48 protein-coding genes (1 of these 48 running past the window's edge) are annotated in these 57,437 nt (G+C 65.8%); 29 read left to right on the forward strand and 19 right to left on the reverse strand.

Annotation, left to right across the window (positions count from 1 at the left end):
- Positions 1–157 precede the first annotated feature (157 nt).
- The 3 genes from QMK61_RS04570 to QMK61_RS04580 form a co-directional block, all read right to left on the reverse strand.
- Positions 158–1,933, reverse strand: a complete 1,776-nt coding sequence (locus QMK61_RS04570; protein WP_302070768.1) for an autotransporter assembly complex family protein — start codon at positions 1,931–1,933, stop codon at positions 158–160.
- Between the two features lie 76 nt (positions 1,934–2,009).
- Positions 2,010–4,529, reverse strand: a complete 2,520-nt coding sequence (locus QMK61_RS04575; protein ID WP_302071160.1) for a glycosyltransferase family 2 protein — start codon at positions 4,527–4,529, stop codon at positions 2,010–2,012.
- Between the two features lie 261 nt (positions 4,530–4,790).
- Positions 4,791–5,258, reverse strand: a complete 468-nt coding sequence (locus QMK61_RS04580; RefSeq protein WP_302070770.1) for a Dps family protein — start codon at positions 5,256–5,258, stop codon at positions 4,791–4,793.
- 120 nt (positions 5,259–5,378) lie between these two features.
- On the opposite strand from QMK61_RS04580, the gene hrpA reads away from it, so the two are divergent.
- Positions 5,379–9,488 carry an ATP-dependent RNA helicase HrpA gene (gene hrpA / locus QMK61_RS04585; RefSeq protein WP_302070772.1) on the forward strand — a complete coding sequence of 1,370 codons (4,110 nt, stop codon included), beginning with the start codon at positions 5,379–5,381 and terminating at the stop codon, positions 9,486–9,488.
- Positions 9,489–9,706: 218 nt separating this feature from the next.
- Here the strand turns inward: hrpA and QMK61_RS04590 are convergent, their stop codons facing one another.
- Positions 9,707–10,219, reverse strand: coding sequence for a hypothetical protein (locus QMK61_RS04590; RefSeq protein WP_302070774.1), 513 nt, complete (start codon positions 10,217–10,219; stop codon positions 9,707–9,709).
- Positions 10,220–10,585: 366 nt separating this feature from the next.
- Between QMK61_RS04590 and QMK61_RS04595 the strand changes: the two genes are divergently transcribed.
- The 5 genes from QMK61_RS04595 (at position 10,586) to QMK61_RS04615 (ending at position 18,946) form a co-directional block, all read left to right on the forward strand.
- Positions 10,586–12,718 (forward strand): bifunctional (p)ppGpp synthetase/guanosine-3',5'-bis(diphosphate) 3'-pyrophosphohydrolase, encoded by a 2,133-nt coding sequence (locus QMK61_RS04595; RefSeq protein ID WP_302070777.1) that lies wholly within the window; start codon positions 10,586–10,588, stop codon positions 12,716–12,718.
- 648 nt (positions 12,719–13,366) lie between these two features.
- Positions 13,367–15,076: a tetratricopeptide repeat protein gene (locus QMK61_RS04600; protein ID WP_302070779.1), complete on the forward strand. Its 1,710-nt coding sequence runs from the start codon at positions 13,367–13,369 to the stop codon at positions 15,074–15,076.
- A complete protein-coding gene (locus QMK61_RS04605; protein WP_302070781.1) occupies positions 15,073–15,912 on the forward strand; it encodes an NAD-dependent epimerase/dehydratase family protein in 840 nt (279 codons plus the stop codon). The genes QMK61_RS04600 and QMK61_RS04605 overlap by 4 nt, the downstream gene beginning before the upstream one ends.
- A 126-nt stretch (positions 15,913–16,038) precedes the next feature.
- Positions 16,039–18,408 carry a penicillin-binding protein 1B gene (gene mrcB / locus QMK61_RS04610; RefSeq protein WP_302070783.1) on the forward strand — a complete coding sequence of 790 codons (2,370 nt, stop codon included), beginning with the start codon at positions 16,039–16,041 and terminating at the stop codon, positions 18,406–18,408.
- Between the two features lies 1 nt (position 18,409).
- Entirely contained in the window at positions 18,410–18,946 is a 537-nt protein-coding gene (locus QMK61_RS04615; RefSeq protein ID WP_302070785.1) for a tetratricopeptide repeat protein, read from the forward strand.
- 15 nt (positions 18,947–18,961) lie between these two features.
- Here QMK61_RS04615 and QMK61_RS04620 read toward each other — a convergent pair whose 3' ends face one another.
- Complete coding sequence (locus QMK61_RS04620; RefSeq protein WP_302070787.1) at positions 18,962–19,195, reverse strand: hypothetical protein; 234 nt, start codon at positions 19,193–19,195, stop codon at positions 18,962–18,964.
- Positions 19,196–19,225: 30 nt separating this feature from the next.
- On the reverse strand, positions 19,226–19,615 hold the full coding sequence (locus QMK61_RS04625; RefSeq protein ID WP_302070789.1) for an MAPEG family protein: 390 nt from the start codon (positions 19,613–19,615) through the stop codon (positions 19,226–19,228).
- 94 nt (positions 19,616–19,709) lie between these two features.
- Between QMK61_RS04625 and QMK61_RS04630 the strand changes: the two genes are divergently transcribed.
- From QMK61_RS04630 to QMK61_RS04640, 3 genes are all read left to right on the forward strand, one after another.
- Positions 19,710–21,626 (forward strand): ATP-dependent DNA helicase, encoded by a 1,917-nt coding sequence (locus tag QMK61_RS04630; RefSeq protein WP_302070791.1) that lies wholly within the window; start codon positions 19,710–19,712, stop codon positions 21,624–21,626.
- 143 nt (positions 21,627–21,769) lie between these two features.
- A complete protein-coding gene (locus tag QMK61_RS04635; RefSeq protein ID WP_302071162.1) occupies positions 21,770–22,237 on the forward strand; it encodes a DUF5675 family protein in 468 nt (155 codons plus the stop codon).
- 13 nt (positions 22,238–22,250) lie between these two features.
- Complete coding sequence (locus QMK61_RS04640) at positions 22,251–22,793, forward strand: hypothetical protein (RefSeq protein WP_302070793.1); 543 nt, start codon at positions 22,251–22,253, stop codon at positions 22,791–22,793.
- 60 nt (positions 22,794–22,853) lie between these two features.
- On the opposite strand, the gene hemE is transcribed toward QMK61_RS04640, so the two are convergent.
- The 4 genes from hemE to QMK61_RS04660 form a co-directional block, all read right to left on the reverse strand.
- The gene (hemE, locus tag QMK61_RS04645; RefSeq protein ID WP_302070795.1) at positions 22,854–23,930 is read right to left on the reverse strand and encodes a uroporphyrinogen decarboxylase; all 1,077 of its coding nucleotides are present in this window, start codon (positions 23,928–23,930) and stop codon (positions 22,854–22,856) included.
- A gap of 4 nt (positions 23,931–23,934) precedes the next feature.
- Positions 23,935–24,195, reverse strand: a complete 261-nt coding sequence (locus QMK61_RS04650; RefSeq protein WP_302070797.1) for a WGR domain-containing protein — start codon at positions 24,193–24,195, stop codon at positions 23,935–23,937.
- Between the two features lie 88 nt (positions 24,196–24,283).
- Complete coding sequence (gene aroB / locus QMK61_RS04655) at positions 24,284–25,384, reverse strand: 3-dehydroquinate synthase (RefSeq protein WP_302070799.1); 1,101 nt, start codon at positions 25,382–25,384, stop codon at positions 24,284–24,286.
- A complete protein-coding gene (locus QMK61_RS04660; RefSeq protein ID WP_302070801.1) occupies positions 25,381–25,920 on the reverse strand; it encodes a shikimate kinase in 540 nt (179 codons plus the stop codon). The genes aroB and QMK61_RS04660 overlap by 4 nt, the downstream gene beginning before the upstream one ends.
- Positions 25,921–25,947: 27 nt before the next feature.
- On the opposite strand from QMK61_RS04660, the gene QMK61_RS04665 reads away from it, so the two are divergent.
- The gene (locus QMK61_RS04665; RefSeq protein ID WP_302070803.1) at positions 25,948–26,784 is read left to right on the forward strand and encodes an NAD-dependent epimerase/dehydratase family protein; all 837 of its coding nucleotides are present in this window, start codon (positions 25,948–25,950) and stop codon (positions 26,782–26,784) included.
- A 36-nt stretch (positions 26,785–26,820) separates the two neighbouring features.
- On the opposite strand, the gene QMK61_RS04670 is transcribed toward QMK61_RS04665, so the two are convergent.
- Positions 26,821–27,648: a kinase gene (locus tag QMK61_RS04670; RefSeq protein WP_302070805.1), complete on the reverse strand. Its 828-nt coding sequence runs from the start codon at positions 27,646–27,648 to the stop codon at positions 26,821–26,823.
- A 40-nt stretch (positions 27,649–27,688) separates the two neighbouring features.
- On the opposite strand from QMK61_RS04670, the gene pdxH reads away from it, so the two are divergent.
- The 3 genes from pdxH to QMK61_RS04685 are packed head-to-tail and all read left to right on the forward strand — an operon-like array spanning position 27,689 to position 29,498.
- On the forward strand, positions 27,689–28,276 hold the full coding sequence (gene pdxH / locus QMK61_RS04675) for a pyridoxamine 5'-phosphate oxidase (RefSeq protein ID WP_302070806.1): 588 nt from the start codon (positions 27,689–27,691) through the stop codon (positions 28,274–28,276).
- Positions 28,273–28,704 carry a secondary thiamine-phosphate synthase enzyme YjbQ gene (locus QMK61_RS04680; protein ID WP_302070808.1) on the forward strand — a complete coding sequence of 144 codons (432 nt, stop codon included), beginning with the start codon at positions 28,273–28,275 and terminating at the stop codon, positions 28,702–28,704. The genes pdxH and QMK61_RS04680 overlap by 4 nt, the downstream gene beginning before the upstream one ends.
- Complete coding sequence (locus QMK61_RS04685) at positions 28,704–29,498, forward strand: cobalamin-binding protein (protein ID WP_302070810.1); 795 nt, start codon at positions 28,704–28,706, stop codon at positions 29,496–29,498. The genes QMK61_RS04680 and QMK61_RS04685 overlap by 1 nt, the downstream gene beginning before the upstream one ends.
- Positions 29,499–29,821: 323 nt before the next feature.
- Here QMK61_RS04685 and yedA read toward each other — a convergent pair whose 3' ends face one another.
- The 3 genes from yedA to QMK61_RS04700 form a co-directional block, all read right to left on the reverse strand.
- Entirely contained in the window at positions 29,822–30,739 is a 918-nt protein-coding gene (yedA, locus tag QMK61_RS04690; protein WP_302071164.1) for a drug/metabolite exporter YedA, read from the reverse strand.
- A gap of 176 nt (positions 30,740–30,915) precedes the next feature.
- Positions 30,916–31,767 carry a methylated-DNA--[protein]-cysteine S-methyltransferase gene (locus tag QMK61_RS04695; RefSeq protein ID WP_302070813.1) on the reverse strand — a complete coding sequence of 284 codons (852 nt, stop codon included), beginning with the start codon at positions 31,765–31,767 and terminating at the stop codon, positions 30,916–30,918.
- Between the two features lie 99 nt (positions 31,768–31,866).
- Positions 31,867–32,142 carry a hypothetical protein gene (locus QMK61_RS04700; protein WP_302070815.1) on the reverse strand — a complete coding sequence of 92 codons (276 nt, stop codon included), beginning with the start codon at positions 32,140–32,142 and terminating at the stop codon, positions 31,867–31,869.
- Positions 32,143–32,220: 78 nt separating this feature from the next.
- Here QMK61_RS04700 and QMK61_RS04705 point away from each other — a divergent pair, with 78 nt between their 5' ends.
- A complete protein-coding gene (locus QMK61_RS04705; RefSeq protein WP_302070816.1) occupies positions 32,221–32,571 on the forward strand; it encodes a Rieske 2Fe-2S domain-containing protein in 351 nt (116 codons plus the stop codon).
- A 333-nt stretch (positions 32,572–32,904) separates the two neighbouring features.
- On the opposite strand, the gene QMK61_RS04710 is transcribed toward QMK61_RS04705, so the two are convergent.
- From QMK61_RS04710 to QMK61_RS04730, 5 genes are all read right to left on the reverse strand, one after another.
- The gene (locus QMK61_RS04710; RefSeq protein WP_302070819.1) at positions 32,905–35,058 is read right to left on the reverse strand and encodes a YjbH domain-containing protein; all 2,154 of its coding nucleotides are present in this window, start codon (positions 35,056–35,058) and stop codon (positions 32,905–32,907) included.
- Positions 35,055–35,834 carry a capsule biosynthesis GfcC family protein gene (locus QMK61_RS04715; protein WP_302070821.1) on the reverse strand — a complete coding sequence of 260 codons (780 nt, stop codon included), beginning with the start codon at positions 35,832–35,834 and terminating at the stop codon, positions 35,055–35,057. The genes QMK61_RS04710 and QMK61_RS04715 overlap by 4 nt, the downstream gene beginning before the upstream one ends.
- A complete protein-coding gene (locus QMK61_RS04720; protein WP_302070823.1) occupies positions 35,831–36,466 on the reverse strand; it encodes a YjbF family lipoprotein in 636 nt (211 codons plus the stop codon). Before QMK61_RS04720 ends, QMK61_RS04715 begins: the two co-directional genes overlap by 4 nt.
- Before the next feature lie 178 nt (positions 36,467–36,644).
- Positions 36,645–37,757 carry a polysaccharide biosynthesis/export family protein gene (locus QMK61_RS04725; RefSeq protein ID WP_302070825.1) on the reverse strand — a complete coding sequence of 371 codons (1,113 nt, stop codon included), beginning with the start codon at positions 37,755–37,757 and terminating at the stop codon, positions 36,645–36,647.
- Positions 37,758–37,857: 100 nt separating this feature from the next.
- Positions 37,858–38,160, reverse strand: a complete 303-nt coding sequence (locus tag QMK61_RS04730) for a hypothetical protein (protein WP_302070827.1) — start codon at positions 38,158–38,160, stop codon at positions 37,858–37,860.
- A 359-nt stretch (positions 38,161–38,519) separates the two neighbouring features.
- On the opposite strand from QMK61_RS04730, the gene QMK61_RS04735 reads away from it, so the two are divergent.
- The 15 genes from QMK61_RS04735 to QMK61_RS04805 all read left to right on the forward strand — a co-directional run.
- Positions 38,520–38,957 (forward strand): low molecular weight protein-tyrosine-phosphatase, encoded by a 438-nt coding sequence (locus QMK61_RS04735; RefSeq protein ID WP_302070829.1) that lies wholly within the window; start codon positions 38,520–38,522, stop codon positions 38,955–38,957.
- A gap of 45 nt (positions 38,958–39,002) precedes the next feature.
- A complete protein-coding gene (locus QMK61_RS04740; protein WP_302070831.1) occupies positions 39,003–41,204 on the forward strand; it encodes a polysaccharide biosynthesis tyrosine autokinase in 2,202 nt (733 codons plus the stop codon).
- Between the two features lie 249 nt (positions 41,205–41,453).
- Positions 41,454–42,731, forward strand: a complete 1,278-nt coding sequence (tviB, locus tag QMK61_RS04745) for a Vi polysaccharide biosynthesis UDP-N-acetylglucosamine C-6 dehydrogenase TviB (RefSeq protein WP_302070833.1) — start codon at positions 41,454–41,456, stop codon at positions 42,729–42,731.
- 20 nt (positions 42,732–42,751) lie between these two features.
- Positions 42,752–43,762: an NAD-dependent epimerase gene (locus QMK61_RS04750; protein ID WP_302070835.1), complete on the forward strand. Its 1,011-nt coding sequence runs from the start codon at positions 42,752–42,754 to the stop codon at positions 43,760–43,762.
- 16 nt (positions 43,763–43,778) lie between these two features.
- A complete protein-coding gene (locus QMK61_RS04755; protein ID WP_302070837.1) occupies positions 43,779–44,732 on the forward strand; it encodes a Gfo/Idh/MocA family oxidoreductase in 954 nt (317 codons plus the stop codon).
- 10 nt (positions 44,733–44,742) lie between these two features.
- Positions 44,743–45,327: a UDP-2-acetamido-3-amino-2,3-dideoxy-D-glucuronate N-acetyltransferase gene (gene wbpD, locus QMK61_RS04760; RefSeq protein WP_302070839.1), complete on the forward strand. Its 585-nt coding sequence runs from the start codon at positions 44,743–44,745 to the stop codon at positions 45,325–45,327.
- Between the two features lie 217 nt (positions 45,328–45,544).
- On the forward strand, positions 45,545–46,645 hold the full coding sequence (locus QMK61_RS04765) for a DegT/DnrJ/EryC1/StrS family aminotransferase (protein WP_302070841.1): 1,101 nt from the start codon (positions 45,545–45,547) through the stop codon (positions 46,643–46,645).
- Positions 46,645–47,949, forward strand: a complete 1,305-nt coding sequence (locus QMK61_RS04770) for an oligosaccharide flippase family protein (RefSeq protein WP_302070843.1) — start codon at positions 46,645–46,647, stop codon at positions 47,947–47,949. Before QMK61_RS04765 ends, QMK61_RS04770 begins: the two co-directional genes overlap by 1 nt.
- A gap of 335 nt (positions 47,950–48,284) precedes the next feature.
- Complete coding sequence (locus QMK61_RS04775; RefSeq protein ID WP_302070845.1) at positions 48,285–50,075, forward strand: hypothetical protein; 1,791 nt, start codon at positions 48,285–48,287, stop codon at positions 50,073–50,075.
- A gap of 201 nt (positions 50,076–50,276) precedes the next feature.
- Complete coding sequence (locus QMK61_RS04780; RefSeq protein ID WP_302070847.1) at positions 50,277–51,389, forward strand: hypothetical protein; 1,113 nt, start codon at positions 50,277–50,279, stop codon at positions 51,387–51,389.
- A complete protein-coding gene (locus tag QMK61_RS04785; RefSeq protein WP_302070849.1) occupies positions 51,386–52,786 on the forward strand; it encodes a hypothetical protein in 1,401 nt (466 codons plus the stop codon). The genes QMK61_RS04780 and QMK61_RS04785 overlap by 4 nt, the downstream gene beginning before the upstream one ends.
- The gene (locus tag QMK61_RS04790) at positions 52,783–53,877 is read left to right on the forward strand and encodes a glycosyltransferase family 4 protein (RefSeq protein ID WP_302070851.1); all 1,095 of its coding nucleotides are present in this window, start codon (positions 52,783–52,785) and stop codon (positions 53,875–53,877) included. Before QMK61_RS04785 ends, QMK61_RS04790 begins: the two co-directional genes overlap by 4 nt.
- Positions 53,865–55,832 carry an asparagine synthase (glutamine-hydrolyzing) gene (gene asnB / locus QMK61_RS04795; protein ID WP_302070852.1) on the forward strand — a complete coding sequence of 656 codons (1,968 nt, stop codon included), beginning with the start codon at positions 53,865–53,867 and terminating at the stop codon, positions 55,830–55,832. The genes QMK61_RS04790 and asnB overlap by 13 nt, the downstream gene beginning before the upstream one ends.
- A gap of 82 nt (positions 55,833–55,914) precedes the next feature.
- The gene (locus QMK61_RS04800; RefSeq protein WP_302070854.1) at positions 55,915–57,069 is read left to right on the forward strand and encodes a glycosyltransferase family 4 protein; all 1,155 of its coding nucleotides are present in this window, start codon (positions 55,915–55,917) and stop codon (positions 57,067–57,069) included.
- A protein-coding gene (locus tag QMK61_RS04805) for a LegC family aminotransferase (protein ID WP_302070856.1) crosses the window boundary here: on the forward strand, positions 57,062–57,437 show its 5' portion. Its footprint extends 797 nt past the window's final position; only the first 376 of its 1,173 coding nucleotides appear in the window; the start codon lies at positions 57,062–57,064; its stop codon lies off the right edge, out of view. The genes QMK61_RS04800 and QMK61_RS04805 overlap by 8 nt, the downstream gene beginning before the upstream one ends.

The raw sequence follows: 57,437 nt of genomic DNA on the forward strand, positions 1-57,437 counted from the left end.
AGGCCGACTAGACTGTTACCCATGTCCTGGCACGGGTGTAACCCATCTCCCCGGTCCATACAGGCCAGCAAAGAGAAGTAGCTCGGGCGCCGGCAGGCGTCCGAAAGCCCGCCGCAGGCGGCCCCCCCCCCGATCACGCCAAACGAGAAACCCCGCCTCATAGATCCGGCCCGATCACGATATGCAACTCCACCCCATGGTGGTCCCTGTCGCGCACCGGCGTGCCGAAGTCGAGCCGGATCATCCCTACCGGCGAGCGCCAGCGCAGCCCCAGCCCCGCGCCGATCTTCGGCCGGTAGTCGGTGCCGTTGAAGGCGTTGCCGGCGTCGACGAAGGCGGCGATGCCCCAGTCGCGCGTGAAGTAGTGTTCCACCGTGGCGCTGGCCACCAGCAGGTTGCGGCCGCCGATCACGCGGCCATAGCTGTTCTTCGGGCCGATCGCCTGGTAGCCGTAGCCGCGCACCGAGCGGTCGCCACCGGCGAAGAAGCGCAGCTGCGGCGGCAGGGCGGCGAAGTCGCCGGTCCAGGTGGTGCCGGCGGTGCCGCGCAGGATCAGGCGGTCGCGGCGGGCGAACGCGTCGATCCATTTCGCATCGGCCATCAGCTGGCTGAAGCGCGTGCTGGAAAGCAGCGTGCCGGCGGTGCTGCGCGCGTACAGGCCCAGCGACCAGCCGTGGCGCACGAAGCTGGGGTTGTCGGCCTTCTTGCGGGTGAGCGAGGCCTCGGCGAACACCAGCTTGCTGCGGCCGTGCTCGATGCCGGGCGCGTTGTCCGGCTCGCTGCCGCGCTTGCCCACGGTGAAGGTGCCGATCAGCGCGTGCACGCCCAGCGTGCGCACCCAGCCGTGCCACTGGCGCGTCTCGTTGCCGACCAGCTCCAGCGTGCGCGACTGCGAGGTGTCGGTATCCGCATCGCGGAAGTTCGCGCCGTAGTTGAAGCTGCGCTGGTCGGGGCCGGGCATCGGGACGGAATACAGCGTCGACAGCGTCTTCAGCCGCTGCGCCAGCACCAGCTCGTTCTTCCACTTGTGGCCGCGGTCGTTCACCCAGCGCCGCTCGATGCCGCCGCGCACGCCGAAGCCGGTGTCGGTGCCGATGAACGGGCCGCCGGTGTAGATGGTGCGCTTGGCCGGCACCAGCTGCACGGTGACGTCCACGGTGCCGTGGTTGGCCTCGTCCACGTCGGGCAGCACGTTCACCACCGAGAAGTAGTCGGCGCCGGTCAGCGCCTGCTGCAGGGCCAGCAGCTGGTCCTGGTCGAAGTAGTCGCCATGCTTGAACGGCACGTAGCGCTGCAGGAAGCCCTCGCGGAACTGCGAGCCCTCGAACTTCACCCGGCCGTAGCGGTAGCGGGTGCCGGCGTCCCAGGCCAGCTTGACCGCGGCGCTGCGTTCGGCGCGGTGCACTTCGACCCGGCGCGTCTTCAGCTTCGCGTCGAGGAAGCCGGCGGCGGTGAGCGCGCCGGACAGCGCGTCGCGGTCGGCGTCGTAGGTGGCGTCGTCCAGGCGCTGGCCCTTCAGGCGCTCCAGCTTGCGTTCGGCGCGGCGGATCGAGGGCACCGCCAGCGCGGCCTGGTCCAGCTGGATCTCCACCGAGGTCACCTTGACCGGCTCGCCGGGTTTCACGTGCAGGGTGACCTGCCAGTCCTTGCCCACCTTGCGGAGGTCGCCGGTGACGGTGGCCTCGTAGTAGCCGTAGGGCTGCAGCGCGGTGCGCGCCTGCTCCGGCGCGCGTTCGTACAGGCGCCGCGCCTGGGCGTCGCTGAGTTCGCGGCTGGCGTATTGCGACAGGCTGACGCCGGCCACCACGGCGCCCTTGAGCGGATCATCCACGCCGTCCACCGTCAGCTTCACGCCCGCGTGCGCCAGGGCGGGCAGCAGGCCAAGGACCAGGCCCCAGCGGGCGAGGCCCGGACGTCGGGAGCAACGGCGCATGCGAGGGGTTCCGTCCTCTTGGGGTGGCTCCGCCCTAGCTTAGCGCAGCGTTCGTTGGCTTCTTATGAATGGGCTTTCAGCCCGCCTTGTCGCCGGAGCGGTGGGCGATCCAGGCGCCGACCAGGGCCGACACGTAGGGGATCGACTGCGCGCCGAGGATGAACATCCACAGCATGCCTTCGATGTAGTGCGTGCCGAAGCTCGTCGCCATGCCCACGATGCACAGCACCAGCGCCACCGCCATCAGCAGTTCCTCGCGCACGGGCGCGAAGGCGGCGAAGCCGCTGCCGCCGATGCGGCGGCTCTTGGCGGTGACCACGAAGGAGGTCTTCTCGCGGGTGAGGCCGTGCAGGATGCCGCGCGCGATGGCGTGCGACAGGCCCATGCTGGCCAGCGAGGCCATCAGGGTGTCGTACCAGCCGCAGGGCACGCGGGCGCGGTACAGCACGATGCCGAAGATCGCCTTGGCGAAGAAGAAGCCGATCACCGGGATCAGGAACAGCTGCATCGGCAGGCTGAACAGGTCGGGGAAGGCGACCATGCCGGCGGTCCAGAAGATCGCCATCAGGGTGAAGACCAGGTGCAGCGCGTCGGCGAACCAGCTGAACCAGCCGGTGAGGAAGTGGAAGCGCTGGCCGGCGCTGAGCGGGCCCTTCTTCGTCATCCAGTCCCAGCGGCCCTTGAGGATCTGCATCGCGCCGAACGCCCAGCGGTAGCGCTGGCTCTTGTAGGCCTTGAAGTCGGCCGGGGTGAGGCCCTTGCCCATCAGCTCGTCGACGTAGACCAGCTCGTAGCCGGCGTGCATCAGGCGCAGGCCGAGCTCGGCGTCCTCGCAGATGGTCCACTCGGACCAGCCGCCGGTGCCTTCCAGCGCGCTGCGGCGGACCATCGTCATGGTGCCGTGTTGGATGATCGCGTTGCGCTCGTTGCGGTGGTGCATGCCGATGCGGAAGAAGCCGTCGAACTCCCACGCGGTCATGCGGCGGAAGCGGTTGTGCTCGAAGTCGCGGTGCGCCTGCGGGCACTGCACCACGGCCACCTTCGGGTCGTGGAAGTGGCCGGTGAGGGTGGCCAGCCAGTCCGGGCGCACCACGTAGTCGGCGTCGATCACCGCCACCACGTCGGCCTCGGGCGCGGTTTCCTTCAGGCCGAAGTTCAGCGCGCCGGCCTTGAAGCCGGGCCACGGCTCGAGATGGAAGAAGCGGAAGCGGCGGCCCAGTTTCTCGCAGTAGTCCTGCACCGGCTTCCAGATCGCCGGGTCCTTGGTGTTGTTGTCGATCACCAGCACTTCGAAGTTGGCGTAGTCCAGCTCGGCCAGCGAGTCCAGCGTGACCTGCACCATCTCCGGCGGCTCGTTGTAGCAGGCCAGGTGGATGGAGACGAACGGCTGCTTCTCGGGCGGGTCGGGCCGCAGCATGCCGGCCTCGCGGACCCATCGGCGCCGCCACAGCACCTCGGTGAACTCGAAGCCGTTGATCAGCAGGATGGCGAGGATCGCGATCTGGGCCGGGAACAGCAGCACCAGCATCGTCCAGTCCACCCAGTCGAGGTAGAAGTTGAACGGCAGCGTGGCCGACCACACGACCAGCCCGCAGGCCAGCTGGATCAGCATGCAGAAGAACAGCCGCCCCATCAGCCTGAAACGGTCGAAGCGGCGCGCGAACCAGACCATCGGCAGCAGCGCCAGCAGGCTGGCGGCCAGCGCCTTCCACGGCCAGGCGGTGTCCTCGGTGACCGGGCCGGTGAACGGGAACTTCAGCTGGCGGTCGGCGTTGAACATGCCCCAGTAGGCCTCGGTGCGGCCCGAGAGCTGCTCCTTCCAGGGCTGGTCGAACGCCTCCATCACGTAGTAGTCGATGTGGTCGCGCTTGGCCACGTTGAACCACTCGCGCAGGAAGATCGCCTCGTTGGAGATGGAGGGCGAGGCGTATTCGTGGCGGTCGCCGTTGGACGGCCAGCCGATCTCGCCGACCACGATGGGCTTGTACGGGTACAGCTGGCGCAGGTGCTGGTAGCTGCCCAGCGCGGCGCCGATCGCGTCCTTGCGGTCGATGCCGTTCCAGTACGGGAACAGGTGCACGGTGATGAAGTCCACGTGCTCGGCCAGCTCGGGGTACTTCTCCCAGATGAAGTCCGGCTCGGCCACCGACACCGGCTGGCGGATCGCCGCGCGCACGCGGTCGACATAGGCCATCAGCTTCTCGGGCGGGATGTCGTTGCGGAACAGCACCTCGTTGCCCACGATCACCCGCGTGATCGTGTCCGGGTAGCGCCGCGCCATCGCGATCAGCGCCTCGATCTCCTTCTCGTTGTTCTCCAGCCGGGTGTCGATCCAGGCGCCGGCCAGCACCTTCAGCCCTTCCTTGTGCGCCAGCCGCACCACCTGCGGGTTCTGCAGCATGGAGTAGGTGCGGATGTGGTCGCTGTACCGGTGCAGCAGGCGCAGGTCGGAGTCGACCTGGGCGTCGCTGGGGAAATCGTCGTGGAGCGGGCTCTGGTGGCGCTGGAACAGCGACACCGCGAAGCCGTTGATCGGCCCGTGCCAGTCCTCGGGGCCGTGCGGCAGGTTGCTCCACCACCACAGGCCGATGTTCATGGCGGCCACCACCAGCGCCAGCAGGATGGCCGCGAGCAGCGGAGGTCGGCGTGGCGGGTTGGTGGGTATGGCGCTCAAGAAAGTCCCCGTGGGTGCCTCTCCAGAGGCAGGCGAAGCCCGGGGAGCTTACCCAATGCGGCGCCACGGGCTCAATAAAGGCGGCCTGCCGTGGTCAGCGCCAGGTCAGGCCGGCTCGTGGCGGGCGGGGTGCGCGGCGCCCGCGTGGCGCGGCCGGGCAGGGCGCCCGGCCGCGGGCAAGGCTCACTTCAGCAGCGAACGCAGCATCCAGGCGGTCTTCTCGTGTTCCTTCAGGCGGCCGGTGACCATGTCGGCGGTACCCTCGTCGCCGGCCTTGTCGGCGGCCTTGATGGTGTCGCGCGCGGTGGCGGCGGCGATTTCGTGGCCCTCGACCAGCTGGGCCACCATCTCCTTCCACTCCGGCACGCCGGGCTCCTCCTTCACCGAGCTGAGCTTGGCGAACTGGCTGTAGGAACCCGGGGCGAACACGTCCAGCGTGCGGATGCGCTCGGCCACCTCGTCGGCGGCCAGCCACAGCTCGTTGTACTGCGTCTCGAACATGGCGTGCAGGCTGTTGAACTGCGGGCCGGTGACGTTCCAGTGGAAGCTGTGCGTCTTCAGGTACAGCGAGTAGGTGTCGGCCAGCAGCTTGGACAGGTGCCTGGCGACCTGTTCCCGGTCCTTCTTGGGAATGCCGATGTTCAGTGCCATGTAGTGCTCCTTGGTCGGTCTCGAAGTCGAGGTCGAGACAGACATTACCCCTTCGCCGCGCGATGGGGAAATGGATACTGCCGATACAGGCGATAGCCTGCGGCTATCATGTAGGACTGCATGAACGACACGTCCCCCCGCGCCCCGAAACCCGTGCCCGAATCCCGCCTGCGCGACCTGCGCCGGGCGCTGGACGGCGCGTGCACCCGCGACTTCGGCCGCCTGCTCGGGCGCTGGCGCGGGCTGTCCAGGCGCCCCGACGAAGGGAAGCTGGCGGCGCTGGCCGCGGAGATCGAGGCTTCCGCGGCGAAGCGCCGCGCCCGCGCCGGGGCGAAGCCGGCGGTCCGGCTGGACGAATCGCTGCCGATCGCCGCGCGCGCCGACGACATCGTCGAGCTGATCCGCGGGCACCAGGTGGTGGTGATCGCCGGCGAGACCGGCTCGGGCAAGACCACCCAGCTGCCCAAGCTGTGCCTGGCCGCCGGCCGCGGCGAGGCCGGCATGATCGGCTGCACCCAGCCGCGCCGGCTGGCCGCGCGCTCGGTGGCGCGCCGCGTGGCGGAAGAGCTGGGCACCCAGCTCGGCGACCAGGTGGGCTTCCAGGTGCGCTTCACCGACCAGGTGTCCGAGCGCACCCTGGTGAAGTTCATGACCGACGGCATCCTGCTGGCCGAGACGCAGGGCGACCCGTGGCTGTCCGCCTACGACACGATCATCGTCGACGAGGCGCACGAGCGCAGCCTCAACATCGACTTCCTGCTCGGCTACCTGAAGCGGCTGGCGGCGAAGCGGCCGGACCTGAAGATCATCGTCACCTCGGCCACCATCGACACCGCGCGCTTCGCCGAACACTTCGCCGGCGCGCCGGTGGTGTCGGTGGAAGGGCGCGCGTACCCGGTGGAGCTGCGCTGGCGCCCGGTCGACCAGGCCGGCGCCGAGCGCGCGCGCGGCCTGAGCCAGGGCGGCGCCGAGCACGTCGCCGCCGTGCTCGACGAGATCATGGCCGACCGCAGCCTGGGCGGCGGTCCCGGCGACGTGCTGGTGTTCCTGCCCGGCGAGCGCGAGATCCGCGACGCCCACCTGCTGCTGTCGCGCCGCCAGTACCGCGAGACGGAAGTGCTGCCGCTGTACGCGCGGCTCTCCGCCGCCGACCAGGACCGCGTGTTCAAGCCCGGCCCGAAGCGCCGCGTGGTGCTGGCCACCAACGTGGCCGAGACCTCGCTCACCGTGCCGCGCATCCGCTACGTGGTCGACACCGGCACCGCGCGGGTGAAGCGCTACAGCCAGCGCAGCCAGCTGGAACGGCTGCACGTGGAGCCGGTGTCGCAGGCCGCCGCCGACCAGCGCAAGGGCCGCTGCGGCCGCATCGGGCCCGGCATCTGCTACCGCCTGTACGACGAGGCCGATTTCGCGGTGCGTCCGCGCTATACCGACCCGGAGCTGCTGCGTTCCTCGCTGGCCAACGTGATCCTGCGCATGCTGGCGCTGAAGCTGGGCGAGGTGGACGACTTTCCCTTCCTCGACGCGCCCGATCCGCGCGTGATTGCCGACGGCTATCGCCGCCTGGCCGAGATCGGCGCCATCGACGGCGAGCGCCGGCTCACCGCCACCGGGCGCACGCTGGCGAAGCTGCCGATCGACGTGCAGCTCGCCCGCATGCTGGTGGAAGGCGAGCGGCTCGGCGCCCTGCGCGAGTTGCTGGCCATCGTCGCCTTCCTCAGCATCCAGGACCCGCGCGAACGCCCCGCCGACGCGCGCCAGCAGGCCGACGCCGCGCATGCGGCCTTCGCCGACCCGAAGTCCGACTTCGTCGGCGTGCTGAACCTGTGGCGCGACTACGCGCAGGCGCACGAGGAGCTGACCCAGTCGAAGCTGCGCGACTGGTGCTCGCGGCATTTCCTCAGCTTCATGCGCATGCGCGAATGGCGCGAGCTGCACCGGCAGCTGCTGCTGGTGGTGCAGGAGCTTGGGTGGAAGCTCGATGCGGTTTCTCCCTCTCCCCTGCGGGGAGGCCGAGCTGTTTCTCCCTCTCCCCTTCGGGGAGAGGGGCGGGGTGAGGGGCCAACCTCGCGAGGCGCCGGCAGGAACAAGCGCGCTTCGCATGCAAGCTCCCGCGAGCACCCGCCCCTCACCTCAATCCTCTCCCCGCAGGGGAGAGGAGGCGAACGCGAAGAGCCCGCCATCGTTGAAAAAGAAGCTGCGCTTCTTTTTGAGACGGTCCACCGCAGCCTCCTGGCCGGCCTGCCGACCCAGGTGGGCCGCAAGGACGAGCGCGGCGTCTACCAGGGCACGCGCGAGCGCAAGTTCCAGGTCTTCCCCGGCTCGGCGCTGGCCAAGGCATCGCCGAACTGGATCTTCGCCGCGCAGATCCTCGACGTGGGCGGCAAGGTGTGGGGCATGATGTGCGCCCGCGTCGAGCCGGCCTGGATCAAGCAGCAGGCGGCGCACCTGCTCAAGTCCAGCTGCCGCGACCCGCACTGGTCGAGGAAGCGCGGCTGCGTGGTGGCATACGAGCAGGTCAGCCTGTTCGGCCTGACCCTGGTCGAGCGCCGCCCGGTCACCTTCCAGCAGCAGGATCCGGCGCTGGCCCATGCGATCTTCCTGCGCGAGGCGCTGGCGCGCGGCGACATCGACGCGCGCGCCGACTTCGTGCGCGCCAACCTGCGCGTGCTGGAAGAGGCGGCGGGCATCGAGGCGAAGCAGCGCCGAGAAGGGCTGGTGCGCGGCGAGGACGAACTGGCCGGCTTCTTCGAGGGCAAGCTGCCGCGGGACATCGCCAGCAGCCGCGCGCTGGACGCCTGGTACCGCAACGCCCGTCCCGCCGAGCAGGCGGCGCTGCGCTGGTCGCTGGACGACGTGATGGCCGGTGGCGCGGGGCTCGATCCGAAGGCCTTCCCCGCGACGCTCGAGCTGCCGCCGCAGCGCTACCGCCTCGAATACCGCTTCGTCCCCGGCGACGAGGCGGATGGCGTGACCCTGCAGCTGCCGCTGGCGATGCTCAACGCCTTGCCCGCCGCGCGCTGCGAATGGCTGGTGCCCGGCCTGCTCGCCGACAAGGCGGCCGAGTTGATCCGCGGCCTGCCCAAGGCGCTGCGGCGCAACTTCGTGCCCGCGCCGGATTTCGCGCGCGCCTTCGCCGAGGCCGAGGCGCCGCGCGACCAGCCGCTGGCCGCGGCGCTGGCCGCGTTCCTGAAACGCGCCACCGGCGTCGACGTCGACGCCGCCGCGTTCACCGCGGTGGAACTGGCGCCGCACTTCCTGATGCGCTTCCGCCTGCACGACGACAGCGGCCGCACCCTGGCCGCCGGCCGCGACCTCGCCGCGCTGCGCGCGCAGTGGGAAGGCCGTGCGCGCGAGGCGTTCTCGCGCAGGACCGACGTGGAGCTGACCCGCGAGGACGTCACCGCGTGGGATTTCGAGGAGATCCCGCGCGAGGTGCGCTCATCCGGCGGCCTGCTGGCGTTTCCCGCCCTGGTGGACCTGGGCGAGGCGGCCGCGCTGCGCGTGTTCGAGCGCCGCGACGAGGCTGCCGCGGCGCATCGCCAGGGCGTGCTGCGCCTGCTGCGCAACGCGCTGGCCGGCGAGTTCAAGCAGGCGCGCCGGCGCCTGCCGATCGCCAACCCGCTGGCGCTGAAGTACGCGCCGCTGGGCGGCGTGGACAGCCTGCGCGAAGACCTGGTCGAGGGCGGCTTCGCCGACCTCGTCGCGCGCCACGACCTCGACGCGCGCAGCGCCGGCGCGTTCGAGGCGCTGCGCACCCAGCTCGCGCACGGGTTGTTCGCCGCCGCGGTGGAGCGGCTGAAGCTGGCCGAGCCGGTCATCGAGGCGCAGGCCGAGCTGAAGCCGTGGCTGCAGCCGCCGATGATAGGCTTCGCCCGCGCCAGCTACGACGACCTGCGCGAGCAGCTCGACGGCCTGCTCGCGCCCGGCTTCCTGCGCGAGCTGCCGCCGGCGCGGCTGGCGCATTTCCCGCGCTACCTGAAGGCCATGCGCCTGCGCGCCGAACGCCTGCGCCAGGACCCGGCGAAGGACCAGCAACGCATGCTGCAGGTGCTGCCCTACTGGCGCGAGTACCTCAGGCATCGCACCGCCGATGACGCGGGATTGGACGAACTGCGCTGGCTGATCGAGGAATGGCGCGTGTCGCTGTTCGCGCAGGAACTGAAGACGGCCGAGCCGGTCTCCGCGAAGCGCTTGGCCAAGGCCAGCGCTTCCATGAAAGAAAGCTAGCCGAAGCTCGTAGGCATACCGCGCGAACGCCCGTCCAGGAAGCGAACCCGCCCGGCCCGTTCGCCCCTTCTCCCCTGTGGGGAGAAGGTTGGGATGAGGGGCGGGTGCTCGCGAGAGCTTCCATGCGAAGCGCACGCGCTCTTTCCAGCTTCTCGCGAGGTTGGCCCCTCACCCCGGCCCTCTCCCCGGAGGGGAGAGGGAGTAACCCCATCCCGCCCTCAATTCGCCGGCTGTACCCGCGCACTCGCGTTGTATCCCTCGACCTTCAGCAGCCAGCCGCCGACCAGCCCGGGCTTGATGGTGATGGCCGGCGCATCCAGCGCCCTGCCGGTGTCCAGCGCGCTGTCGTCCACCACCCGCCAGCGCTGGCCGTTCGCCAGCGTCAGCACGTCGCCCGGTTGCCAGCCGCGGAAGCGGCCGGCCACGTGGCTGACGATGGCTTCGCGCGATGGCCTGGCCTTTGCCGGCGGGAAGCCGGCGTGGCCCGAGGCGCGGTCCGCGGCGGCCGTGGCGGAACGGGCCTGCGAAGGCGGTGGCAGCAGGGCGCCGGGATGGGCCGCCAGCCAGCGCTCCAGCGTCTGCAGTTCCTGCGGGCTGAGCTTGTCGAGGCCGGCCTGGTGGAAGGTCGCGCCGTCCATGCTCTGCTGCAGCGAGGGCATGGTCTGGGCATGGACGGCGCCGGCGGCGGCCAGCAGGACGAAGGCGAGGGGGCGGTACAGGCGCTGGAGCATGGGGAAACTTCGTTGGGGAGCGGGGAGTGCAGCGCGGGGAAGCGCGCCGCATTCTGCGCGTTCGGCGGCCCTTCCGTAAGAGTCTGTTCACGATCTCCAAGTACCTCGCGCTGGCCTCGCATGGCCGTCAGGTGGTGGTGCGTGGCGCCGGCCTGCCTGGCGGGCAGGCCAAGCCGCGCGCTGCCGCATGGCGGCCATGCGAGGCCAACCCGGAGGGCCGGGTCTGTTTGCGCACAGGCCGGCGTCATCGCTCAGTCGTGGACGGACGTCCACTCCTTCACTCTTCCTTGGCCTGCGCGCAAACAGCTCCCGGCGCGGGGTACTTGGAGATCGTGAACAGACTCTGAGGCGCCCTACAATGGGCGCATGGTCCAGAGCACTTCCTCCAGCGTCGCCCCCGGCACGGACTGGCGCACCCGCGTCGGCCCGTCGCCGCTGCTGGCCGAGGCGCTGGACGCGCTCGCCGCCCGCGCCGTCGACGAGGCAGCCTGCCGCGACCTGCTCGAGCTGCTGGCCGACCTGGGCTGCGATGCGCCCACCCTGGCCGCCGCGGCGTGGTTCGAACTGGCGCGGCTCGACCCGGCCGCGTGGGAGCGGCGGGCGCCGCAGCTGCCCGAGGACCTGCGCCGGCTGGTGGAAGGCCAATTGGCGGCGGAGAAGGTGTGGGCGCTGCATGCCCAGCGCGGTCCCGGCGGCGGCTCCGAAGGGCTGCGTCGGCTGCTGCTGGCGATCATCCGCGACCTGCGCGTGGTGTTCGTGCTGCTGGCGCGCCAGCTCGCGCGCATGCGCGCAGCGACCGCGCTGCCGGAAGCCGAGCGACAGGCGCTGGCACGGCTCACCCGCGACATCCACGCGCCGCTGGCCAACCGCCTGGGCATCTGGCAGCTGAAATGGGAGCTGGAAGACCTGGCCTTCCGCTATCTCCAGCCGGAGACCTACAAGCGCATCGCGAAACTGCTCGACGAGCGCCGCGCCGACCGCGAGGCCTTCATCCGCGAATCGCTGGACGAGCTGGGGCGGGCGCTGGCCGCCGCCGGCATCACGGCCGAACTGGCCGGTCGCCCCAAGCACATCTATTCCATCTGGAAGAAGATGCAGCGCAAGGAGCTGGAGTTCTCCGAGCTGTACGACATCCGCGCGGTGCGCGTGCTGGTGGACTCGGTGGCCGACTGCTACGCCGCGCTGGGCGTGGTGCACGCGCTGTGGCCGCACCTGCCGCGCGAGTTCGACGACTACCTGGCGCGCCCCAAGGGCAACGGCTACCGCTCGCTGCACACCGCGGTGATCGGCCCGCGCGGCAAGACACTGGAAGTGCAGATTCGCACCCACGAGATGCACCGCGCCAACGAGCTGGGCGTGGCCGCGCACTGGCGCTACAAGGAGGGCGGCGGTGCCGATGCCGAGTTCGAGGCCAAGATCGCCTGGATGCGCCAGCTGCTGGACACGCGCGGCGGGGACGAAGGCGCGCTGGCCGCGGAGCTGCGCACCGAGCTGATCGAGGACCGCGTCTACCTGCTCACCCCCAAGGGCGAGGTGTTCGACCTGCCGCACGGCGCCACCGTGCTGGACTTCGCCTACCACGTGCACACCGAGGTGGGTCATCGCTGCCGCGGCGCCAAGGTCAACGGTCGCATCGTGCCGCTGACCTTCCAGCCGGCCAGCGGCGACCGCGTGGAGATCCTTACCGCCAAGTTGGCCGAACCCAGCCGCGACTGGCTCTCGCCGCATCATGGCTACCTCAGCACCGGCCGCGCGCGCGAGAAGGTGCGCGCCTGGTTCCGGCGCAGCGCGCAGGAGGCCAACCTCGCCGCCGGCCGCGCCATCTTCGAGCGCGAGCTGCGCCGCCTGGCGCTGCCCGAGGCCGACCTGGCCCGGTTGCCGTCGCATTTCCACCTGAAGAACCACGACGAGCTGCTGGTGGCGCTGGCGCTGGGCGAGGTCACCCCGGGCCAGATCGCCCGCGTGCTGCAGGAAGCCGCGCAGCCGCTGCCGGAAGTCACCCAGTCGTCGGCGCCGGTGGCCTCGCGGCACAGCGCGCTGGACCAGGGTGCGCTCAGCATCGAGGGCGTGGGCAACCTGCTCACCTCGCTGGCGCGCTGCTGCCAGCCGCTGCCCGGCGACGCGGTGCGCGGCTACATCACCAAGGGCCGCGGCGTGTCCGTGCACCGTGCCGACTGCGCCAGCCTGGCGCGGCTCGCCGCGCGCGAGCCGGACCGGGTGATCGAGGTGAACTGGGGCCGCGCCGCCGCCCAGGCCTACGAGGTGGACATCGAACTGCGCGGCTACGAGCGCAAGGGCCTGCAGAAGGACGTGGCCAGCGTGGTCAGCAACGCCAACGTGGGCATCATCGCCTCGTCCAGCCGCCTGTTCACCCGCACCGGCGAGGTCGAGATGCGCTTCACCCTGCGCGTGCGCGACTTCGAACAACTGTCGACCTTGCTGGACCGGCTGGTGGCGTTGCCAAACATCGTGGATGCGCGGAGGGTGGGGGGCGCTTGAGTGCCGCTCCTGTTGTTGCCGCGAGTTTGTTGTTGGTACGGGGTTGGGTGACCGTCTTGGCGTGGCGCCACGGTTGCTCGTCTGCGGCGGGGTTTCGCTGACCTGCCGGTCAGCGAGTCACTTCTCTTTGCTGGCCCACGTCACCGCAGGAGCGGTGGCGAACGGCGAAGCCGGCCCGAAGGGCGGAGGGCAGGATGCCCGGAGTCAAGAGAAGGAACCAAGAGAAATGGCCTGTGGAGCCCGCCGACCCTACAAGCCGTGGCGCTCGAGGTGTTCTGGAATTGGTGCGACATCGCCCGTTCTACCTACGGCCACACCGCGCCGTCGCCGGTGACTGAGGTCGGGAAAGGACCGCTGCAAACGGCTGCTCTCCGCTTGCTCCAACGTCGCCGACCGTCCGCTCCAACGTGGCGTGCGTGCTCCGCGTTGGCCTCACACTCCATTCCCCTCACTGTCCCCCATCCTCCCTCACCATCCCCCATTCCCTCACCGCCATTCCGGCGAAAGCCGGAATCCAGAGCCTTTGCGCCTTTGCTCCGAAGCCCCTGCAGTTGGCTGGCCGCCAGTTGAACGCGGCGGGTCCCGATGCGGGCCCGCAAGCCCCGCAATGCTAAGCTCACAGGTCGAACAGGCGGCTTTCTGGAACCCATGAGCGGACATCGCGACCCGCATGCCACCGGCCCGCACGGCCGCACCGAACCCCGGCTGGGCGACCTCGGCCAGTTGGAGGGGGACTCCCCGCGTGCGCGCGTCGACGATGGCCTGCCGTCGCTGCTGGTGGAGCCGGACCAGCGCCGCGCCGCGCCGCCGCCCAGGGCGCCGCGCCCGCGCCGTCGCGGCTGGCTGTGGCCGCTGCTGGCGCTGGTGCTGCTGGCCGTGCTGGTGGTGCTGTGGCTGAACCAGGGACACCTGCGCTCGCTGGTGCCGCGCACCGACCTGGACAGCGTGCTGCACCGGGCCCAGGTCGCGCTGCAGGAAGGGCGCCTGGACGGTACCGACGGCACCAGCGCGCGCGAGCTGTTCGAGGCCGCGCGCGCGCTGGAGCCGGACAACGACCGCGCGCTGGAAGGCCTGCACGAGGTGGGCGAGGCCGAGGTGGCGAGCGCCGACGCCGCGCTGCGCGCGGGAAAGCTCGACGAAGCCGACCAGGCGCTCGCTTCCGCGCGCGAACTGCTCGGCGGCGGCAGCGAAGTGGATCGGCTGGGCCAGGCCATCGCGAAGGCGCGCAACGCCAACGGACAGGTCGACGCCCTGATCGACCAGGCGCAGCAGGCCTACGCCGCCGGCAAGCTGGACGGCAACGACGGCGCCGGTCCGCTCTACCAGCGCGCGCTGGCCGCCGATTCCGACAACGCGGTGGCCAAGCACGGCCTGGACCAGGTCGGCGGCGCGCTGGCCGCGCAGGCGCGCAAGGCGCTGGCGGCCGGCGACCGCGCCGCGGCGGACGCGCTGGTCGGACGCCTCGCCGCACTGCTGCCCAACTACGCCGAGCTGCCCTCGCTGCGCGCGGCGCAGACGCAGCTGCAGCAGCAATCCGACGCCACCCTGGCGACCGCCCTGCAGCAGGGCCAGGACGCGCTGCGCTCCGGCCGTGTCGCCGGTGCGGGCGACGACACCGCGCTGGCGCACTTCAAGGCGGCGCTGGCGATTGATCCGGACAACGCCCAGGCCAAGGCCGGCCTGGGCCAGGTGGCCGCCGCGCTGGTGGTGCAGGCCAACGCGGCCATCGACGGCGGCGACACCGCGCAGGCGACGTCGCTGCTCGACCAGGCCGCCGCGCTGGCGCCGAGGTCGGCCGACCTGCTGGCGGCGCGCGCGCGCCTGGGCGCGCATGCGCCGGCGCCCGCACCCATTCCCGCCGGTGACGCCGCGGTGGCCGGCGACCGCGACACCTCGCCGCCGGTCGCGCTCGACCCGCAGCAGAAGGCCAAAGTGGCGGCGCTGGTGCAGCGCGCCCGGGCCGCCGCCGCGCGCGGCGAGATCATGACGCCGCCGGGCGAGTGCGCCTACGACCTGTATCGCAACGCGCTGGCCATCGACGGCAACGACCCGGCCGCGCGCGCCGGGCTGCAGGGCCTGCCGGCGCTGGTCACGCGTGAGTTCGGCCAGGCGCTCGACGGCGGCAACCTGGGCCAGGCCGGCAACCTGCTCGACGCGCTGGACAACCTCTCGCCCGGCGACGCCAGCCTGGTCCCGCTGCGCCAGCGCCTCGCCGGCGCCTGGCTGGACCAGGCCGAGAAGCAGCTCGACGGCGGCAACCGCGGTGGCGCCGCGCAATCGCTGGAGCAGGCGCGCAAGCTGGCGCCGAACCATCCGCGCGTGCAGGAACTCACCGCGCGCATGCAGGGCGGCGCATGACCGTGCTGGTGTTTGGCGGCAGCGGCCAGATCGGCCGCTACCTGCTGCCGGCGCTGGGCGAACGCGGCGAACCGGTATGGGCGCTGAGCCGCCATCCGCGTCCCGCCTGCGACGGCGTGCGCTGGATCGAAGGCGCGCTGCCCGGCGGCGTGCCCGGCGTGGCCGGCGTCTCCGCGGTGATCAGCCTGGGCCCGCTGGATGCCTTCGCCGCGTGGCTGGCGCAGGCCGACCTGCCGCTGGCGCCGCGGGTGGTCGCCACCAGCTCGATGAGCGCCGAGAGCAAGCGCGAATCCCTGGTGCCGGCCGAACGCGCGCTGGCGCAACGGCTGCGCGACGGCGAGGCGGCGCTTGCCGCCGCCTGCGACCGGCTCGGCTGCGCATGGACGGTGCTGCGTCCCACCCTGATCTACGGCGCCGGCATGGATCGGAGCCTCACCCCGCTGGCGCAGCGCGCCCTGCGCACGCGCGTGTTCCCGCTGCCGGCCGGGCGTGGCCTGCGCCAGCCGGTGCATGCGGAGGACATCGCGCGTGCGGTGCTGGCCGCGTTGGACACGCCCGCCGCCGCGGGCCGCGTGCTGCCGCTGGGCGGCGGCGAGCGCCTGCCCGCGCGCGAGATGTTCGCGCGCGTGCGCCGCAGCCTGCCCGCGGCCACGCTGCCGCTGCCGCTGCCGGCCTGGCTGCTGCGCGGCGCGCGGCGTTCGCTGCCGCGGTTGGCCGGGCCGCTGCAGCGGCTGGAGGCGGACCTGGTGGCGGACAACGACGAGCTGGTCCGCCTGTTGCGCGTGACGCCGCGGCCGTTCCGGCCGGACGCCGCCTGCTGGCGCCCGCCGGCGTGAGCGTGCAGCGCCACTGCAAGCGCCCGCCGCCGGCCGCGTTCGGCCACGTCTGCGCGGGTGGCGTTCATCCGCGCGCCGGGTGGGCGGCCCTATGATCGGACCACTGCATCGCCGGAACCTCCCACGTTGGCCTTCCTGACCCGAACCCGTGCCGCCCTGCGCGCCAGCTGGCCCTGGCTGCGCATCCCGTTCTGGATCGCCGTGGGCCTGTTCTTCGGCTTCCTGCTGCCGTACACGCTGGTGCTCAACAAGCGCGTGCAGGACCGTTTCGACGACCTGGTGTTCGCCGTGCCCACCCGCGTGTTCGCGCGGCCGCTGCCGCTGGCCGCGGGCGAGCCGATGACCGCGGACGCGCTGAAGCTGGAACTCACCTTCGCCGGCTACAGCGACGACGGCAGGGGCCAGGTGCCCGGCAGCTGGGCGCGCGATGGCTCGACCTGGCTGATCTCCTCGCGCGGCTACGTGGACCCGGACGGCGGCGAGCTGCCCAAGCGCATCCGCGTGGTGCTGGGCAAGGGCGTGGTCGCCTCGGTGCGCGACGCCGCCAGCGGCAAGCCGATCGAGCTGACCCACCTCGACCCCGCGCGCATCGCCACCGTGTACGGCGCCAAGCAGGAGGACCGCCGCATCGTGCAGCTGGCCGACGTGCCACCGTTGCTGGTGTCCGGCCTGCAGGCGGTGGAGGATCGCGGCTTCAAGCACAACATCGGCATCGACATCGGGGCGATCCTGCGCGCGGCGTTCGCCAACCTGCGCGCGGGGCACACCGTGCAGGGCGCCTCCACGCTCACCCAGCAGCTGGTGCGCAACCTGTTCCTCAGCCGCAAGCAGACCTTCACGCGCAAGGCCAACGAGGCGCTGATGTCGGTGCTGCTGGAGATGCACTACAGCAAGGCGCGCATCCTCGAGGCCTACGTCAACGAGGTGTTCCTCGGCCAGCAGGGCAGCCAGGCGGTGCACGGCTTCGCGGCGGCGTCGGAGTTCTACTTTGGCCGCAGGCTGCAGGACCTGCGCCCGCAGGAGATCGCCATGCTGGTCGGCATGGTGAAGGGGCCGAGCTACTACGACCCGCGCCGCTACCCGGATCGCGCGCTGGCGCGGCGCAACCTGGTGCTGCAGGAATTCGCCGACACCGGCCTGCTGACGCCGGCGCAGGCGAAGGCCGCGCAGGCCACGCCGCTGGACGTCGTCGACAACGGCCAGCTGCCGCACAACCGCTTCCCGGCGTTCATGCAGCTGGTGCGCGCCCAGATCACCAACGACTTCGACGAGGACACCCTGCGCAAGGGCAACCTGTCGATCTACACCACGCTGGACCCGGCGGCGCAGCTGTACGCCGAGCAGGCCATCGACGAGGCGCTGAAGGACCTCGGCAAGCGCGGCCACGGCATCCAGTCCGCGGCGGTGGTCACCGACTCGCACAGCGGCAGCGTGCTGGCGGTCGTGGGCAGCCGCACGCCGGGCGACCAGGGCTTCAACCGCGCGCTGGACGCGCAGCGGCCGATCGGCTCCACCATCAAGCCGTTCGTCTACCTGGTGGCGCTGACCCAGCCGCAGCGCTGGAACCTGGCCACCGCGCTCGACGACAGCCCGATCAGCATGCGCCAGCCCGACGGCTCGATGTGGACGCCGCACAACGACGACAACCAGAGCCACGGCATGGTGCCGATGGTCGACGCGCTGGCGCACTCGTGGAACCTCGCCAGCATCCACCTCGGGCTGGACGTGGGGCTGCCGCGCATCCAGGCCTTCCTGAAGTCGTTCGGGCTGGAAGGCGTGAGCGCGGGGCCGTCGATGCTGATCGGCGCGATTGACCTGGCGCCGCTGCAGGTGGCGCAGATGTACGAGTACCTGGCCTCCGACGGCCATGCGCTGCCGCTGCTGGCGGTGCGCGGCGTGGTCGACGCCGGCGGCCGCACCATCAAGCGCTACGAGGTGCGCAGCGGCGCGGGCGAATACCAGCAGGCGGTGCGCCTGGTCACCTGGGCGATGCAGCAGGTGGCCACCTACGGCACCGCGCACGCCATCGGCGATTCCGGCCTGGCCTGGCTGCACGCGGCCGGCAAGACCGGCACCAGCAACGACCTGCGCGACAGCTGGTTCGCCGGCTTCACCGGCGACCGCCTGGCGGTGTTCTGGATGGGCCGCGACGACAACAAGCCGACCAGCCTGTTCGGCGCCACCGGCGCGCTGCGCGCCTGGCGCAACCTGTTCGCCAAGTTGCCCACCCGGCCACTGTCGCCCGCGCCCGGCGAGGGGCTGGAGATGGCCACGATCAACCCCGCCGACGGCAAGCGCACCGATCCCGAGTGCGAAGGCGCCCGGCAGGTGCCGGTGGTCGCCGGCTCGTTGCCGGCCGACAGCGAGGGCTGCTTCTGGCAGCGCGTCGGTCACCTGTTCGGCGGCAACCCGAACGCGCCCGCCCCGCCGGGCACGCCCGCCAACGTGCCCACCACCGATGTCCCCGTCACCAACGTCCCCGTTTCCGGAAACTGACATGTCGCACCGTACCGTCCGCCGCTGCCTTCCCGCCGCCTTCGGCCTGGGCGCCGCGCTGCTGCTGGCCGCCTGCGGCGTGTCCGAGACGCCGCGCCGCGAAGCGCCGCCGGCGCCGTCCAACGCGCAGATGGTGCAGGCGATCCGTGCCGCGGGCGATCGCGAGCAGTCGGTGATCAACGTGCATCCGCTCGCCGACCCGGGCGTGACCGCGCTGCGCGACGCCGCGCGGGCCGATGAGCAGGCCGGTCGCTACGCCGACGCTGCGCATCGCCTCGATCAGGCGCTCAAGCTCACCCCCGGCGCGCCCGACCTGCTGCAGGACCGCGCCGAGGCGGCGCTGTACCTGGGCGACTACGCCATTGCCGAGCGGCTGGCGCGGCAATCGTGGTCGCTCGGTCCGAAGCTGGGCCCGCTGTGCGTGCGCAACTGGCAGACCGTGCTGGAGCTGCGCCAGCGCGCCGGCGACGGCGCGGGCGCGAGCGCGGCGCGCCAGCAACTGGCGGCCTGCCACAAGGCCGGCGTGCAGCGGTTCTGACCGGACTGCAACGGCTCAGAATTTCGCCGCGATCCGCCATTCGCTGCGCAGCACGGCGGCGTAGCTGCCGCCGTCGTCGAAGCGTTCGCCGGCGGCGTCCCGCACCGCCTGGATGCGCGCCATCCGCGCGGTGAGGCCCGGGCGGCGCAGAGCCTCGCCGATCACCTGCCAGCATCCCGGCGCGGTTTCCTGCAGCACGACGAAGCCGGGACGTTCCTGTGGTGGGGCGACGGACTTGGCCGGGGGCATGGCGGCTCCTGCATGGGTTGCTGGACAGGCTCAGAACAGTGGCGCGAGCAGCATCACGATGCCCACGACGCTGGCCGCCCAGACCAGGGTGCGCAGGTACGGGATGCCGGCGACGTAGACCGGTACGTAGACCAGCCGCGCCCAGACATAGAGCTGGGCGCCCAGCGCGGTCGTCGCATCGTGGCGCTGCAGCGCGATCGTGGCCAGCACCACCGCGGCGAAGAACGGAAAGGTCTCCAGGAAGTTGGCGCGGGCACGGTCCAGCCGCGCGACCGCCGTCGGCAGGCCGGGCATGGCGGCATCGCGCGGTCCCGCCGCCCAGCCCAGGCCGTATTTCCCCATGGCGAGCAGGGTAGGCAACAGGACCTGCACGAGCCCGAGCACGATGCTCCAGGCCAGCATGCGCAATTCGATGCTCATGGCGATCTCCCGCGGGTGGTGCCGGCATGGTGGACCTCGCCGGCGGTCCGCGCCAGCGGTTTGCCGCCCGGCCGGGCTGGGCGATACTGGCGCGATGACCGATCCCGACGACACCGCCGCGCTGCTCGGCCCCGACGGCCCGTTCGCGCGCGAGCTGCCGGACTTCGCACCGCGCGCGGAACAGCAGGCGATGGCCCGCGCGGTGGAGCACGCCATCGCCGGGCGCGAGACCCTGGTCGCCGAGGCTGGCACCGGCACCGGCAAGACCTACGCCTACCTCGTGCCCGCGCTGCTGTCGGGCGAGCGGGTGATCGTCTCCACCGGCACCAAGGCGCTGCAGGACCAGCTCTACTTCCGCGACCTGCCGAAGGTGAAGTCGGTGCTCGGCGTGCGCCGGACCACGGCGCTGCTGAAGGGGCGCGCCAACTACCTGTGCCTGTACCGGCTCGACCAGACCGTGCGCGAGGGCGCCGGCTTCGACAAGCCGCAGGCCGCGCAGCTCGCCGCGATCCGCGCGTGGTCGGCGCGCACCCGCCACGGCGACCGCATGGAACTGGCCGAGGTGCCGGAGGAGTCGCTGCTGTGGCCGCGCGTCACGTCCACGCCCGAAAACTGCCTTGGCGTGGAATGCCCGTTCCACGACGACTGCCACGTGGTGAAGGCGCGCCGCGAGGCGCTGGAGGCCGACCTGGTGGTGGTCAACCACCATCTGCTGCTGGCCGACCTCGCGCTGAAGCAGGAAGGCTTCGGCGAGATCCTGCCGGGCGCGCAGGCCTTCATCCTCGACGAGGCGCACCAGGTGCCGGAGCTGGCCGGCCAGTTCTTCTCGCAGAGCGTGAGCGCGCGCCAGCTGACCGACCTGGCGCAGGACGCGCTGCGCGAATGCAGCGGCGTCACCGGCGCCATCGGCCTGCTGCTGGAGCCGGTGGAAGCGCTGCAGGGCGCGCTGCGCACGCTGCGCCTGGCGCTGGAGCCGCTGCCCGCGCGCGGCCCGTTCCAGCAACTCGACGCCAGCGCCGCGGTGCGCGGGGGCCTGCACGACCTGCGCGAGGTGCTGGCCGCGCTCACCGACCTGCTCGCGTCGCAGGCCGAGCGCTCGCGCGGTTTCGCCAACGCGCACGAGCGCGCCGCGCTGCTGGGCGAACGGCTGGAGCGCATCGTCGAGGGCGGCGCCGGCGAGGACGTGCGCTGGTACGAGCGCTTCCCGCGCGGCTTCGCGCTGTACGCCACGCCGCTCGACCTGGCCGCGCCGCTGCGCGCGATGCGCGAACGCACCCAGGCCGCATGGGTCCACGTTTCCGCCACGCTGTCGGTGGCCGGCAGCTTCGGGCACTTCGCCCGCCAGCTCGGACTGGAGGAGCCGCGGACGCTGCTGCTGGACAGCCCGTTCGACTACGCGCGGCAGGCGCTGTGCTACCTGCCCGATGGCCTGCCCGACCCGAACGCGCGCGACTACACCGAGCGCGTGCTCGACGCCGTGCTGCCGGTGCTGGAGGCTTCGCGCGGCCGCGCCTTCCTGCTGTTCACCTCGCACCGCGCGCTGCGCCGCGCCGCCGAGCTGCTGGCCGAGCGCGTGGCGTGGCCGCTGTTCGTGCAGGGCGAGGCGCCCCGGCACCAGCTGCTGGAGGAGTTCCGCCATTCCGGCCACGGCGTGCTGCTCGGCGCGGCCAGTTTCTGGGAGGGCGTGGACGTGGCCGGCGAGGCGCTGAGCGTGGTGGTGATCGACAAGCTGCCGTTCGCCGCGCCCGACGACCCGGTGCTGCAGGCGCGGCTGGACGCGCTGGAAAGCCAGGGCATCAATCCGTTCATGGGCTGGCAGGTGCCCGCGGCGGCGATCGCGCTGAAGCAGGGTGCGGGGCGGCTGATCCGCAGCGTGCACGACCGCGGCGTGCTGGTGCTGTGCGACCCGCGGATCTCCACCAAGGGCTACGGGCGGCTGTTCCTCGCCAGCCTGCCGGCGATGCCGCGGACGCGGGAGTTGGAGGATGTCCAGGCATTTTTGGGAACGTGAGCCGCGTGGTCGGTATTGGGCACCGAAATCAAGCCGAAACCTTTTGAACCGGACCGGGTTCACGGTTTGCCCAAACCATCCGTCCATTCACCGTTGACGGTCGTGTGGATAGTGATGACCATGCCGATGTCGAAACAACCGCAGTGCTACTCGAGAAGGAGATCGAGCAAGATGAGCGATGTGATCCAGAACGCGTTTCTGTAGTCATACAACGGCTTGTCTACACGGATAAATCCGTCATATCGACGATTAGCGTCGTGAATAAGTCGACGGGGGCACGCTTCAGCGGTTACACGCTGGAAGACATCCATGCGGGCGACAAGGGCAACAAGCCACCTGTTCCCCCTGGCACCTACCGCGCATTCACGAGAGCCGATGGTCCCAAGGGCTGGCGCTTGGAACTGCGTGCCGTGCCCGGGTACTCGCACATTGAAGTGCACGTGGGGAATTTCGTCAAAGACGTCGAGGGGTGTTTCGCCGTCGGCACCAGTCATGGCAAGGACGCTGTTTGGAGCAGTCGAGAAGCCATGCAGCAAATGCACAAAGTGGTGGGCGACGCCAGGCATGTCGATATCGTCGTCACGGTCATCGGCTCGCAACGCAAATCTTGAACGGGTGTACCGCATGAACCATTCACGGATGCTGACAGCCTTCCTGCTGACTTGCGTCACTGCTGGCTGCGCCGCACACGCGGTAAACGGCCAGCGCCACGTTGCGGCACATTCGTCGAAATCCTCCAGCGAGTCCCGCTGCGCGATGGCTGGCAGCGTCCTGAAGAACCTGCAGGCCGGCCAGACGGGTGCCATCGCCGCCGCCTTGCATATGCGCCGCCAAGGCTGCTATGCGGGATCGACACTCGAAGACTTGGATGTGGCGATGGGCGACGTGTTTTTCGCCCACCCGAGGACGGTGCACGGGATCTTCGCGCAGCAACACGTCACGACCACGGAAGCACAGGATCTCCTTCAGGCCACGCCGTGGTCGTATGTGGACAGATTTTGTGCGCAAGAGCGCCTGTTCCAACAGCGGATCGCCGCGGTCAAGGCGCTTCCCGCCACCAGCTTCGACCGGACCAAGGTCGTTGCCGCCCTGCAAGACACCTTGCAGATGGTCACGCAGGCGTGCAGCGAGCATCCTGAAGGAGAGGAAACCGGTACCTCGAAGTGAATCGAGGTTCCGCGCGGGCACACGACTGTCCGAGGCATCCAGGCCGGATGCCCTCGGCGGCTATTCGGACGCGGTGCGCAGGGTGCGTCCGTGGCGGTGCACCTCGTCCACCAGCACCTTCACGTGTTCGGGATCAACCTCGGGCGTGATGCCGTGGCCGAGGTTGAACACGTGGCCGGGGTGGTTGCCGTAGCTGTCGAGCACGGCGCGGACCTCGCGGCGGATCACCTCGGGCGAGGCGCGCAGCACGGCGGGATCGAGGTTGCCCTGCAGCGCCACCTTGCCGACCACCGCACGACGCGCGTCGGCGAGGTCGACGGTCCAGTCCACGCCGAGCGCGGCGCAGCCGCTGCCGGCCATCTCGGCGAGGTGCTGGCCGGCGCCCTTGGCGAACAGGATCACCGGCAGTTCGCGCGCGTGCGGATCGTCCTTCAGCTCGGCGACGATCTGCGCCATGTAGCGCAGCGAGAATTCGCGGAACGCCGCGGGGCCGAGCAGGCCGCCCCAGGTGTCGAACACCATCAGCGCCTGCGCGCCGGCGGCCGCCTGCGCGGCGAGGTAGGCGGCGACGCTGCGCGCCAGCACGTCGAGCAGCCGGTGGGCGAGGGCAGGCTCGTTCCAGCACATCGCCTTGGGCGTGGCGAAGTCGCGCGAGCCACGGCCTTCCACCATGTAGCAGGCCAGCGTCCACGGGCTGCCGGCGAAGCCGATCAGCGGCACGCGGCCGGCGAGCTCGCGGCGGATCAGGCGTACCGCATCGGTCACGTAGCGCAGTTCGGCGTCCATGTCGGGCACGGCGAGCTTCGCCACGTCGGCCGCGCTGCGCACCGGGCGCGCGAACTGCGGGCCTTCGCCCTGGGCGAACGACAGGCCCAGCCCCATCGCGTCGGGAATCGTGAGGATGTCGGAGAACAGGATCGCCGCGTCCAGCTCGAAGCGCCGCAGCGGCTGCAGCGTCACCTCGCAGGCCAGTTCCGGATTCTGCGCCAGCGCCATGAAGCTGCCGGCGCGCTCGCGCGTGGCGCGGTACTCGGGCAGGTAGCGGCCGGCCTGGCGCATCACCCAGACCGGCGTGGTGTCGACGGGTTCGCGCCGCAGCGCGCGGAGGAAACGGTCGTTCTTCAGGGGGGCGTTCATGCGTTCAGCGCCCGTGCGGGCCGTCGAGCCCCTGGGCGAACATCAGCCGGTAGCCGCGCTTGAGCTGCGCATCGCGGGCCTTCTCGAAGGCGCTGAAGGCGGCGTCGCGTTCCAGGAACTGCTCGCGCCGCAGCGTGGCCTTGCCGCCCTGCGTGCCCGACTCGCGGTACAGCGTCCAGCCGCCGAGCAGGTCCTGCTCCAGCACGATCTGGACGTAGCGCGGCGCTTCGGCCGCGGCGGGCATGGTTTGCAGGTAGAGACGCATGGCATCCGTGAGGGTGCGGTGCGGCGGGGAATCGCCGCGGATGCCGCATTCTAGAAGGCCGGGGCCACCGTGGCGAGCGCGCCGCGCGTCACGCGGCGCGGACGGCCTCGTCCAGCACGGCCAGGACGTCGGTCTCGTCCACGCCGCCCACGATCTCCGCCTTGCCCACGCCGCGCCACAGGATCAGGCGCAGGCTGCCGGCGGTGTTCTTCTTGTCCAGCCGCATCAGGGCGAGCAACTGCTCCGGGTCGAAGCCGGCCGGCACGGCGACGGGCAGGCCGACGGCCTCCAGCAGGCGGTGCAGGCGCGCGGTGTCGGCCGCGCCGGCCATGCCCAGCCGTTCGGACAACCGCGCCGCCAGCAGCATGCCCACGGCCACGCCTTCGCCGTGCAGCAGGGCGGTGTAGTTCCCCGCCGTCTCCAGCGCGTGGCCGAAGGTGTGGCCGAGGTTGAGCAGGGCGCGCTCGCCCTGTTCGGTCTCGTCGCGCGCCACCACGCCGGCCTTGTAGCGCACCTTGCGCGCGATCGCCTCGACCAGCGCGTCGTCGTCGCGCGCGGCCAGCGCGTCGGCGTGCGCTTCCAGCCAGGCGAAGAACGGCTCGTCGCCGATCGCCGCGCCCTTGATCACCTCGGCCAGCCCCGCGCGGTATTCGCGCGCGGGCAGGGTGGCGAGCGTGTCGATGTCGGCCACCACCGCGCGCGGCTGGTGGAAGGCGCCGACCAGGTTCTTGCCGGCCGGCAGGTTCACGCCGGTCTTGCCGCCGACCGAGGAATCGACCATCGCCAGCAGGGTGGTGGGCATCTGGATGAAGTCGATGCCGCGCATCCAGCACGCGGCGGCGAAACCGGCCAGGTCGCCCACCACGCCGCCGCCCAGCGCGACCACGCAGGCGTCGCGGGTGGCGCCGAGCCGCGCCAGCGCCTCCAGCGCGCGGCCCACGTTGGCGAAGCTCTTGTGCGCCTCGCCGTCGTCGAGCAGGAAGCTGGACCAGTGCAGGCCGTCCAGCCCGGCGGCGACGCGGTCGAGGTAGAGCGACGCCACGGTGGTGTTGCTGAGCACCAGCGCGTGGCGGCCGCGCAGGCGCGCGCGCCAGCGCGCGGCGTCGCCGAGCAGGCCGCGGCCGATCCAGACCGGGTAGCTGCGCCCGCCGAGGGCGACGTCGATGGTGTGCGGGGTCGCTGGGGTCATGCCGCGTGCTGCCGTTGCCAGTGGGTATCGATGAGGGCGATGCAGCGCGCGGCCGCGGCCGCCACGCCTTCGTGCAGGCCCGGGATCTCGAGATCCGCCACCTCGCCGTACAGCGGATCGCGGGTCGCCGCCATCGCCTGCAGCCGTTCGCGCCGGTCGGCACCGGCCAGCAGCGGGCGCTGGGTGTCGTGGCGCAGGCGTTCGAGCTGCTGTTCCAGCGTGGCCTGCAGCCAGACCACGTAGCCGTGCGCGGCGAGCAGGCGGCGGTTGTCCGTGGCCAGCACCGCGCCCGCGCCGGTCACCAGCAGCACGTCGGCGCGCTGGCTACACTCGTCCAGCAACGCGCTTTCGCGGCGGCGGAAGCCGGCCTCGCCCTCGGCCTCGAACACGCGGCTCACCGGCACGCCGCAGGCGTGTTCGATCTCGTGGTCGAGGTCGACGAAGGCCAGCCCGTAGTGCGCCGCCAGCCGGCGGCCCACCGAGGTCTTGCCGGCGCCGGTGGGGCCGACCAGGAACAGGTTGCAGGACGGATTCATCGCTCAACTTTAGCAGCAGGTGTTTGGATGTCCGAACGGATTTTGCTGGCCGGCTGCGGCGACCTGGGCCGGCGCGTGGCACAACGCCTGCTGGCGCGCGGCGACGAGGTGTACGCGCTGCGCCGCCGGCCGGGTGCCGGTACGGGCGACGGCATCCGCTGGCTGCGCGGCGACCTGGCCGACCCGGCGAGCCTGCGCGGGCTGCCGCGCGGCGTGGCGCGGCTGGTCTACCTGCCGGCGCCGGCCGAGCGCGGCGAGGCGGCCTATCGCGCGCTGTTCGTCGACGGTGCGCGGCACCTGCTCGACGCGCTGGACGGCGCGGCCCTGCGGCGGGTGCTGTTCGTGTCCTCCAGCGCGGTGTACGGCGAACACGCGGGCGCCTGGGTGGACGAAACCACGCCGGCCGATCCGCCGGGCTTCAACGGCCGCGTGCTGCTGGAGGCCGAACACCGGCTGGCGCAGCACGCGCCGATGGTGGCACTGCGCCTGGCCGGGCTGTACGGGCCGGGCCGGCTGCAGCTGGTCGAACGGTTGCGTGCCGGCCAGGCCCGCGCGCCGCGCGCCGTGCCGCATTGGGCCAACCGCATCCACGTGGACGACGCGGCCGCCGCCGTCGTCCACCTGCTCGACCTGCCGGAGGCGCAACCGCTGTACCTGGGCGTGGACGACACGCCGCTGCCGCTGGACGCGCTGTACGACCACCTCGCCACGCTGCTCGGCGTGCCGCTGCCGCCGGCCGGCCCGCCGCCGGCGGGCGTGGGCAGCAAGCGCCTGTCCAACGCGCGCCTGCGCGCCAGCGGCTTCGTGCCGCGCTGGCCGGAGACGCGCGCGGGCTACGCGGCGTGGCTGGGCGCGGCGCCGTAGGTCGGCGTCGGTTCGCGGGGATGGCGAGGGGACGGCTCAGTTGTGGCTGAGCCCGGTGACGTGGCGTTCGGTGTCGTACTCCACCACGCTGTCGGCGATGGCGGGCAGGGTGGCCAGGGCGTGCCGGCTCAGGCGTTCGAAGTGGGCGAGGAAGCGGTCCATGGCCCGGGCATCCATCGCCAGCGGGGCGTGGCGGGCGAGCAGGTCCTCCTCGGTCTCGCTGCGCCAGCGGCGCACCACCTCCCAGCCAGGCGCCTGCAGCACGACCAGCGCATCCAGCTTGCGCCACAGCGGCTGGTAGGCGCGCAGCTGCTTGTTCACCCATTTGCGCCACTGGCCGTCGGCGTCTTCCTCGCGTTCCAGCGCGTTGATCGGCGCCTCCAGCGCGGCCTGCGGCTGCGGGCGCAGGCCCAGCGCCCAGCCTTCCACGATCACCAGCCTGGGCGGGCGGGCCGTCTTCGGCCAGCGTGAGGGCGGCATGCGCGTGTCGCGACCCTTGTCGAAGCGCGGCCAGGTGACCGGCAGCTTCTCCGAGGCGTGCGGCAGCGCGGCCAGCACGGACAGCAGCAGCTCGACCTCGTGCGTGCCCGGCACGCCGCGGGTGCGCAGCAGCGGGTGGATCTCGTGCGCCATCGCCTCGCGCTCGCTGCGCGAGTAGTAGAAATCGTCCAGCGACAGCACCTCGGTGGGCCAGCCGCGCACCTCGGCGTCGGCCTTCATCACCCGCGCCAGGGTGCTCTTGCCGCTGCCCTGCAGGCCGGACAGGCCCAGCACGTACGGGCGCGGTGCCCGCGCGATGCGCCCCGCGTAATGATCGAGCAGGTGTCCGGCCAGGGCCTGATTCTGCGTGCTAGCATCTTTCATGCACGCCATGATGACGTGCGCTCGCCACGATTCAAGACCCATGCTGAATTCCGAGATCCTGGACACCTTCCGGCGCCTGCTGGACGAGGCCGCCGCCGGCGGCGATCCCGAACCCTCCGCGATGAACCTGTGCACCGCCGACGCGGCGGGCCGGGTCAGCTCGCGCATCGTGCTGCTGAAAGGCGTGGACGAGCGCGGCTTCCGCTTCCACACCAACTACGACAGCGACAAGGGCACCCAGCTGCAGGCGCACCCGCAGGTGGCGCTGTGCTTCCACTGGAAGACCCTGCGCGAGGGCGTGCAGGTGCGCGTGGAGGGCGCGGCGCGCAAGCTGCAGGCGGAGGAATCCGACGCCTACTTCGCCACCCGGCCGCGTGGCAGCCAGATCGGCGCCTGGGCCTCGCTGCAGTCGCAGACGCTGCCCGACCGCGCCACCTTCGAGCAGCGCGTGGCGCACTACGAGGCGGAGTTCGCCGGCCAGGACGTGCCGCGCCCGCCGCACTGGGGCGGCTACCTGGTCGAGCCGGACCTGGTGGAATTCTGGTACGGCGCGAAATTCCGACTGCACGAACGCGTGCGCTGGAGCCGCCACGGCCAGACCTGGACCAGCCGGCTGCTCTATCCGTGAACACGGGCGGGTCCGCTGCGCAGCAGGCCTTCACGGTGGCCACGCGTGGGCGCGGTTTCAGCGAGATCACCGCGCAGGTGGCCGAGGCGGTCGCTACTAGCGGCGTGCGCACCGGCATCGCGCACGTGTTCGCCCTGCACACCAGTTGCTCGCTGCTGCTCGGCGAGAACGCCGACCCCACCGTGCGCGAAGACCTGGAGCGCTGGTTCGCCCGTGCGGTGCCGGACGGCGACCCGCTGTTCCGCCACGCCGACGAGGGTCCGGACGACATGCCCGCGCACGTGCGCTCCATCCTCGCCGGCGTCAGCCTCGTCGTGCCGGTAGGCGAAGGCCGGCTGCGGCTGGGCACGTGGCAGGGCATCTACCTGTGGGAGCATCGCCACGCGCCGCACCGGCGGCAGATGGTGGTGACGGTGCTGGGGCAGTGATGGGCGGCTACCCGCAACGCATTGTCTGCCTCACCGAGGAACCGACCGAAGTCCTCTATGCACTGGGCGAGCAGCATCGCATCGTGGGCATCTCCGGCTTCACCGTGCGCCCGCCACGGGCGCGGCGGGAGAAGCCCAAGGTCTCCGCCTTCACCAGCGCGAAGATCGGCGAGATCCTGAAGCTGGAGCCGGACCTGGCGATCGGCTTCTCCGACATCCAGGCCGACATCGCGCGCGAGCTCATCAAGGCGGGCGTGGAGGTGTGGATCAGCAACCACCGCAGCGTGGACGGCATCCTCGCCTACATCCGCCGGCTGGGCGCGATGGTGGGCGCGCACGACCAGGCCGAAGCCTACGCGCAGCGCGCCGAGGCGCACGTCGCCGAGGTGCGCGCTGCCGCCGCGAAGCTGCCGCGCCGGCCGAAGGTGTACTTTGAGGAATGGGACGAGCCGATCATCACCGGCATCCGCTGGGTGGCCGAGCTGGTGCAGATCGCCGGCGGCGAGGACTGCTTCCCGGAACGCGCGCGCGAGCCGCTGGCGAAGCAGCGCATCCTGGCCGACGGCGACGAAGTGGTGCGCCGGGCGCCCGACATCATCCTCGGCTCGTGGTGCGGCAAGCGCTTCCGCCCGGAGAAGGTCGCCGCCCGCCCCGGCTGGGACGCGATCCCGGCGGTGCGCGACGGCGAGCTGCACGAGATCAAGTCGCCGATCATCCTGCAGCCCGGCCCGGCGGCGCTGTTCGACGGCCTGGACGCGCTGCACGCCGTGATCGCGGCCTGGGCGCGGCGTTGACGGCTCGCGGCGCCTGTTCACGATTTGCGGGCATCGCACAAAGCATCTGCCCTGCGCGTCTTTGCTCGTCGTCCCGGCGCAGGCCGGACAAGCGCGCAGCGCGCAGAACGCCCGCAGGGCGGCCCCGAAGGGGCGAGCGCAGCGAGTCATCCGGTAGCCGCAGGGCCCGAGCAAGCGTGGCCGTTGCTGGATGATCAGACCTCCGCCTGTTGAAACGCGCCTCCGTCTGCGCGGCGATGACGCTCCGAGGCCGCCATCGGTTATCCAGCCACTGATTCCTGCTTGCACAGAAACGACGGGGATCCTGTCCGATGAACAGGCTCTCAGCGCCGCCGCTGGCGCGCCAGCGTGATCACCGCCACGCCCAGCAGGATCACCGCCATGCCGGCCAGGTCCAGCGGTCCCACGTGCTCGCCGGCCAGCAGCACGCCGAACAGCACCGCCACCGGCGGGTTCACGTAGGCGTAGCTGGTGGCCAGCACCGGGCGCGCGTGCCGGAGCACGTAGAGGTAGGCGCTGAAGGCGATCAACGAGCCGAACACCACCAGGTAGGCCGCCGCGAGCGTGGCGTGCGCGGAGGGATGGGCGGGCAGGCGCTCGCCGGTGCCGAAGCCGGCGGGCAGCAAGGCGGCGCTGCCGCAGAGCATCTGCGCGGCGGTATTCATCGGGCCGGCCGGCATGTCCTGGCGGCGACTCCAGACCGAGCCGAACGCCCACGCCGCCGCGGCCACCAGCAGCGCCAGCGCACCCAGCCGCGAGCCGGATAGGCTGCTGCCCAGGTTCAGCACGATCACGCCGGCGAAGCCGATCGCCAGGCCCAGGCCCTCGCGCCGGTTCGGCCACTCGCCGTACAGCCCGGCGAACAGCGCGGCGAACAGCGGCATGCTGGCCACCGCCACCGCAGCGATGCCCGAGCTCACCCGTTCCTCGGCGAAGCACACCAGGCCGTTGCCGAAGCCCAGCAGCAGCACGCCGGTGACGGCCGCGTTGCGCCACTGCAGGCGCGTGGGCGGCGCCACGCCGCGCAGGCGCAGGAAGCCGTACAGCAGCGTCCCCGCGCACAGGAAGCGCAGGCCGGCGAGCAGGAACGGCGGCCAGCTTTCCAGGGCGAAGCGGATGCCGAGGTAGGTCGACCCCCAGATGACATAGAGCGCAAACAGGCCCAGCGGCACCAGCAGCCTGGGATCGGCGGACAGCGGCGTCGCCGCGGTGGCGGCGGGCGAAGTGGCGGGTTCGGTCATGGCGGCGGCGGGGATGGGGCGGCGCAGTGTAGCGCCAGGCGCATCGTGCAGCGTGGCGGCGGCGGGCGCCAGCGAGGATTCGGCAAGGCAGGCTTGAGACGGCATCAAGCCTGCCTGCGGGTGCTCACCGCGCGATCGTTCCGGCGTCCGGCGAGGTTTCGCACACGAGCGCGTTCCTATCGCGCCGCCATGCCTTGTTCGTGCGCCAGCAGTTCGCGCTTGCGCGCCACGCCCCAGCGCCAGCCGCCGGGCGTGCCGTCCTCGCGCACCACGCGGTGGCAGGGCACGATCAGCGCCAGCCGGTTGTTGCCGCAGGCGTTGCCCACCGCGCGGGCCGCCTTGGGCTGGCCGAGCTCCGCGGCCACCTCGCCGTAGCTGCGCGTCGCGCCGGCGGGGATGCGCGTCAGCGCGTTCCACACCCGCCACTGGAAGGCGGTGGCGGCCACGTCCAGCGGCGGCAGCGCAGGCGCGGCCGCGTCGCTCCAGCCCAGTTCGCTGGCGATGCGCGCGATCACCGCGTCCAGCCACTCCTCGCGGCCGGCATCGACGCGTTCGCGGGTGGCCCTGGGGAACTCGGCGGCCAGGCGCGCCTCGAGTTCGGCGTCGTCCGCGCCCAGCGTCACCGAGCAGATGCCGCGCGTGGTGGCGGCCACCAGCAGCCGGCCCAGCGGCGTGGCGGTGGTGGTGTAGCGGATGCTGGCGCCGGCGCCGCCGGCGCGGTAGCTGGCGGGCGTCATGCCCAGCAGGCGGTCGCTGTGCTCGTAGACGCGGCTGCCGGAGCCGAAGCCGGCCTCGTACACCGCGTCGGCCACCGCCGCGCCGCCCTGCAGCGCGGCCTTCAGCTGGCCGAAGCGGCGGGCGCGGTGGTACTCGGCCGGGCTCACCCCGTAGCGGCGGCGGAACACGCGCTGCAGATGGCTGGGGCTGAGCCGGGCGGCGCGGGCGAGGGCGTCGAGCGTGGGCGCCTCGTCGGCGCGGTCGAGATGCTGGCGGACGTGTTCGAGCGTGGTTTCGGTGGCTTTGTTCATGGCATGGTCCTGGAAGAACGCATGCGGCCAGCTTAGGGGTGCGTACCGACGCCAGCCATCCGGATCATGCGCGCCCTGGCGCGCCGGACGGAGCCGGGCTCAGTGCGTGACCGGCCGATCCTGCCGGATCACCACGAATTCGCCCTCCAGCACCTCCGGCTGGTGCTTGCCCTGGCCCGGGACGGGCCGCGCACCGGCATGCCCCAGCTTCCATTGCCGCCAGGCCAGCACGATCGCGCCGCCGACCAGCAGCACGCCGGCCACCACCAGGCCGAAGACCAGCAGCAACCCGACCACGGCCAGGCCCAGCAGCAGGGACAGGGCACGCGCCAGCGGATGGCGGGGGCGACGCGACAGGGGCAGTGCGAAACGCATGTGTTAAAAATCCGTGTGCTAAAATCAAGGGCTTACGCGTGCAACGATGGGGCTTGGCGGCCCCGGGAACAAGTGCCGATGGATACAGTGAACCCCCCGGCCACGCTGTGCCGGCTCGATGACCTGCCCGAGGGCGAGGCCGTGGCGCTGGACGCGATGCTGCCCGAGGGCGAGGAAAGCCTGATCGTGCTGCGCCATGGCGATGCGGTACGGGCCTGGCTCAACATCTGCCCCCATGCCGGGCGCCGGCTGGACTGGGCGCCGGGCAAGTTCCTGATCAGCCGCGGCCTGCTGGTCTGCGCGGCGCATGGCGCCAGCTTCCGCACCGACGACGGCGAATGCGTGGGCGGCCCCTGCCGCGGCGACCGCCTGCGTGCGGTGGCGCTCGTGGTGGCGGACGGCGAGGTGCGGCTGGCGCCCGGGGGCTGAGGATAGTCGCTCCCTCTTCCGCCCGCCCGCGATGGAACTTGCCCTTTGCCCCCTCCCCTGCTTGCAGGGGAGGTTCGGGGAGGGGTAGGCAACCTCGCGACAAGCGTCCACCCCCTCCCGGCCTTCCCCTGCCTGCAGGGGGAGGGGACAAGCGCGAGGATCATCTGCGGATCGTCGCGATCACTGCTCAGCACGCATGACGGATGCAGCGGAACGGCGCGGCTCCCTCCCCTGCTTGCAGGGGAGGGCTGGGGAGGGGTAGGCAACCTCGCGACAAGCCCGCACTCCCTCCCGGCCTCCCCCTGCAAGCAGGGGGAGAGGACAAGCGGGCGACTACTCCGTGATCATCTGCAGGTTGTCGTTGAAGTTGTCGCTGTCGCGATCGCTGGTCAGCGTGTACAGCGAATAGCGGCGCGACAGCGCGGCACCGCCGTCGCGGATCAGCGGTTGCCACAGGATGTTGGCGCGGTTGACGGTGGAGCGCGGCAGCATCAGGTCGAACGGGATCGAGATGTACACGCCCTTGTCGAAGCTGCCTTCGCCGAACCGCTTGGCCGAGACGTTGGTGAAGGTTGCATAGGCGCCCATGCGCACGCCGTTGCGGAACTCGCGCGAGACGTTGATGGTGGCGCCCCAGTCGCCGGCGAGGTAGCGCCCGGCGCTCACCGCCAGGGTGACGTCGTCGAGCCCCGTGTCGACATAGGCAGTCACGTGGCCGGTGACCACGTGGTAGCGGCGGAACGAGAAGTCTTGGTCGAAGCCGCGCTGCTTCACCCAGTTCACATCGGCGCCGATCGCCCAGCGCTCGCCGAAGGGACGGTACAGCACCTCGCCGCCCGCGCCGCCGTACATGCTCTCCAGCAGGCCGGCGTAGGCCATGCCGTACCAGTCCTCGCCCAGCCGTTTGGTGCCGGTGAGCTGGAACACGGGCAGGGTGACGCGCGAGCTGGTGAGGTATTCGCGGATGTAGGTGCGCACGCGCGGCAGGTTGCTGGGCGCGTCGTACTTGAACTTGTCGTAGTTGTTGATCAGGTTGGCGCTGACCACGCCGCTCCACCACAGGTTGGGGGTGAAGCGGAAATTGGCTTCGTAGTTGGCCGCGATCTGGTACAGGATGAAGGCGTCCGGGCCACCCAGCGACTGGCCATAGGTGATCGAGGCGCCGCCGTCGAAGCGCTTCAGCGGCGGCTGGTACAGCACCTGCTCGTGCTGCGGCAGCGGTTCGTCCTGTTCCACGCTGAGGCGGAACTGGTCCAGCGTGATGCGGTGGTCGGCCAGGGCGTCGAAGCGTTCGCGGTGCACGCTGGTGTCGACGATGGACAGCCCCTCGCGGGTGGACTCCACCGTGTACCAGCCGATGCTCGGGTCCAGGTAGTTGTCCAGCACGCGCGCGGTGCGGCCCGTGGCCTTGGCGCCGTAGAAGTATTTCGTCTGCTCGCCGGTGACCACCAGTTCGCGGCCGCGCCGGGCGATCTTCGACACGCGCAGGCCGGCGTTGTCGTGCAGCTCCCGGCTTACCTTGTCCCAGTCCACCTGCTCCGGCGCCCGGTGGGCGGCAACGGGTGCGGGCGGCGGCGGGGGCGGGTCCAGCACCTTGGCCGGGGCGGCATGCTCGGCCAGGTTGGTATGCAGCGTGATGCTGAACATCGCGGTGTTGCCGCGTTCCAGCGCCGCGCTGAAATCCACGGCGCGGTTGAGCCGGAACACGGCGCCGATGTTCAGCGGGGTGCGCTGATGCTGGTTGTTGTTCTGGGGTTCGTGCTTGTAGTCGTTGCCTTCGTATTCCAGCTTGATGACCAGCGGGTCCCACGGCGTCTGGTAGCTGATGCCGCCGAAGAAGGCCGCGCGGCCGCGGAAGTAGTTGTGGCTGTTGAACTCGCCGCCGGTGCTGGCGTGGCTGTTCGGGCGCACCTTGAACTTGTCGCTGATGAAGCCGAACGGATTGGCGATGTCGCCGCGCGATCCCATGTAGCCCCAGGCCAGGCCCAGGCTGGCGTCCACCGGGCCAAAGCGCTTGCTGGCCACCACGTACTCGCCGGCGAACAGGCCGGTGCCGCCCAGGTCGCGGATGCCCACGGCGACGCTCGGCAGCCAGTGGCTTTCGCGCCAGATCCGCACCTTGGCGTCGATCGACTTGTCCTTCAGGCTCTGGTTGCCGCTGAGCGATTCGGGGCCGTACGGGCGATTGCCGATGTCCGAGTAGCGCAGGATGCCCTCCAGCCACGGCAGCGGCTGCAGGGTGAAGTTGTAGCGGGTGTACGGACTGGCATGGCTGGCGGTGAAGGCCACCTCGCCGGGGTCGGCCATGCGCGCGGTCGGCGTCTGCCACAGGCCGGCGCCACCCCAGTCGCTCTGCGTGGGCGCGTAGCCGGTCGGGGTGGTGTCGGCCAGGCTGGGTGCGGCGATCAGCAGGCCGGCCAGCAGGCAGGCGTGGCGGCACGGCGCAGGCAGGACGGGTGCGCGGCGGCGGGGCATCTTCTTCTTCACGGAGCCGTTTCCGGGCCGGGCAGGAGCTGGGTGGCGAGGAAATCGGCCACGTCGCGGTTCAGCGTGTCGTCGACGGCCTTCGTGGCGCGTGCCGCCAGCGGCACGTAGACGATGGCGCCAGGCGCCAACGACAGCGGCGCGGAACGGTTCCACAGCGCCACGCCCTGGCGGGACACGTGGCCGTCGGGCTGGATCACGTAGATCCAGTCGCGGTCGGCATGCGCGGCATAGGGGCAGTCCGCCAGGTAGCGGCGCGCGTCCTGCAGGGGGCGAAGCGGCAGCGTGCAGGGCGACTGCACCGCGCCGACCACGCGCACCGTGCCCGGGCGCAGCGGGTAGAACAGCCGGTCGCCGGGCAGCAGCGGCCGGTTCGCGGCCGCGTCGGCTTCGACCGCGCGCGGCGCCAGCAGGGCCGGCGCACGGCCTGTCACCGGCAACGCGGCCAATTCGTTGCGCAGTTCGCCCACTGTGTCTGCCAGGGCGGAATCGCCGCGTTGCAGGGCGCGCAGGTGCAGGCTGTCCAGGTCGAACAGGACGCCGGCCTTGAGCCGCTGCTGCGCGGCCAGCAGCGACGGCCGCAGCCAGGCGGCACCCAACAGGTAGGCGCGCGGCTGCACGCCGGCCGCCAGCGCGGCGTCGCTGAGGCGGGCGCCGTCCTTCACGACCAGCGTGCCCGGGTGCTCCACCGCGCCTCCCACCCGGACCTGCATGGCGGCGACGGGCAACGCGACGGCAGCCAGGCCCAGGCCCAAGCAGGTGGCGACGAACCGCCTCACGAGGAGGTTCCCCGGTAGGGGCGCAGTTGCACCAGGGTGATCGCCAGCCCGGGCGCGACCTGCTGCACGCTCTTCCATACGAAGCCGTCGGTGGGGTCCACCCAGTAGTGGTTGGTCGCGTGCCAGCCGGCAGCCGGGGCGTCGACCTGCTCGTCGATGCGCAATACGTTGCGGGTCTGGCCGAGGATGGTGAGCTGGTCACTGCCGGCCGGCGTGAGGCGGGCATGCACCGGCACGCCGTAGCGGTAGCCGGGCGACCAGTCTTCCTGGCGCACGTAGTCCACCGGTGCGCTCAGGTGCTGCAGGCCGCGCGCGAACGGGTTGTCGGCGGCCTGGCGCAGGCCATCCAGGTTCTGCGCCAGGCCGGCAGTCTGCACCACCTGGCCGTGCTCCAGGAACACCACCACGCCATTGCTGCCGTACCAGTCCTGGCGCGGACCGTCCAGGTTGCCCAGGATCAGCACGGCGTGGCCGTCGGGCGTGGTCGCTTCCAGCTGGTAGTAGGGCCGGGCGGCCACTTCGGCGGCGGTCGGCTCGTGGTGCCGGTGGCGGTCGATGACGAGCTTCACCGCATCCGCCGAGGACGACGACACGGCGGTGCAGCCGGCCAGCGCCACGGCGGCGAGTACCATGCCCCAGCGCAGGACGCCGGACAGCGACGGACAGGCTACTGCCCGCCGGAAGGCGGGCTGCGGGCTGCGGGTCGTGACGGGGTGATCCGGTGACAAGCCGTGGATTCCTAGATCTCGATCAAGCGCGAGGGCGACGCCGGGCGGGTGCCGCGGCGTCGCCGTCAGGCGGCGACAGCCGTCAATTGCTGCTGTGATTGAAGTAGTACTGGGACGTTGCGGCGGTGCTGAGTGCGGTCGTCAGCGGCAGCACCTGGCTCAGGAAGCGGTTCCAGCGGGTGACGCCCGCGGCACCCACGAACACCACGTCGCCTGGCCGCACCTTGAAATGGTCGGCCAGTGCGAAGGCCGACGGTGAGCGCGCGTTCAACTCGTACACCGTGGCGGGTTCGCTTTCGATGTTGCGGGCGCCGCGGATCACGTAGACGGCCTTGCCTTTGGAGGTGGACTGGTTCAGGCCACCTGCGCGGCCCAGCGCCTGGGTCAGGGTCAGGTCGGAGGTCTTGAAGGGGAGGGCCATGGGGCGCATCACCTCGCCCAGCACATAGACCTCCTGGCGGTCGTTGTAGGGCAGGTACAGGCGGTCGCCGTCCTTCAGGTAGATGTTCTCGGCCAGTCCCTTGCCATGGTCGAGCTGGTCCAGGTTGATGTGATAGGCCTGGCCGTCGCGCGTCAGCACGAGGTTCGAGAGGTTGGCCTCCTTGGTATCGACACCGGCCGTACCGATGGCCTGCGCCAGGGTCAGTGGCACGGCGTTGATCGGCTGCGGGTCCGTCTTCATGAAGGCGCCGCTCAGCAGCACGTGCTGGCTGCCGTAGCCGATCACGCTGACGTCCACCTGGGGCTTCTCGATATACGTGGCCAGCTTGTCGCTGATCGCCTTGCGCAGTTCCTCGATAGTCATGCCGGCCACCTTGAGCTGTCCCACGTAGGGGTAGAACAGGGTGCCGTCGGAACGCACCAGGCGGCCATTGGCCAGCGGCTGCTGTTGCGGGCCAGCGGGCGAGGTCAACTCAGGGTGGTCCCAGACAGTGATGTACAGGGTGTCGCCGGCGCCGATGCGATATGGCTCGGGCTGGTAGGCCAGGAGCGAGGGAGGCACTGCGTTGCTCTGGCCGGCGGCCTGGTCCATCACCAGCAGCTTCGGGGTGATCGGCACCAGCTGCACGTGACTGTTGTCGGCCTGGTTGTCGCGCACCAGCTTGCCGGTGGACATGTGCTGGCCGGGTGCCCAGATACAACCGCCGAGCAGGCTGACGGAGACGGTGATGGCGAGGAGCGGAAGCGTCTTCATGGCGGAGCGGTAACCCTTGGCTGCCTTACATGCGGGCACGAAAAACCGTGCCGGACGCATCCGGCACGGCCATGCATGCGACTCTCACGGGGAGAGCGACTCAGTGCGTGCCGGTGGTGCCCGTGGTACCCGTACCGCCGGTACCACCCGTGCCGCCCTGGTTTTCGTTGCCGTGGTTGCTGCTGCTGGTGGCGCCGGCAAGCACGGCGACAGCCGTCGCGCCCATGCCGATGTAGACAGCGGTGAGGGTGCCCTTGGAGGCCTGGCCCGCGACGGCGGCGCCTGGCACGGTCGGAGCGGCGGCGGACTGCGACTGGTCCTGCGCCGGGGCCTTCGCGGCAAAAGCCTGGCTGGCGAGACCGGCGGCCGCCACGGCGATGAGCAGCGTCTTCATCGTTTTCATGGGTAGGGAGCTCCCTGCGGTTGACGTCAGGCGGAGTATAGCCATAACCAGACGGCAAATGTCCGCTTGTCGTGAAGGTGTGCCCAGCTTGTTCAGCTTTGCGTCGAGCCCTGCATGCAACACTCGGTTTCTGGCGGTACCGGGCCCATCGAATGATGCGTTGCCCAAACCGGGTGTGTTGCGTAGTCTTTGCGCGCCGCCCAGCATCCGCCAGAGTGCCGGATCCGGGACGACAAGGGGCGGATCCGGGTTATTGCCAGCCATGCCGAGACGATTGCTTCTGCGGCGACGGCCCAAAGGAATGCCGCCGCGTCGCTGGACGCAGCCGCGCCGGTGACGAATCGGAGAGACGAGCCACAGTGTTCAAAAGGATCTTGACGGTATGTGTCGGCAATATCTGCCGCAGCCCCACGGCCGAATACCTGCTGCGACAGCAGGTCTCGCACCGGGGCATCGAGGTGGGGAGCGCCGGCCTGGCCGCCATGAACGACTACCCCATGGACGAAACCGCTGCCCGGGTCATGGGCGAGCATGGGGTGGATGGCTCGGCGCATCGCGCCCGCCAGGTCAGTCCTGAACTGCTGCGTGAGTTCGACCTGATCCTGGGGATGGAAAAAAGCCACCTGGCCGCCCTGGCGCGTCTGGCTCCCGAGGCCAGCGGCAAGCTGTTCCTGCTCGACAAGTGGGTGGAAGCGCGGGATATTCCCGACCCGTATCGACAACAGCGGCCGGCGTTCGAACACGTGTTTGCGCTGATCGACCGCGGTGTCCGCAGTTGGCTGCCTTACCTGCAGTAGCCGATTCCGCCGTATTTCTTCATTCCACCCGATAAAGCGAACTTCATGGCAGCCGCGCAAAGCACAACCTCACGCGACGACGAAATCGACCTCAATGCCCTGCTGGGAACCCTGATCGATCACAAGTGGTTGATCGTGGTGGTGACTGCGGCCTTTTTCGTGTTCAGCGTGGCGTACGCCATCCTGGCCACGCCGATCTACCAGGCCAATGCGATGGTGCAGGTGGAGCAGAAGGTGCCGGACCTGCCCGGCCTGAGCGCCATTACCCAGACACTGGGCGCCTCCAACTCCGAAGCCACCACCGAGATCGCGATCATCACCTCGCGTTCGGTGCTGGGCAAGGCGGTGGACAACCTCAACCTCAACGTGGTGGTGAAGCCGCATCGTTTCCCGCTGATCGGTGGTTTCATCGCCCGCCATTTTTCGCCCGACAAGCCGGGCGAAGTGGCCTCGCCCTGGCTTGGTATCGCCCGCGATGACTGGGGTGGATCGGTGCTGGACGTATTCCAGCTCGATGTCCCGGGCGGTCTGCTCGGTAGGCGCCTGATGCTGGTGGCCGGCGCACATGGCGCCTACACCCTGTTGAATGACGATGGCGACATGCTGTTACAGGGTCAGGTGGGACAGGTGGCCAAAGGTCACGGCGTGACCATGCAGGTGAAGACCCTGGTAGCCAATCCGGGCATGCGCTTCGATGTGGTGCGCAACCGCGAGCTGGCCACGCTCAGTGACCTGGCGCAGAAGATCAATGCCAGCGAACAGGGCAAGGATTCCGGCATCATCGGCCTGACCTATGAAAATGCCGATCCGCAGCTGGCCGCCGCCGTGCTGGACCAGGTCAGCGAGGCCTACGTGCGTCAGAACGTGGACCGCAATTCGGCCCAGGCCGCCAACAGCCTGCGGTTCGTCAAGGAACAGCTGCCGCTGGTACGCCAGAAGCTGGAAAAGGCGCAGGCCGCGCTCAATGCCTTCCAGACCAAGGCCCACTCGGTCGACATTACCTTGCAAACCAAGGGCTTGCTGGACCAGATCGTTGCCGTCGAGACGAGCATCCAGCAACTGCAGATGCAGCAGGCGGACATGGAGCGGCGCTTCACCAAGGACCATCCTGCCTACAAGGCCCTGATGCAGCAGATAGGGCAGCTTCAGGCCCAGAAGGCCGGCATGGAGAAGCAGGTGGACAGCCTGCCCGATACCCAGCGCGACCTGCTTCGCCTCACCGAGGACGTGAAGGTCAGCAATTCCACCTATACCGGCCTGCTCGACCAGGCGCAGCAGTTGGAAATTGCACGCGCCGGCACGGTCGGCAACGTGCGCATCGTCGACAAGGCGGCGGTGGACGTCACCAAGCCGGTGAAGCCGAAAAAGGCCATCGTGGTGATCGGGGGCACCTTCCTTGGCGCGTTCCTGGCCGTGGCTTTCATCTTCCTGCGGCAGATGCTCAATCGTGGTGTCGAAGATCCTGCCGACATTGAACAGCTGGGCCTGCCGGTCTATGCCTCCATCCCGCTCAGCGAGCAGGAGCGCAGCATCACGGTACAAGGCCCGCATCGGCATAGCGACGGGCGTCAGCACCTGCTGGCGGTGAGCGACCCCGCCGACCTAGCCACGGAAGCCCTGCGCAGCCTGCGCACCAGCCTGCATTTCGCCCGGCTGGAGGCCAAGAACAACCTGCTGATGATCTCCGGTTCCAGTCCCAACGCCGGCAAGACCTTCGTATCGGCGAACCTGGCCGCGGTGATTGCGCAGTCCGGTCAAAGGGTGCTGCTGATCGATGCCGACATGCGCAAGGGCAGCCAGCACAAGGTGCTGGGCGGTCGGGCCGAGAACGGACTGTCCGAGCTGATTGCCGGACAGATCGACCTGGCCACGGCCGTCCGTCCGGTGGCCGGTGTGGAGAAGCTGCATTTCATCGCCCGCGGCAAGGTGCCGCCGAACCCGTCCGAATTGCTCATGAACGCAGGGTTCACGACCCTGCTGAAGCAGATCCTGCCGCTCTACGACCTGGTCATCATCGATACCCCACCCATCCTGGCGGTGACCGACGCCGCCGTGATCGGCCACCACGCGGGCACCAGCCTGCTGGTGGTGCGTTTCGGGCTGAACCAGGCGCGAGAAATCGCCCTGGCCAAGCAGCGTTTCGAGCAGAACGGCGTTCAGATCAAAGGTGCGATCTTCAACGCGGTGGAGAAGCGCAGCGCCGGCTACTACTCCTACGGCTACTACGAGTACAAAGCGGCCAGGTAACCAGCCGGCAGGTCGCATTACTGCAATTTACACACGCAAGACTTCGCCCACATCGTGGGCGAAGGCACGACAACTCCCCACCTGTCCGCAGGGGAGGCGGGAGGGAGCAAGCCCAGGCACTGCAAGGAAGATGGCCAGCCACTTCCGAAATGCCGAATTTGTGACGAGAATCACATTTCGGAATTCGGGTGACGGCTCTTGCCGCGCCTGTCCTCCATCCCAGCAGATCACCAGGACAACGGATACACCATGCAATCACTGGACAACGCAAAGATCGCGATCATCGGCCTGGGTTACGTCGGCCTGCCACTGGCAGTGGAATTCGGCAAGCAGTTCGACGTCACGGGCTTCGACATCAACGAGAAGCGGATCCAGGAGCTGCGCAGCGGCATCGACCACACCTTGGAAACCTCGGCCGAGGAACTCGCTTCGGCCGCCCGCCTTGGCTATACCTCGAACCTAGAGGTGCTACGGGGATGCAATGTATTCATCGTTACCGTGCCTACGCCAATCGATGGAGCCAAGCGCCCCGATCTGACGCCGCTGGTAAAGGCCAGCACAAGCCTGGGCAAGGTGCTGAAGAGCGGAGACGTGGTTGTGTACGAATCCACGGTATACCCGGGATGCACGGAGGAGGTATGCGTTCCCTTGCTGGAGCGCGAGTCAGGCCTGAAGTTCAACCAGGACTTTTTCGTCGGTTATAGCCCCGAGCGGATAAATCCCGGCGACAAACAGCATCGTGTCACCACCATCCGCAAGGTGACGTCGGGCTCCACGCCCGACGTCGCCGAGTTCGTGGACAAGCTTTATGCCAGCATAATCACTGCCGGCACGCACAAGGCCAGTTCGCTGAAGGTGGCCGAAGCTGCGAAGGTCATCGAGAATACCCAGCGTGACCTCAATATCGCCTTGGTCAACGATCTGGCCATGCTATTCAACAAGCTCGGTATCGATACGTTGGAAGTATTGGAAGCCGCGGGCACGAAGTGGAACTTCTTGCCGTTCCGTCCGGGCCTGGTGGGTGGCCATTGCATAAGCGTGGATCCCTACTACCTCACGCACAAGGCGCAAGAGGTTGGCCACCACCCAGATGTGATCCTCGCCGGGCGTCGCACCAATGACGGGATGGGGCCGTATATCGCCAACGAAGTGATACGGCTGATGGTGCGCAAGGGAATCAATCCTGTCGGCGCACGCATTCTGTTGTTGGGGCTGGCCTTCAAGGAAAACTGCCCGGACCTGCGCAACACCAGAGTGGTGGACATCATCCAGTCTCTGCGGGACTACAACGCAAACGTCGATGTGTTTGATCCTTGGGCGGATGCCGACGAAGCAAGGCACGAATACGCCATTGAACTGGTAGAGCAACCACAGGCAGGCACCTACGATGCAGTGGTCATAGCGGTAGGGCATGAGCAGTTCGTAGCGTTGGGCGCCAGTGGAATCCGTGCGCTGGGCAAGCCAGCTGCCGTGCTCTATGACGTCAAGTGCGTGTTGCCGCGTGGCGAGGCCGATGGCCGTCTTTGAGTACAAGCAGGATCGATAGCATGAAAGTGTTGGTTACCGGCACCGCCGGCTTCATCGGCTCGCACGTGGCGCTCAAGCTTCTGGAGCGCGGGGACGAGGTGGTAGGCATCGACAGTCTGAATGACTATTACGATGTCAACCTGAAAAAGGCGCGCCTAGCGCGCTTCATGGATAAGCCGGCTTATACGCACATTCAGGCGGATCTTGCCGACCGTGCTGCGATTGAATCGGTGTTTGCCACGCACAAGCCGCAACGCGTCATCAATCTGGCGGCACAGGCGGGTGTGCGCTATGCGGCGCAGAACCCACATGTCTACGTGGCCAGCAATGTCACCGGATTCCTGCATGTCCTGGAGGGCTGCCGCCATCATGGCGTGGAGCATCTGGTGTTTGCATCCACGAGCTCGGTATATGGCGCCAATCGCAAGATGCCGTTCAGCGAGCACCAGAGTACGGAACATCCGCTGACCCTGTATGCCGCCACGAAGAAGGCCAACGAGCAGATGGCCCATAGCTACGCGCATCTCTATGGGATACCCAGTACGGGCCTGCGCTTCTTCACGGTATATGGTCCGTGGGGACGGCCGGACATGGCCTTGTTCCTGTTCACCAAAGCCATCCTCGCAGGCGAGCCGATCAAGGTGTTCAACCACGGCCATCACAAGCGCAGTTTTACTTATGTGGATGACATCGTGGAGGGGGTCATCCGCACGTTGGATCGTGCGCCGGGGAAAAATTCCGATTGGGACGCCAATGCTCCCGACCCCGCCAGCAGTGGCGTGGCGCCGTATCGCCTGTTCAATATTGGCAATCAGGAGCCGGTGGAGCTATTGCGTTATATCGAGGTGCTGGAGCAATGCCTCGGACGCAAGGCAAAGATGGAAATGCTGCCGCTGCAGGCGGGTGACGTGCCTGACACCGAGGCGGATGTTTCCGAATTGTTTGATGCAGTTGGCTACCAGCCAAAGGTGCAGGTGCAGGAAGGCGTAGCCAACTTCGTGCAGTGGTATGAGCAGTTCTACACTAAATAACTATGCAGGCTAAAAAATGAAGAACTTCGGTCTGATCGGCGCCGCCGGCTACATTGCCCCGCGTCACATGCAGGCGATCAAGGACACCGGCAACAAGCTGGTAGCTGCCTATGATCCCAACGACTCGGTGGGCATCATCGACAGCCATTTCCCCGATGCCGACTTCTTCACCGAATTCGAGCGTTTCGACCGGCACGTGGACAAACTGCGCCGCGCGAACCACGGCAACCGGCTTGATTACGTCTCGATCTGTTCGCCGAATTACCTGCACGATTCGCACATGCGTTTCGGCCTGCGTTCCGGCTGCGACGTCATCTGCGAAAAGCCGCTGGTGCTCAATCCGTGGAACATCGACGGCCTGCTCGAAATCGAGCGCGATACCGGCCGCAAGGTCAACACCATCCTGCAGCTTCGCGTGCACCCGGCCATCGTGGCTCTGCGGGAAAAAGTGCGCAGTGCGGGCAAGGACACCAAGCACGAGGTGGACCTGGCCTACGTGACCTCGCGTGGCCACTGGTACCTGCAATCGTGGAAGGGCGACGTCAAGAAGTCGGGTGGCATCGCCACCAACATCGGTGTGCACTTCTTCGACATGCTGCACTTCATTTTCGGCGAGCTGCAGGGCAATGTCGTGCACCATTCTGCGGATACCAAGGCTGCCGGCTATCTTGAGTACGAGCATGCCCGGGTGCGCTGGTTCCTTTCGGTAGACGTCGCTGACGTACCCGCAGCCCAGCGCTTGGCGGGGCAGCGCACCTACCGCTCGATCACGGTGGATGGCGAAGAGATCGAATTCTCCGGTGGTTTCACCGATCTGCACACGCGCAGCTACGAGCGCATCCTTGCCGGCGAGGGCTACGGTCTGGAAGACAACCGCACGGCCATCACCGCTGTTTCCACCATCCGCAATGCGCAGCCGGTAGGTGCGCGCGGCGACTATCACCCGTTCCTGAAGCAGGTGGTGGGGTGAGGTGGAGGCCATGACGCATTACCAGCATCCCAGCGCCATCGTGGACGAGGGCGCGCAGATCGGCGAAGGTTCGCGGGTGTGGCATTTCGTGCACGTTTGTGCGGGTGCGCGCATCGGCAAAGGCGTTTCCCTGGGCCAGAACGTGTTTGTCGGCAATCGCGTGACGATTGGCGACCGTTGCAAGATCCAGAACAACGTGTCGGTTTACGACAACGTGACGCTGGAAGAAGGCGTGTTCTGCGGCCCCAGTATGGTGTTCACCAACGTCTACAACCCGCGCTCGCTGATCGAGCGCAAGGACGAATATCGCGACACGCTGGTGAAGAAGGGCGCCACGCTGGGCGCCAATTGCACCATTGTCTGCGGGGTTTCCATTGGCGAATTCGCCTTTGTTGGCGCTGGTGCCGTGGTCAACAAGGATGTGCCCGCCTATGCCCTGATGGTAGGCGTGCCGGCGCGCCAGATCGGCTGGATGAGCGAATTCGGCGAGCAGTTGGAATTGCCTCTGCGGGGCGATGGCGAAGCCGTGTGCTCGCATACACAGGCGCGCTACGTGCTCGAGAACGGCGTGCTCCACAAGATCGAAAGAGCCTGACCAGGCAACGCCCTGGTCTCGCTCACCACCTTGGCCAGGTGCATTTCAGCAGCTGAAGGGCTGGTCAAGCCGGGAACCAGGGCTTCCAGGTCGTTGGACATAAAGTGCAGCATTCCTGCTGATGTACCGGAAGCCGATTGTTTAGCCCTTTCCTTTTCGCCCATTCGGCAACAAGTGAAAGCAGCTGCATTGCACGTAATCCATTTCGGGAATACTCATGATCGACTTCATCGACCTCAAGGCCCAGCAGGCACGCATCAAGGACAAGATCGATGCCGGCATCCAGCGCGTGCTGGCACACGGCCAGTACATTCTGGGTCCGGAAGTGGCGGAGCTGGAAGAGAAGCTGGCTGCCTACACCGGCGCCAGGCATTGCATCACCGTGGCCAACGGCACCGACGCCTTGCAGATCGCCCAGATGGCGTTGGGCATCGGTCCCGGCGATGAGGTAATCACGCCCGGCTTCACTTACATCGCCACCGCGGAGACGGTGGCCTTGCTGGGTGCCAAGCCGGTCTACGTGGACATTGATCCCCGCACCTACAACCTGGACCCAGCACTGCTGGAAGCGGCCATCACGCCGAAGACCAAGGCCATCATCCCGGTATCGCTCTACGGCCAGTGCGCCGACTTCGATGCCATCAATGCCATTGCCGCCAAGCATGGCATCACGGTGATCGAGGACGCTGCGCAGAGCTTCGGCGCCAGTTACAAGGGGCGCAAGAGCTGCAACCTCACCACCATCGCTTGCACCAGCTTCTTCCCCAGCAAGCCGCTGGGCTGCTATGGGGACGGCGGCGCCATCTTCACCAGCGACGATGAGCTGGCTAAGGTCATGCGCCAGATTGCCCGACACGGGCAGGATCGGCGCTATCATCACATTCGCGTAGGCGTAAATAGCCGGCTGGATACCCTGCAGGCCGCCATTCTGTTGCCCAAGCTGGAAATCCTAAACGATGAGATCGAGGTCCGCCAACGCGTGGCGGGATGTTACAGCGAGCTGCTCTGCAGGGCCGGCGTGGCAACCACGCCTTACATAGAATCGCATAATGGTAGTAGCTGGGCACAATACACCATTCAGGTCGATCAACGATCCGACGTGCAGGAGAAGCTCAAGGCGTCTGGCATCCCCACTGCCGTGCATTACCCCATTCCACTCAACCGCCAACCAGCAGTGGTTGACGTTAAAGCAAAGCTGCCCGTAGGCGATACGGTGGCTGAACGGGTAATTAGCTTGCCAATGCATTCTTACCTTGACCAAACCAGCGTCTCCGCCATGGCCCAAGCAGTGGCCGACGCTTGTGCTGTGGCAGTCTGATGCTTGCCATTCTGCGCGAGCGTATCGCTGCATGTCTGCCAAGAGGGCGTCTAGCTCGTGGCATCGTCGCCTTGGCAAGCGGAACCGCTGCAGCACAGGCCATCACCGTTTGCATGATGCCTATCGTAACAAGGCTATATACGCCGGCGCAGATTGGCGTGATCTCACTATTTCTCGCGTTTTTTGGTTTCTGGTCGGCAACGCTTTCCTTGCGTTACGAATACGCCCTACTGATCGCGAGGGACGATGAAGAGTCACATGTTGTACATCGCTTAGCCGTCGTGTTGGTTGTGGTGATGTCTGTGCTTGGACTGCCGATTTTACTAGGGTTGCAGCGCACGGGCATGCTGGGTTTCGAGTTGTTGCCGAATTGGGCTCCATTTGCAGCCGTGCCCATTTTGTTGGGTTATGGGATATTCATGGTGTACCGCTCGTGGGCGCTACGCGCGGGCACCGTGAATGACATCACCAAGGCAACAATCGCCCGGTCAGCCGCCAATGCCGGCACGCGTGTGGCGCTCGGTCTTTTCGGTGGCGGGACAATAGCGTTGTTCGCCGCAGAATTCGCCGGTGCGTGGGGGGCGATGCTTGAGCTTGCGCGCAATGCCCGCAAGCACTTTGCTTCCAGCAAGCCCATCAGCATACGACGCTGTGATCTTGTTGGCGTGGCGCGACGATTCAGCAAATTTCCTGCTTTCGAAACCCCATCAACTTGGGTAAACCAGCTGGCATTGACGCTACCGTTGCCGATGGTCGCCTCATTGCATGGTGCGGCAGCTGCCGGCTGGTTCGGTCTTGCGCGTGCAATGGTCGGGATACCCAATACGCAGATAGGTAGTGCGGTCGCGGACGTGTTCCAGATGGAGCTGGCAAGCGCTTTGGTGGCGGGAGAAGCAGCACGCGCCCGTGGCTTGTTCTACAAATTGATGCGCAAGTTGGCACTCTTTGGTCTCGTGCCGTTGGTTGCCGTAATCGTATTGGGCCCATGGCTAGTGCCGTGGATTTTCGGTCAAAAATGGAAAGCGGCGGGTTGGGCGGCTGCGATCATCGCGCCGTGGCTGTACGCGGCGTTAGTAGTGAGTTCTCTAAGCCGAACCCTGTCGGTAATTCAGGCTCAGGAATACAAGTTTGTCTATGATGTAGGGGCTGCATCATTATTCATCCTGGCGTTTTTTGTTGCGAAATACACGCATCCGTCATTTTTGGAGCTTGTCAGCATCTTGTCTGGGACAGGAGTGCTTTCTTATATAATATATCTTGTCCTGCTTGTGGTGGTCGTCGAAGCACAATTGGAAACACGGTGAAATTTTTATTGGTAAAATTTACGAATAATTGGCTAGAATATAATAGCTTTAGCAGAAAACTATCTCGATAAACATTGACCAACCCTAATTAGGTGATGATATGACATTTGAAAAATGGGTACTCTCTAGCGATTGTCATACAGATTTGAATGTATGTCTGCAAGCGTTAAGACTGATTCAGAAATATACGTGTGCAAGATAGTATAAAACTACATTAGCTGGAACAACTCAAGTTTGTCGCTAGGTTGGCTCAAAATTCGAACCAAGCTGAGCGTCTCTTTGAGAAAAGCTCGACGTCAAATAGTCTGCTGTCTATCCAATGGGTGGAAATAGCCATGGCAAAGTCAAGAGGCTTACGGAAAGCTTATGGTTTCATCGTAAGTGCCTTGCTGCTGACGAGCCAAGGTGTTGCAGCCAGTCAAAGTGATTCATTTAGGAAGATCGGCGCATTCGTAGCGCCAGGGAAAATTACTGGTAGTGCGGAAGGACCATCACCAAAGATCGGCGCGCGCACCCTTTATGTCACACGTACATACCTGGGAAAGGGTATAAGTACCATGGCTATAAACCCTGCGACGGGTATGCTTAAGAAATATTCCAATCCCGTCAAAACTGAAACAACAGCGTATGGCCTATCCCTCGGGCCTGATGGCAACATGTATATGGGCACTGTTCCTAATGCTCATTTGTATCGGCTAAATACGCGCACACAGAAATTGGAGGATATCGGTATACCAATCCAAGGAGAAAAATTTGTATGGGATCTTGCAGTTGCAAAGGACGGGAAAATATATGGAGTGACATCCCCTCACTGTAGTTTGTTTTCCTTCGACCCTAAAACAGGAGTCGCGACGAATCTTGGGCGAATGAGTCGTCAGAATGAGTTTGCACGCTATATTGTTGCCGGGGGCGATGGCTATCTTTATATAGGTACCGGCTCAACCAAGGCCGGCATTATTGCATACAATATTAAATTTAGAGAACTAAAAGAAATAGTTCCGAAAAATGCAAGAGAAATTGGATTTTATCATGTTGTGAAGAATAGAAATGATGTGGTCTATGCGGTCGGCCCAAAGCTTTTCTATCAATTGCACAACGGCAATGCTGAGGAAATTTCAAAACAGACGCTTGATAAATTAATGGCGGCAGGTGTGCCTGCGACCTTGCCGAAGATTAAGGGTGATGGCGAAAGCATGCCAATCTTTCGTTTGGCAGCGGGAAGCAATGGAATAATATTCGGGTCTACAATATTGCCCATGCATATTTTTTCACTGAATACCGCGACCGGAGCATTCGAAAACTTAGGGAAATGGGGTGACGGGGAGGCATACTCCTTGCTTTGGCATGATGGGCAGTTGCTTATCGGTGCGTATGGTGCACCGACGCCGTTGATGTCATACACGCCCAGCTTGCGTGTAACAGCTGAAAGCAATGGGGCTTCTAGTAATCCAACGCAAGTTTCGTATCCATCAGCCGATGAAGGATGGAGGCCCATGGCTATTGCAGTTGATAGTAACCATATGGCGTATGTTGGATCGATTGGTGGCACGGGTCAGATTAATGGCCAATTCGACATCTGGAATCTGAAAACAAATAAGGTGCAGAGCATCCCTGGACTGATCCCAAATCAAAGCATTGTGTCGTTGACAGTAGACAGGAATGGTCTGATATATGGGGGGACAAGTATTGTCGGTGGAAGTGGTACAACACCTAAAGCAAAAAGCGCGGTGCTCTTTGCATTTAATCCCACAACTCGGCGGGTTGAGTGGCAAATCGCTCCTGTTCCTGGTGCGCCAAGCATTACAGATCTTGTTTTTGCTGTAGATGGTAGATTATTTGGATTCGCGGGAGGCACTCTTTTTGAGTATTCGCCATCATCGCATCAAGTAAGACGTTTAGCGAAGGTCGATTATGGCAACATAATTTATAACGGTGCAACAATTCTAAGTAATGGCATGATTTATGGCTTGGCGAATAAAGGGGTATTTGTAATTAACTCTTTGTCTGGAGAGACCAGGTTAGTTGCAAAAGCGCCTGAGGCAATAACTGCTGGAGCGGCTGTGGTGCGCGACGAGTTGTATTTTGCTTGTGGGTCTGATGTATTCGCATACAAGCTGCCGAACTGAGTCGTTCGTTATAGCCATGAGCCTGTAAATTTAATTGGTGCTACGAATCAATGGGAGTCTATTCTGTGGGATTGGTGAAATACACGGCGTGTTTCATGATTGCTTGGGCATATTCCAGTGTATGTATGCCGGCAGAGCAATACTAAATATCACACATAGTTGCGGGCTATCATGAATTTTTAATACTTTCTGGAAGTGACAATGATGCGTATATTGCATAGTGCAGCAATGATGACTCCGTCACGTGGACAACTTACCCAGATGACCTGGGAGCAACAGGCCGCAGAGAATGTTGGGTTGGCCTGGGATAGTCGCTTTTTCTGTCCTCGAGATTCCACTAAGCCATCGGCGATCGTACAATATTCTGATGTTGTATCATTTCAAGACCTGAAATCGTTGACGCAGAAAATAAGGTCCTGGTTCAAGTTTCGGCGTAGCTATTACGATTGGCTTGGATGCGTGCAAGATAGCTATGATGTACTTTTGCTGCGCTACAACTTTCATGACCCGTATCAGCTGGCGTTCGTACGCAAGGCGAAATGCCCTGTCTACTTTGTGCATCACACACTGGAAGTTCCTGAGCTATTTTCATCTCACACGCTGATGGGGATGGTGCGTGGCGTAGCAGACTCGTTCCTCGGCCCTGCCACTTTACGTGCGGCAACTGGAACCATTGGTGTTACGGACGAGATAGCGCGCTACGAATACGAGCGCACAGGTAGGGCCTGTTTGCGTACTGCGGTATTTCCGAATGGCGTCGAATACTCGGATGATGTGGTATTGGATGAACGCCAAGGGCTGCCAAAGTTGCTGTATGTCGCCGGGACTTTTGCGGTATGGCACGGACTCGATTTGTTGTTGAGTGCATTGCGCGAATCAAAAGAGGAATTGACTTTGCACTTGATTGGTCAGCTGTCTGAACATGAGCACCGGTTGGCTGCAAGAGATCCGCGTGTTCGTCTGCACGGCAGCATGCCACGCGAAAGTATTCGAAAGATTGCTGCGCTTTGTGACATCGGACTGTCCACTTTCGCTTTACAACGGAAAAAAATGTATCAAGCCTGCACTCTTAAAGTTCGCGATTATCTAACTATGGGCCTTCCTGTATATGCTGGTTACGATGATGTATTTCCATCGGCATTTCAGTATTACGTTAATGGTCCGGTAAGTATTGAAGCAATTGTTAAATATGCTAAATCCATGCGTAGTGTGTCGCGTCAGGTCGTGGCCGATGCAGCACGCCCCTATATTGACAAAGGCGTTTTAATGAAGGATTTGTTGAAATCTCTATCGACAGAGATGACACCAAAATGAGTAGGGAGCTGGTAATTATTCTGGCGTGGACTTTCGCCATTATGGTGCTTGTCCCAAAATTGCTTAGGCATACTGAGCTCGGTTTTTCCCCAAAAGGCCAGCGGTTTGGTTGGTGGGCACTGCTACTGTATTTGCAGTTTGTAATGGTTTTGCTTGCTCCAATATTAATAGCAATATATGGGGTTGGTGCGTTTCCGCAGTCACTATTTGTGGCGACAGATGGCCAGACTTTTAATATTAGCTTAATTGTACTATATGCGGTCACTTTGTTTTTCATTACTTTAAGTTTGTCGCTTCGCGTGGTATTCAGTAAGAAAGTAGAGTATGGGGCGTGCTGCGGCCCGCAAGATTACCAAGCTTCTCAGCGTTTTGCATTTGCAGCCATGGTGAGCGGCATGGGGATCATGATATTTGGGATTGTCTTCCTTAAATTTCATAATGCTCTGATTGATGTGCTCCTGACGGGAGATGATTTGTGGACGGTGAGGCGTGCAAACAAATACTTCACTGACCTTCCATCCATTTTTCAATATTTAATTACTGTTTCCGGTTGGATAACCGCCGTGCATGCCGGTTTTGCTTATGGAAAACGCCGGTATGCAGAGGGCGGGTTTTATACTGTGTGCACTGTGCTGTTAGCAGGTGCAGCTGGGGGCAAGGGACCTGTGCTTCAAGCCTTGATCATGATTGCATTGGCTTATGCGGTTGTGCGCCAGCGGGGCTTAAATCCGCGATCTGTAGTGCTTTTCACCGTATTGGGAATTCCTCTTGCTTTTGGTGTTTTATATTTACTTGTGTCGCTGCAAGTTCCAAGCTTGACACCTGAGTTGTTCGGGGGGTATTTGGCGAATCGTCTGGGTGTCGGGCAAATGGCTGGAACCTATGACGGAATTTCGTTTTACCAAAGTTTGGGGAGACGGGTGACAGGCGATTTTTGGATCGACATATTTCCGCTTTCCCACAGTTTTGTGCCGCATCTTTCGTACGCGCGCAAGCTTATGATGGATGTCGAAGGTTTTGCGGCAGATAATACCGGCATGAAGAATTCGTTTTTTGTGTCTGAGGCATTTGGAATGGGTGGGATGACTTTGGTTGTTATATCGCCAGTCATTGTGGGGATCTCCTTTGCAATCGGGATCAAGTTAATCGGCTGGATTTTGAAGCGCTTATTTAACGCACGCGTATCGTCCATGTACTTCATGCCGATTGCACTTGTTTCGCAAAATGTAACTGGTGATTTTTCTCAATTTCCACTGTTGCGCGGATTCTTCACGTTGATGGTCATGCTTGTAATTATCGCTATTCCGTATGTTTTGTTTGGTCGAATTCGGCAAACGCTGCCGCGCAGACACGCTTTTTTGTCGCGCGACGAAGCGGGGACGCCGCGTTCATTATGAACAATCTGTCTGTAACTTTGTATTCCAAATATGATCAGCTTGGAGCGAGTTCGCGTCTCAGGATGTATCAATTCCTTCCCCTCTTGGAAGAATTGGGCGTTTCTGTCCGAAAAAAGCCACTCTTCGGCAACGGCTATTTGAGGAATATTTACATTAATGGAGGGCGCTTGAATAAAGCTAGGGCGTTTGGGTATTACCCGCGACGTGTATTCGATGCCTTATGCGGCCGTTCTAGTGACATTACATGGATTGAGGGTGAGCTTCTTCCCTATCTTTTAGAGTCATTGTTGACAAGGTCACTGCGCCCCTATGTCGTTGAATATGACGATGCACTTTTTCATCGTTACGACCGGTCTGCAAACCGGATGGTGCGAGAGGTTCTCGGTAGCAAGATTGATCAGATCATGGCAAATGCCGCCTGTGTCATCGCCGGTAACAATTACCTTGCAGCTCATGCAATTCGTGCCGGGGCGGCACGCGTCGAAGTTGTTCCAACAGTTGTCGACCCATCCAGATATATTGTGGCTGATGATCGCTTCGGCAAAAGCCTGACGATTGGATGGATCGGATCGCCGGCTACCGAAAAATATTTGAATGTCGTTGCGGGAGTTTTGGCAGATGCCTGCAAGCGACATAGTGCCCGATTGCTTTTGATTGGTCCCCGCCAATCCGTACGGCATCTATTCCCGGGAGTTGATGTTGAAATCTGCCAATGGGTCGAGGAAGAGGAAGCGTCGATGGTGGCTAAGATGGATGTCGGCATCATGCCGCTTGTGGATACTGAGTGGGAGCGTGGCAAGTGCGGCTACAAGTTGATTCAGTATATGGCGAGCGGTGTACCCTTCATTGCATCACCGGTAGGGGTGAACGATGAAATTGCAAAACACGGCGGGGGACTGCTTGCTGACTCGCAAGAGGAATGGCGCGAAGCCATCGACAGGCTGCTTGACGATGCTCCACTGCGATCAGAAATGGGGAAGGATGGTCGTAAATCTGTGACCGATTGGTATAGCGTGGATGTACAGGCGCCGAGATTGGCTGCCATTTTTCGAGATGTCGCAAGGAATCGAGACAAACCATGTGCGGCATAACAGGGATATGGGAGAGTGGCGCCAGCGGTTCGCCACAATGTCGTGACCAGCTGCTTCGCGCCATGACTGGTGCTCTCCGTCATCGCGGGCCTGATGACGCTGGCTTTTTTGCAGACGCCAATGCCGGTATTGCACTTGGCCATCGACGCCTGTCGATTGTCGACTTGTCGCCGCTTGGTCACCAGCCCATGATGTCACCAAGTGGTCGACATGTCATCGTGTTCAACGGCGAGGTGTATAACCACGCCCGCTTGCGTCCGGAATTGGAAAAGGCAGGTTTCGCATTTCGTGGGCACTCCGACACTGAGGTCATGCTGGCGGCGATCGAACATTGGGGCTTGGAAGCTGCCCTAGACCGTTTTGTTGGCATGTTCGCTTTTGCGCTGTGGGACAAGCAAAACCGTACTTTGGTGCTTGCTCGTGATCGCCTTGGTATCAAGCCGTTGTATTACGGCTGGGGTGGATCTTTTTTCGCTTTCTCATCGGAACTGAAGGCGTTTTCGGCAATTCCTGGATTTGCAAATCAAATAAATCGTGACGCATTATGCTTGTTGTTGCGCTACAACTATATTCCTGAACCTTGGTCTATCTGGCAGCATATCTACAAATTGCCGCCAGGATGTTTTCTGCGCGTAGATGCGCAGATCGCAAGGACGCCGATGAATGTGGCGGCATTAACATCACGCATCGCGCATTTTTGGTCAGCACGGGATGTTGCAGAAGCGGGTGAGCGGGAGCGATTCAAGCTATCGGATGCCGATGCGACTGCCGAACTTGACAGGCTATTACGTGATGCAGTGAGGCTTCGAATGGAGGCGGATGTGCCGTTGGGAGCGTTCCTTTCCGGCGGAGTCGATTCGTCCGCGGTGACGGCGCTGATGCAAGTGCAGGCGTCAAGACCGGTAAAGACCTTCTCGATCGGTTTTGAAGGTGATGACTATGACGAGGCCAAGCACGCCAAGGCTGTGGCTAAACACCTCGGCACTGACCATCATGAGCTGTATGTGACTGCTCGGGACGCATTGAATGTCGTGCCGCAGTTGCCCACGATGTTCGACGAACCCTTTGCTGACTCGTCGCAGATCCCAACTTTTCTAGTATCAAAATTTGCACGCGGCACGGTCACCGTAGCTCTTTCTGGCGATGGTGGAGACGAGTTATTTGCTGGTTACAACCGCCACTTTTGGGGTGGTGGATTGCGCCAAAGACTAGACAGCATTCCGCATCCTGTCAGACGCGCGCTGTCGGGAGCATTGAGGGGGCAGTGGTTTGGTCGCTCGTTGGAGCACCTTACTCCCATGTTGCCGGCCCGTTTTCGATTGAAGAATCCGCGCGCCAAGGCGGACATGCTTGTTGACATGCTCGGCGCGTCATCCAATGAAGAGCGTTACAGATTGTTGGTATCACAATGGCGCGATCCGGCAGCCGTGGTTCTAGATGCTTCCGAGCCTCATACGATGCTTGACGATCCTTTCATGCGCGCGGTTCTGACCGATCCGGCGGAAAGGATGATGTACAACGATCTTGTCACGTATCTTCCCGGCGATATTCTTACCAAGGTGGACAGGGCTAGCATGGCAGTGGGTCTGGAAGCGCGTGTGCCGCTGCTCGACCATCGCGTGGTTGAATATGCTTGGCGCCTTCCGGTGCAAAAGAAAATACGTAACGGTCAGGGTAAATGGCTATTGCGCCAGGTGTTGTATCAGTATGTGCCGAGGGAGCTGATTGAGCGCCCCAAGCAGGGTTTCGGTGGTCCAGTGCATCAATGGTTACGTGGTCCGCTGCGTGATTGGGCTGAGTCCCTTTTAGCAGAAGACGGTCTACGGAGGGAAGGATTCTTCGATCCGGGCCCGATTCGTGCAATGTGGCAGGCCCACTTATCAGGTCGAGCCGATTCCACTTATCGATTGTGGGGCGTGCTGATGTTTCAGTCTTGGCTTAGAAACGATGGGTAGAATTTGGCATTTGCCGGTTTGTTTAAATGCTGCTTATTCGGAACTTGGCAGTTTCTCATGATTGGTTAATTTGAGGGTATGTGTGACGCATCGGTTCTTGATTATCGCTGGATTTGCTGATTCGTTGGTGCTTTTTCGCGGCGCGTTGATAGCAGAGTTGGTTGCGAATGGTCTGGAGGTTCATGCTGCGGCGCCAGGAATCAGTACGAATCAGTCAATGCGAATGAAATTGGAGCGAATGGGAGTCGTTTGTCACGATATTCCTGCGCGGCGCGCCGGAACGAATCCGGTGGCCGATCTGTGGCTGCTTTGGCGACTGGTAAAATTGATGCGGGACTTGAAGCCCGACGTAGTGTTGGGTTATACGATCAAGCCAGTAATATACGGCAGCATTGCGGCATGGCTAACGCGGGTTCCACGTCGATTCGCGATGATTACAGGCCTGGGATTTGCCTTCACAAATGGTCGCAGCGGTCGCCTGCAGAGCCTGATTCGTCAGATGTATACGTTCGCTTTGAAGCGGACCGACAAGGTGTTTTTCCAGAACCCTGACGATCATGCGCTCTTCAGGGAACTAGGTATTGTTCAACCGTCCCTTCCCGTAGCCGTCGTCAATGGCTCCGGAGTAGATGTTCAGCAATTTGTGCAAGAGCCACTTCCGAACAAGGAAGTTCGATTCCTGATGATCTGTCGCCTGCTGGGCGACAAGGGCGTGCGCGAATATGCGGCGGCAGCGCGTCTGGTTCAAGCAACTTATCCTGCGGCTCGCTTTTGTTTGGCAGGTTGGATTGATGAAAACCCAGATTCCATTGTCCAGTCGGAACTTGATGGTTGGATAGCAAATGGAGCGATTGAGTACATCGGTAGACTCGATGACGTACGTCCGGCCATCGCGTCGTGCACGGTCTATGTGCTGCCGTCCTACCGAGAAGGAACACCGCGCACGGTCCTGGAGGCCATGTCCATGGGGCGGCCAGTTATTACCACGGATGCGCCAGGTTGTCGCGAAACGGTTGTGGATGGACGAAATGGGTTCCTTGTCCCCGTTAAGTCGGTTGATGCCTTGGTCCATGCGATGGAAGCGTTTCTTTTAGATTCTACGCTTGCATCGAAGATGGGTTGGGAATCGCGCAAGATCGCAGAAACAAAGTATGACGTTCATAAGGTCAATGAAATCATGATACGAGAGATGGGGCTGGATGCGATGACCGTAGGTCGGAGTGGTCCTCATGACTGACTCCGTCGAAATGTTCGAGACAATTATCGATTTGACGCGTTCCATCTATGGCGATGGTTTCATTCCTCTGCATCGCCCAGTATTTGATGGCAACGAAAAGCAGTACCTGATCGATTGCATCGACTCCAATTTTGTCTCCTCAGTAGGAAAACGCGTCACGGAATTTGAACAGAAAATAGCCGCCTTTACCGGTGCGAAACACGCAGTAGCCACAGTTAACGGTACGGCGGCGCTGCATGTGTCGCTGCTGTTGGCGGGCGTGGAACGTGGCGATGAGGTGATTAGCCAGGCTGTCACCTTCATCGCTACCTGCAATGCCTTGAGTTATGCAGGTGCACACGCGGTATTCGTGGATGTAGATCGCGAGA

Source organism: Fulvimonas sp. R45, assembly GCF_030504985.1.
In the GTDB taxonomy this organism is placed as follows: Bacteria; Pseudomonadota; Gammaproteobacteria; order Xanthomonadales; family Rhodanobacteraceae; genus Rhodanobacter_A.

Excerpts from the sequence above, each read along its gene's own strand:
- QMK61_RS04730 (WP_302070827.1), bottom strand. The coding sequence starts at position 38,160 with ATGAAAACGATGAAGACGCTGCTCATCGCCGTGGCGGCCGCCGGTCTC.
- QMK61_RS04765 (WP_302070841.1), top strand. The coding sequence starts at position 45,545 with ATGATCGACTTCATCGACCTCAAGGCCCAGCAGGCACGCATCAAGGAC.
- QMK61_RS04785 (WP_302070849.1), top strand. The coding sequence starts at position 51,386 with ATGAGTAGGGAGCTGGTAATTATTCTGGCGTGGACTTTCGCCATTATG.
- QMK61_RS04770 (WP_302070843.1), top strand. The coding sequence starts at position 46,645 with ATGCTTGCCATTCTGCGCGAGCGTATCGCTGCATGTCTGCCAAGAGGG.
- aroB (WP_302070799.1), bottom strand. The coding sequence starts at position 25,384 with ATGACCCCAGCGACCCCGCACACCATCGACGTCGCCCTCGGCGGGCGC.
- QMK61_RS04630 (WP_302070791.1), top strand. The coding sequence starts at position 19,710 with ATGACCGATCCCGACGACACCGCCGCGCTGCTCGGCCCCGACGGCCCG.
- QMK61_RS04685 (WP_302070810.1), top strand. The coding sequence starts at position 28,704 with ATGGGCGGCTACCCGCAACGCATTGTCTGCCTCACCGAGGAACCGACC.
- QMK61_RS04580 (WP_302070770.1), bottom strand. The coding sequence starts at position 5,258 with ATGGCACTGAACATCGGCATTCCCAAGAAGGACCGGGAACAGGTCGCC.
- QMK61_RS04600 (WP_302070779.1), top strand. The coding sequence starts at position 13,367 with ATGAGCGGACATCGCGACCCGCATGCCACCGGCCCGCACGGCCGCACC.
- QMK61_RS04665 (WP_302070803.1), top strand. The coding sequence starts at position 25,948 with ATGTCCGAACGGATTTTGCTGGCCGGCTGCGGCGACCTGGGCCGGCGC.
- QMK61_RS04615 (WP_302070785.1), top strand. The coding sequence starts at position 18,410 with ATGTCGCACCGTACCGTCCGCCGCTGCCTTCCCGCCGCCTTCGGCCTG.
- QMK61_RS04755 (WP_302070837.1), top strand. The coding sequence starts at position 43,779 with ATGAAGAACTTCGGTCTGATCGGCGCCGCCGGCTACATTGCCCCGCGT.
- asnB (WP_302070852.1), top strand. The coding sequence starts at position 53,865 with ATGTGCGGCATAACAGGGATATGGGAGAGTGGCGCCAGCGGTTCGCCA.
- QMK61_RS04605 (WP_302070781.1), top strand. The coding sequence starts at position 15,073 with ATGACCGTGCTGGTGTTTGGCGGCAGCGGCCAGATCGGCCGCTACCTG.
- QMK61_RS04650 (WP_302070797.1), bottom strand. The coding sequence starts at position 24,195 with ATGCGTCTCTACCTGCAAACCATGCCCGCCGCGGCCGAAGCGCCGCGC.
- wbpD (WP_302070839.1), top strand. The coding sequence starts at position 44,743 with ATGACGCATTACCAGCATCCCAGCGCCATCGTGGACGAGGGCGCGCAG.
- pdxH (WP_302070806.1), top strand. The coding sequence starts at position 27,689 with ATGCTGAATTCCGAGATCCTGGACACCTTCCGGCGCCTGCTGGACGAG.
- QMK61_RS04660 (WP_302070801.1), bottom strand. The coding sequence starts at position 25,920 with ATGAATCCGTCCTGCAACCTGTTCCTGGTCGGCCCCACCGGCGCCGGC.
- QMK61_RS04695 (WP_302070813.1), bottom strand. The coding sequence starts at position 31,767 with ATGAACAAAGCCACCGAAACCACGCTCGAACACGTCCGCCAGCATCTC.
- QMK61_RS04620 (WP_302070787.1), bottom strand. The coding sequence starts at position 19,195 with ATGCCCCCGGCCAAGTCCGTCGCCCCACCACAGGAACGTCCCGGCTTC.
- hemE (WP_302070795.1), bottom strand. The coding sequence starts at position 23,930 with ATGAACGCCCCCCTGAAGAACGACCGTTTCCTCCGCGCGCTGCGGCGC.
- yedA (WP_302071164.1), bottom strand. The coding sequence starts at position 30,739 with ATGACCGAACCCGCCACTTCGCCCGCCGCCACCGCGGCGACGCCGCTG.
- QMK61_RS04670 (WP_302070805.1), bottom strand. The coding sequence starts at position 27,648 with ATGAAAGATGCTAGCACGCAGAATCAGGCCCTGGCCGGACACCTGCTC.
- QMK61_RS04740 (WP_302070831.1), top strand. The coding sequence starts at position 39,003 with ATGGCAGCCGCGCAAAGCACAACCTCACGCGACGACGAAATCGACCTC.
- tviB (WP_302070833.1), top strand. The coding sequence starts at position 41,454 with ATGCAATCACTGGACAACGCAAAGATCGCGATCATCGGCCTGGGTTAC.
- hrpA (WP_302070772.1), top strand. The coding sequence starts at position 5,379 with ATGAACGACACGTCCCCCCGCGCCCCGAAACCCGTGCCCGAATCCCGC.
- QMK61_RS04790 (WP_302070851.1), top strand. The coding sequence starts at position 52,783 with ATGAACAATCTGTCTGTAACTTTGTATTCCAAATATGATCAGCTTGGA.
- QMK61_RS04750 (WP_302070835.1), top strand. The coding sequence starts at position 42,752 with ATGAAAGTGTTGGTTACCGGCACCGCCGGCTTCATCGGCTCGCACGTG.
- QMK61_RS04595 (WP_302070777.1), top strand. The coding sequence starts at position 10,586 with ATGGTCCAGAGCACTTCCTCCAGCGTCGCCCCCGGCACGGACTGGCGC.
- QMK61_RS04625 (WP_302070789.1), bottom strand. The coding sequence starts at position 19,615 with ATGAGCATCGAATTGCGCATGCTGGCCTGGAGCATCGTGCTCGGGCTC.
- QMK61_RS04780 (WP_302070847.1), top strand. The coding sequence starts at position 50,277 with ATGATGCGTATATTGCATAGTGCAGCAATGATGACTCCGTCACGTGGA.
- QMK61_RS04700 (WP_302070815.1), bottom strand. The coding sequence starts at position 32,142 with ATGCGTTTCGCACTGCCCCTGTCGCGTCGCCCCCGCCATCCGCTGGCG.
- QMK61_RS04640 (WP_302070793.1), top strand. The coding sequence starts at position 22,251 with ATGAACCATTCACGGATGCTGACAGCCTTCCTGCTGACTTGCGTCACT.
- QMK61_RS04590 (WP_302070774.1), bottom strand. The coding sequence starts at position 10,219 with ATGCTCCAGCGCCTGTACCGCCCCCTCGCCTTCGTCCTGCTGGCCGCC.
- QMK61_RS04570 (WP_302070768.1), bottom strand. The coding sequence starts at position 1,933 with ATGCGCCGTTGCTCCCGACGTCCGGGCCTCGCCCGCTGGGGCCTGGTC.
- QMK61_RS04775 (WP_302070845.1), top strand. The coding sequence starts at position 48,285 with ATGGCAAAGTCAAGAGGCTTACGGAAAGCTTATGGTTTCATCGTAAGT.
- QMK61_RS04725 (WP_302070825.1), bottom strand. The coding sequence starts at position 37,757 with ATGAAGACGCTTCCGCTCCTCGCCATCACCGTCTCCGTCAGCCTGCTC.
- QMK61_RS04575 (WP_302071160.1), bottom strand. The coding sequence starts at position 4,529 with ATGAACATCGGCCTGTGGTGGTGGAGCAACCTGCCGCACGGCCCCGAG.
- QMK61_RS04705 (WP_302070816.1), top strand. The coding sequence starts at position 32,221 with ATGGATACAGTGAACCCCCCGGCCACGCTGTGCCGGCTCGATGACCTG.
- QMK61_RS04720 (WP_302070823.1), bottom strand. The coding sequence starts at position 36,466 with ATGGTACTCGCCGCCGTGGCGCTGGCCGGCTGCACCGCCGTGTCGTCG.